Source organism: Caballeronia eucalypticola (assembly GCF_047608185.1).
Taxonomy (GTDB): domain Bacteria; phylum Pseudomonadota; class Gammaproteobacteria; order Burkholderiales; family Burkholderiaceae; genus Caballeronia.
This window is the reverse complement of the sequence record NZ_JBLKRU010000019.1, coordinates 1-57,671: the sequence shown is the minus strand read 5'-3', so window position 1 is coordinate 57,671 and position 57,671 is coordinate 1. Positions and strand designations below refer to the sequence as shown.

Annotated in this window: 53 protein-coding genes and 1 pseudogene (1 of these 54 running past the window's edge); 8 read left to right on the top strand and 46 right to left on the bottom strand. The window is 55.8% G+C overall.

Translation table 11 applies throughout. From position 1 onward, the window contains the following. The 17 genes from ACMX25_RS21780 to ACMX25_RS21700 all read right to left on the bottom strand — a co-directional run. Window positions 1-1,005: the 5' portion of a type IV secretory system conjugative DNA transfer family protein gene (locus tag ACMX25_RS21780; RefSeq protein WP_414952148.1), read on the bottom strand. Its footprint begins 732 nt before the window's first position; the window shows 1,005 of its 1,737 coding nt (coding positions 1-1,005); it begins with the start codon at window positions 1,003-1,005; the stop codon falls past the left edge of the window. Next, window positions 1,002-1,400: a hypothetical protein gene (locus tag ACMX25_RS21775; RefSeq protein WP_414952147.1), complete on the bottom strand. Its 399-nt coding sequence runs from the start codon at window positions 1,398-1,400 to the stop codon at window positions 1,002-1,004. Before ACMX25_RS21775 ends, ACMX25_RS21780 begins: the two co-directional genes overlap by 4 nt. 7 nt (window positions 1,401-1,407) lie before the next feature. Continuing rightward, window positions 1,408-2,526, bottom strand: coding sequence for a P-type DNA transfer ATPase VirB11 (gene virB11, locus ACMX25_RS21770; RefSeq protein WP_414952146.1), 1,119 nt, complete (start codon window positions 2,524-2,526; stop codon window positions 1,408-1,410). Further along, a complete protein-coding gene (virB10, locus tag ACMX25_RS21765) occupies window positions 2,523-3,788 on the bottom strand; it encodes a type IV secretion system protein VirB10 (protein WP_414952145.1) in 1,266 nt (421 codons plus the stop codon). Before virB10 ends, virB11 begins: the two co-directional genes overlap by 4 nt. Beyond that, window positions 3,781-4,611 (bottom strand): TrbG/VirB9 family P-type conjugative transfer protein, encoded by an 831-nt coding sequence (locus tag ACMX25_RS21760; RefSeq protein WP_414952144.1) that lies wholly within the window; start codon window positions 4,609-4,611, stop codon window positions 3,781-3,783. The genes virB10 and ACMX25_RS21760 overlap by 8 nt, the downstream gene beginning before the upstream one ends. Then, window positions 4,608-5,312, bottom strand: a complete 705-nt coding sequence (locus ACMX25_RS21755) for a VirB8 family type IV secretion system protein (protein WP_414952143.1) — start codon at window positions 5,310-5,312, stop codon at window positions 4,608-4,610. Before ACMX25_RS21755 ends, ACMX25_RS21760 begins: the two co-directional genes overlap by 4 nt. A gap of 198 nt (window positions 5,313-5,510) precedes the next feature. Then, on the bottom strand, window positions 5,511-6,206 hold the full coding sequence (gene virB5 / locus ACMX25_RS21750) for a P-type DNA transfer protein VirB5 (protein ID WP_414952142.1): 696 nt from the start codon (window positions 6,204-6,206) through the stop codon (window positions 5,511-5,513). Between the two features lie 16 nt (window positions 6,207-6,222). Then, window positions 6,223-7,383 (bottom strand): TrbL/VirB6 family protein, encoded by a 1,161-nt coding sequence (locus ACMX25_RS21745; protein ID WP_414952141.1) that lies wholly within the window; start codon window positions 7,381-7,383, stop codon window positions 6,223-6,225. Next, the gene (locus tag ACMX25_RS21740) at window positions 7,380-9,818 is read right to left on the bottom strand and encodes a VirB4 family type IV secretion/conjugal transfer ATPase (RefSeq protein WP_414952140.1); all 2,439 of its coding nucleotides are present in this window, start codon (window positions 9,816-9,818) and stop codon (window positions 7,380-7,382) included. Before ACMX25_RS21740 ends, ACMX25_RS21745 begins: the two co-directional genes overlap by 4 nt. A 1-nt stretch (window position 9,819) precedes the next feature. Continuing rightward, complete coding sequence (locus ACMX25_RS21735) at window positions 9,820-10,140, bottom strand: VirB3 family type IV secretion system protein (RefSeq protein ID WP_414952139.1); 321 nt, start codon at window positions 10,138-10,140, stop codon at window positions 9,820-9,822. Window positions 10,141-10,180: 40 nt separating this feature from the next. Continuing rightward, window positions 10,181-10,522 carry a TrbC/VirB2 family protein gene (locus ACMX25_RS21730; RefSeq protein ID WP_414952138.1) on the bottom strand — a complete coding sequence of 114 codons (342 nt, stop codon included), beginning with the start codon at window positions 10,520-10,522 and terminating at the stop codon, window positions 10,181-10,183. A 50-nt stretch (window positions 10,523-10,572) separates the two neighbouring features. After that, a complete protein-coding gene (locus ACMX25_RS21725; RefSeq protein ID WP_414952137.1) occupies window positions 10,573-11,226 on the bottom strand; it encodes a lytic transglycosylase domain-containing protein in 654 nt (217 codons plus the stop codon). Continuing rightward, window positions 11,226-11,801 (bottom strand): hypothetical protein, encoded by a 576-nt coding sequence (locus ACMX25_RS21720; RefSeq protein WP_414952136.1) that lies wholly within the window; start codon window positions 11,799-11,801, stop codon window positions 11,226-11,228. Before ACMX25_RS21720 ends, ACMX25_RS21725 begins: the two co-directional genes overlap by 1 nt. Before the next feature lie 333 nt (window positions 11,802-12,134). Continuing rightward, window positions 12,135-12,419: a hypothetical protein gene (locus tag ACMX25_RS21715; protein ID WP_414952135.1), complete on the bottom strand. Its 285-nt coding sequence runs from the start codon at window positions 12,417-12,419 to the stop codon at window positions 12,135-12,137. After that, window positions 12,412-12,645, bottom strand: a complete 234-nt coding sequence (locus tag ACMX25_RS21710) for a helix-turn-helix transcriptional regulator (protein ID WP_414952134.1) — start codon at window positions 12,643-12,645, stop codon at window positions 12,412-12,414. Before ACMX25_RS21710 ends, ACMX25_RS21715 begins: the two co-directional genes overlap by 8 nt. 125 nt (window positions 12,646-12,770) lie before the next feature. Continuing rightward, entirely contained in the window at window positions 12,771-13,307 is a 537-nt protein-coding gene (locus tag ACMX25_RS21705; RefSeq protein ID WP_414952133.1) for a hypothetical protein, read from the bottom strand. A gap of 254 nt (window positions 13,308-13,561) precedes the next feature. Next, a complete protein-coding gene (locus tag ACMX25_RS21700; RefSeq protein WP_414952132.1) occupies window positions 13,562-13,960 on the bottom strand; it encodes an ACT domain-containing protein in 399 nt (132 codons plus the stop codon). A gap of 199 nt (window positions 13,961-14,159) precedes the next feature. Between ACMX25_RS21700 and ACMX25_RS21695 the strand changes: the two genes are divergently transcribed. Continuing rightward, window positions 14,160-15,104 (top strand): fatty acid desaturase family protein, encoded by a 945-nt coding sequence (locus ACMX25_RS21695; protein WP_414952131.1) that lies wholly within the window; start codon window positions 14,160-14,162, stop codon window positions 15,102-15,104. Next, window positions 15,097-16,371 carry an SLC5/6 family protein gene (locus ACMX25_RS21690; protein ID WP_414952130.1) on the top strand — a complete coding sequence of 425 codons (1,275 nt, stop codon included), beginning with the start codon at window positions 15,097-15,099 and terminating at the stop codon, window positions 16,369-16,371. Before ACMX25_RS21695 ends, ACMX25_RS21690 begins: the two co-directional genes overlap by 8 nt. Before the next feature lie 410 nt (window positions 16,372-16,781). Here ACMX25_RS21690 and ACMX25_RS21685 read toward each other — a convergent pair whose 3' ends face one another. From ACMX25_RS21685 to ACMX25_RS21610, 16 genes are all read right to left on the bottom strand, one after another. Continuing rightward, entirely contained in the window at window positions 16,782-17,666 is an 885-nt protein-coding gene (locus ACMX25_RS21685; RefSeq protein WP_414952129.1) for an HTH-type transcriptional regulator ArgP, read from the bottom strand. Further along, entirely contained in the window at window positions 17,656-17,844 is a 189-nt protein-coding gene (locus ACMX25_RS21680; protein ID WP_414952128.1) for a hypothetical protein, read from the bottom strand. Before ACMX25_RS21680 ends, ACMX25_RS21685 begins: the two co-directional genes overlap by 11 nt. A gap of 311 nt (window positions 17,845-18,155) precedes the next feature. Further along, complete coding sequence (locus ACMX25_RS21675; RefSeq protein WP_414952127.1) at window positions 18,156-19,505, bottom strand: aspartate aminotransferase family protein; 1,350 nt, start codon at window positions 19,503-19,505, stop codon at window positions 18,156-18,158. Further along, on the bottom strand, window positions 19,502-20,587 hold the full coding sequence (locus ACMX25_RS21670) for a phosphotransferase (RefSeq protein WP_414952126.1): 1,086 nt from the start codon (window positions 20,585-20,587) through the stop codon (window positions 19,502-19,504). Before ACMX25_RS21670 ends, ACMX25_RS21675 begins: the two co-directional genes overlap by 4 nt. Window positions 20,588-20,600: 13 nt before the next feature. Then, on the bottom strand, window positions 20,601-22,040 hold the full coding sequence (locus tag ACMX25_RS21665; RefSeq protein WP_414952125.1) for a gamma-aminobutyraldehyde dehydrogenase: 1,440 nt from the start codon (window positions 22,038-22,040) through the stop codon (window positions 20,601-20,603). A gap of 71 nt (window positions 22,041-22,111) precedes the next feature. Next, window positions 22,112-22,921, bottom strand: a complete 810-nt coding sequence (locus ACMX25_RS21660) for an ABC transporter permease (RefSeq protein ID WP_414952124.1) — start codon at window positions 22,919-22,921, stop codon at window positions 22,112-22,114. After that, window positions 22,911-23,879 (bottom strand): ABC transporter permease, encoded by a 969-nt coding sequence (locus ACMX25_RS21655; RefSeq protein WP_414952123.1) that lies wholly within the window; start codon window positions 23,877-23,879, stop codon window positions 22,911-22,913. The genes ACMX25_RS21660 and ACMX25_RS21655 overlap by 11 nt, the downstream gene beginning before the upstream one ends. Beyond that, on the bottom strand, window positions 23,876-24,901 hold the full coding sequence (locus ACMX25_RS21650) for an ABC transporter ATP-binding protein (RefSeq protein WP_414952122.1): 1,026 nt from the start codon (window positions 24,899-24,901) through the stop codon (window positions 23,876-23,878). The genes ACMX25_RS21655 and ACMX25_RS21650 overlap by 4 nt, the downstream gene beginning before the upstream one ends. 97 nt (window positions 24,902-24,998) lie before the next feature. Next, window positions 24,999-26,162, bottom strand: coding sequence for an ABC transporter substrate-binding protein (locus ACMX25_RS21645; RefSeq protein ID WP_414952121.1), 1,164 nt, complete (start codon window positions 26,160-26,162; stop codon window positions 24,999-25,001). Between the two features lie 381 nt (window positions 26,163-26,543). After that, the gene (locus ACMX25_RS21640; protein WP_414952120.1) at window positions 26,544-27,461 is read right to left on the bottom strand and encodes a LysR family transcriptional regulator; all 918 of its coding nucleotides are present in this window, start codon (window positions 27,459-27,461) and stop codon (window positions 26,544-26,546) included. 250 nt (window positions 27,462-27,711) lie between these two features. Further along, entirely contained in the window at window positions 27,712-28,695 is a 984-nt protein-coding gene (gene lipA / locus ACMX25_RS21635; protein WP_414952119.1) for a lipoyl synthase, read from the bottom strand. 226 nt (window positions 28,696-28,921) lie between these two features. After that, window positions 28,922-30,052, bottom strand: a complete 1,131-nt coding sequence (hpnH, locus tag ACMX25_RS21630) for an adenosyl-hopene transferase HpnH (RefSeq protein ID WP_414952118.1) — start codon at window positions 30,050-30,052, stop codon at window positions 28,922-28,924. 76 nt (window positions 30,053-30,128) lie between these two features. Continuing rightward, on the bottom strand, window positions 30,129-30,935 hold the full coding sequence (locus ACMX25_RS21625; RefSeq protein ID WP_414952227.1) for an amino acid ABC transporter ATP-binding protein: 807 nt from the start codon (window positions 30,933-30,935) through the stop codon (window positions 30,129-30,131). Continuing rightward, window positions 30,935-31,753 (bottom strand): amino acid ABC transporter permease, encoded by an 819-nt coding sequence (locus tag ACMX25_RS21620; RefSeq protein WP_414952117.1) that lies wholly within the window; start codon window positions 31,751-31,753, stop codon window positions 30,935-30,937. Before ACMX25_RS21620 ends, ACMX25_RS21625 begins: the two co-directional genes overlap by 1 nt. Window positions 31,754-31,989: 236 nt before the next feature. Continuing rightward, window positions 31,990-32,847: a transporter substrate-binding domain-containing protein gene (locus ACMX25_RS21615; RefSeq protein WP_414952116.1), complete on the bottom strand. Its 858-nt coding sequence runs from the start codon at window positions 32,845-32,847 to the stop codon at window positions 31,990-31,992. 237 nt (window positions 32,848-33,084) lie between these two features. Next, a complete protein-coding gene (locus ACMX25_RS21610; RefSeq protein WP_414952115.1) occupies window positions 33,085-34,398 on the bottom strand; it encodes an aminotransferase class I/II-fold pyridoxal phosphate-dependent enzyme in 1,314 nt (437 codons plus the stop codon). A gap of 130 nt (window positions 34,399-34,528) precedes the next feature. Between ACMX25_RS21610 and ACMX25_RS21605 the strand changes: the two genes are divergently transcribed. Next, window positions 34,529-35,437, top strand: a complete 909-nt coding sequence (locus tag ACMX25_RS21605) for a LysR family transcriptional regulator (RefSeq protein WP_414952114.1) — start codon at window positions 34,529-34,531, stop codon at window positions 35,435-35,437. Window positions 35,438-35,528: 91 nt separating this feature from the next. On the opposite strand, the gene ACMX25_RS21600 is transcribed toward ACMX25_RS21605, so the two are convergent. From ACMX25_RS21600 to ACMX25_RS21560, 9 genes are all read right to left on the bottom strand, one after another. Then, window positions 35,529-37,331 carry a methyl-accepting chemotaxis protein gene (locus ACMX25_RS21600; protein WP_414952113.1) on the bottom strand — a complete coding sequence of 601 codons (1,803 nt, stop codon included), beginning with the start codon at window positions 37,329-37,331 and terminating at the stop codon, window positions 35,529-35,531. Between the two features lie 370 nt (window positions 37,332-37,701). Beyond that, a complete protein-coding gene (fumC, locus tag ACMX25_RS21595; protein ID WP_414952112.1) occupies window positions 37,702-39,108 on the bottom strand; it encodes a class II fumarate hydratase in 1,407 nt (468 codons plus the stop codon). Window positions 39,109-39,375: 267 nt separating this feature from the next. Next, window positions 39,376-40,500: an MFS transporter gene (locus ACMX25_RS21590; protein WP_414952111.1), complete on the bottom strand. Its 1,125-nt coding sequence runs from the start codon at window positions 40,498-40,500 to the stop codon at window positions 39,376-39,378. A gap of 59 nt (window positions 40,501-40,559) precedes the next feature. After that, window positions 40,560-41,081, bottom strand: a complete 522-nt coding sequence (locus tag ACMX25_RS21585) for a hypothetical protein (protein WP_414952110.1) — start codon at window positions 41,079-41,081, stop codon at window positions 40,560-40,562. Between the two features lie 170 nt (window positions 41,082-41,251). Then, window positions 41,252-42,124, bottom strand: coding sequence for a phosphonopyruvate hydrolase (locus ACMX25_RS21580; protein ID WP_414952109.1), 873 nt, complete (start codon window positions 42,122-42,124; stop codon window positions 41,252-41,254). Window positions 42,125-42,170: 46 nt separating this feature from the next. Further along, window positions 42,171-43,397 (bottom strand): pyridoxal phosphate-dependent aminotransferase, encoded by a 1,227-nt coding sequence (locus ACMX25_RS21575; protein ID WP_414952108.1) that lies wholly within the window; start codon window positions 43,395-43,397, stop codon window positions 42,171-42,173. Beyond that, a complete protein-coding gene (locus ACMX25_RS21570) occupies window positions 43,394-45,049 on the bottom strand; it encodes an ABC transporter permease (RefSeq protein ID WP_414952107.1) in 1,656 nt (551 codons plus the stop codon). The genes ACMX25_RS21575 and ACMX25_RS21570 overlap by 4 nt, the downstream gene beginning before the upstream one ends. Beyond that, entirely contained in the window at window positions 45,043-46,113 is a 1,071-nt protein-coding gene (locus ACMX25_RS21565) for an ABC transporter ATP-binding protein (RefSeq protein ID WP_414952106.1), read from the bottom strand. The genes ACMX25_RS21570 and ACMX25_RS21565 overlap by 7 nt, the downstream gene beginning before the upstream one ends. A 26-nt stretch (window positions 46,114-46,139) precedes the next feature. Then, a complete protein-coding gene (locus ACMX25_RS21560; RefSeq protein WP_414952105.1) occupies window positions 46,140-47,123 on the bottom strand; it encodes an ABC transporter substrate-binding protein in 984 nt (327 codons plus the stop codon). Window positions 47,124-47,242: 119 nt separating this feature from the next. On the opposite strand from ACMX25_RS21560, the gene ACMX25_RS21555 reads away from it, so the two are divergent. From ACMX25_RS21555 to ACMX25_RS21545, 3 genes are all read left to right on the top strand, one after another. Further along, entirely contained in the window at window positions 47,243-48,133 is an 891-nt protein-coding gene (locus ACMX25_RS21555) for a LysR family transcriptional regulator (protein ID WP_414952104.1), read from the top strand. 284 nt (window positions 48,134-48,417) lie between these two features. Continuing rightward, the gene (locus ACMX25_RS21550) at window positions 48,418-48,837 is read left to right on the top strand and encodes a helix-turn-helix domain-containing protein (RefSeq protein ID WP_414952103.1); all 420 of its coding nucleotides are present in this window, start codon (window positions 48,418-48,420) and stop codon (window positions 48,835-48,837) included. A gap of 146 nt (window positions 48,838-48,983) precedes the next feature. Next, window positions 48,984-49,382 (top strand): transposase, encoded by a 399-nt coding sequence (locus ACMX25_RS21545; RefSeq protein WP_414952102.1) that lies wholly within the window; start codon window positions 48,984-48,986, stop codon window positions 49,380-49,382. 186 nt (window positions 49,383-49,568) lie between these two features. On the opposite strand, the gene ACMX25_RS21540 is transcribed toward ACMX25_RS21545, so the two are convergent. Further along, window positions 49,569-50,873 carry an MFS transporter gene (locus ACMX25_RS21540; protein ID WP_414952101.1) on the bottom strand — a complete coding sequence of 435 codons (1,305 nt, stop codon included), beginning with the start codon at window positions 50,871-50,873 and terminating at the stop codon, window positions 49,569-49,571. Window positions 50,874-51,054: 181 nt separating this feature from the next. On the opposite strand from ACMX25_RS21540, the pseudogene ACMX25_RS21535 reads away from it, so the two are divergent. Beyond that, window positions 51,055-51,345, top strand: a pseudogene (locus ACMX25_RS21535) (glucose-6-phosphate dehydrogenase); the annotation flags it as partial. Window positions 51,346-53,064: 1,719 nt separating this feature from the next. On the opposite strand, the gene ACMX25_RS21530 reads toward ACMX25_RS21535, so the two are convergent. The 3 genes from ACMX25_RS21530 to ACMX25_RS21520 form a co-directional block, all read right to left on the bottom strand. After that, window positions 53,065-54,678: an ATP-dependent nuclease gene (locus ACMX25_RS21530; RefSeq protein WP_414952100.1), complete on the bottom strand. Its 1,614-nt coding sequence runs from the start codon at window positions 54,676-54,678 to the stop codon at window positions 53,065-53,067. Between the two features lie 820 nt (window positions 54,679-55,498). Further along, the gene (locus ACMX25_RS21525) at window positions 55,499-55,714 is read right to left on the bottom strand and encodes an Lrp/AsnC family transcriptional regulator (RefSeq protein ID WP_414952099.1); all 216 of its coding nucleotides are present in this window, start codon (window positions 55,712-55,714) and stop codon (window positions 55,499-55,501) included. 356 nt (window positions 55,715-56,070) lie between these two features. Next, window positions 56,071-56,286, bottom strand: coding sequence for a helix-turn-helix transcriptional regulator (locus tag ACMX25_RS21520; RefSeq protein WP_414952098.1), 216 nt, complete (start codon window positions 56,284-56,286; stop codon window positions 56,071-56,073). Window positions 56,287-56,687: 401 nt separating this feature from the next. Between ACMX25_RS21520 and ACMX25_RS21515 the strand changes: the two genes are divergently transcribed. After that, a partial coding sequence (locus tag ACMX25_RS21515) for an IS4 family transposase (RefSeq protein ID WP_414952097.1) occupies window positions 56,688-57,671 on the top strand: 984 nt, incomplete at its 3' end.

Below are 57,671 nucleotides of genomic sequence, written 5' to 3'. Positions count from 1 at the left end.
GAGTTGCGCCACCGACTGAACGACGGACAGCAGCCGCAGGTTATAGCCCGCCATGTAGGCCACCGAGCGCGCGATGATGTGGATCTTGCCGATCGCCGTCATCTCGTCAAGCAGCAACAGACACTGGAACCGGAGCGTCGGATCGGCCTCGGGCAATTGCTTCGTGTTGAGATTGACGAGCTGCGAGAACACGAGATTTACCAGCATCGCCGCCTCGGACAGATGGTCCGGTGTGATCCCGATGTAGACCGACATGCGGCGGCGACGCACGTCGCGCAGGTCGAAGTCGTTGGTGCTCGTTGCCGCATCGACGATCGGGTTCGCCCATATCGTGAGCGGCGCGTGGAATGTCGCGAGAATGCTCGCGAGCACCTTGTCGTCGTTTGACAGGAAGCGGTTCAGTGCGTCGACGCACTGCCCGGTCAGCAGATCCCGATGCTGGACGAGCGCACGCTGCAGGTACGCCTTGATCGGCATGCCGTTACCGGACGACTGCCGCAGCACCTCGCCCATCGTGACAGGATAGTCAGGGATGGATGCCCCTTTGCCTGCCCGTCTCGCATCTCGCCATTCGCACAACAGCAATACGATGCCGAGAAACAGATTGCGCGCCTGGTCCTTCCAGAAGTCATCGTGCCCACCCGGCGGATACAGGGCATAACCGATCGCGAGGATGTCCCCCACACGGAAGAGCCCCTCCGAGATCGCCGACAGTGGGTTGTATCGATGTGTGCGACCATCCTCGGCGAATGGATCGAACAGGTACACCTCTTGGCCATGCGCGCGCCTGAACCCTGCGGTCAACGCATAGTTTTCGCGTTTGATGTCGAGCACCACGACGGAATCGGGATAGCTCAACAGGTTCGGGATCACGATACCAACGCCCTTGCCCGAGCGCGCAGGCGCGGCGAGCAGCACGAACTGCTGCCCGGCGAAGCGCAGATAACGGCCTCGCCACACGCCTACGACGATGGCTGGGGTGTCTATGTTCATCTGCGCGTTCATAGCAACCCCGCCGCGCGGATTTCCGATTCGCAGGCAAAGCGGGCACTGCCGTAGAGGCGCCGGCGTCCGGTACTCGTCACCAGCGAATACAGCCCCATCGAAGGGCCACCCACCGCGACGAGTGTTCCCAAGAGCGCCGCACCTACCAGACGCCGGCCACCGTTCCACTGACCGTCATGCCAGGCGAGCAACGCATCGGGCCAGCCCCACAGTCCTGCGTGAAGTGGATTCACCCGTAGGCTGGCATACAGGAAGAAGGACGCGAGCCACAGCGACGCTATCAAACCTCCGATAGCGATCGCCAGTACAGCAACCGTGATTGCGGCCGTTCGCGCGTGATGCTCTGCGGCATTCGCAGCATCGGGATAAGTCGGAAATAGACGGTTCGTGTCCATACGGGCCTCACGCGAATGTCGTGCGGGCCTTGCCCACCGGATCGAACCAGACTTCCGTCATGCTCCAGCGCTTGGCGGTCTGTTCACCCTCCTCGTTGTAGAGGGCATGCGCTTCCACGTGCGCTACCACGTCAATGGTCAGAAAGAGCAGGCGTTTCAACGCCGCATCGTTATACGCCGCAGCTTCGGGGTGCTCTTTTGCCATCAACGCAAAGCGCTCGATCGCGACCGTGGCACTTGATGCGTGATAGCTCGTGATCGAGCCCGAGTGTCCCGTTGTCAGGAGTTTCAGGAAGTCGTAGGCTTCAGCCCCACGCAGTTCCGCGAGCAGCACCCGGTCGGGTCGCATACGCATCGTGCTCGCGATCAAGTCGGCCGGCGTCACACGCGCCTGACCGTGACCACCCTTGCTGTACAGAAGGTGGACGCAGTTCTCGATATGCCGGACGAACAGCTCACGCACATCCTCGATCGTCACGATTCGCTCGGTCGGCGGGATCGATCGGCAAAGGGTCTTCATGAAACTGGTCTTGCCAGAACCCGTGTTGCCGACGATCGCAATATTGAGCCGCCCGGTAACAGCCAGCTCGAAGAACGCGCCCCAATCGCGCGCTTCCAGACAGTGGACCCGCTTGCGATCAGCAGGGCGCAGCATGGGCAATGCCGCGTCGAGCCCATCCGGGCGATGCCAGACCGTATCGTCGAAGAGCCCCTCGTCCCGGTACGCGTCGAGCGTTTTCTCGCGTGCGGACGGCCGACGGATCGTGACCGATACCGTGCGCGGCGGTACGACTGGCGGCACCACGATCTGGATACGAGCATCACCCGGTAGCAATGCGGAAAGGACGGGATGTTGCGCCGAGACTTCCTGGTTCGTGAGCGTCGCGACGGCCACTGCGAACGACATCAGGCGCTCATAATCGAGATCGGTGTAGTCGTAGCCATACCAGCCGCGATGCGATTCCGTCAGCACGCGATGTGGCCGATTGATGACCAGTTCGGTCACGTCGGCGTCTTCCAGCAATCGCGCAAACGGCCGCATCAACTCCCGCACGGATGCATCGTCGGGAAGCCGAGCCATCACGGCGTCGGCGGACTGATCCCGCATGTCAGTATTGGCGATCATCGCGCACCCTCCGGCTGCAGCGCATAGACCGATCCGAAATCGAGATCCCGCGCCACAACGATCGTGAATTCGGCGCCCTGATTTTGTATCAGCGTCGGCGGGATGTTGATCGTGCTATCGAGCACCCGCGTGGCCATGTCGTTGCCCTGCCGCTGCGTGTTCTCGTAGACGACAGAGCCATTGCTGTTGGCGCCGCGCGTCGCCAGATAGCCGATGGCGTCCTGGGTCACGCCGAGCAGCATTGCAGCCCCGAAACGCGCGCCCCAGTGGTTGTCCACATAGCCGTCAATCCCCATGCGACCAAGTGCATCGGCTGCCGGCGAATCGATCTCGACGGTCACGCCATGCGGTGTCTCGATCCGTGCCGCCAGAATAAAGGTCCGTTTCTGCCCCGGCGAGAGGTTCGACCGGTACTGGCTGTTGATCTGCGAGCCCCGTTCAATCAGCACTACCCGGCCGTCGTCGGAGTAGACGTTCTTCGTCACGGTGCAGGTGGACAGTCCCGCCTCGGTTGAATCAAAAGCGGTGTCGCCTGCGCAATCAATCTTGGCTCCCTGCGCGAGGACCAAGCTGCGGTTGCCGAGCGTGCCCGCCGGGACTCGCGGCGTGGCAGTTGGCGTCAGCGCCTGGGCGAGTGTTCCCGGTCCACCCTGTCCGGCTGTGCTGATCGGGCGGCCCGAGACGATTGCCGGTACCGACGAGGCACCTCCCGTGACACCATCCGAAACACCTTCCGCCGCCAACGCGCCGGGTTCGTTCGAGACGCTCCCCGCTTGGCCGCCCGCTCCGGACGTGCTACCCGTCGCAAGCAGCGGCGCATCGTAGTAGCTGCGCGCAGACATTGGATGCGCAACCGCTGCAGGCGATCGGACCACGGCCGGCACCTGCCCAGGTTCTGACGTCGGGACAGGTGCACTCGCCGCGGGCGATGCGGATGCCGCACTCGCTGCGACCGGACCATCCCTGAACACCCGGCCCTGTGCAGGCGTCTGCGCCATCGCATCCCGACGGGCTTTGTTTTCTGCATCATGACGGGCAAGGAACGCATGGATCGTCCAGACCGCACCACCGCCCGCCAGGACGATGACGACGAGCGGTGTCAGCCACCAGGCCCGCGGGCGCGTCCTCCGGTACTGTCCGAGAGCCGGCATGCCACGATCTGTGAGCACCTCGGACGTGCCAGCGGAATCCCGGTCGTGCCCTGCCTGACTACGGTCGCTGGAATCATCCGGCTCGATTGTGTTGCGGGTATCGTCATTCATCGCCGTGACTCCGCAGGACACGCTTCACACCCATGACCGTCGTACCGTCATGGGGCGGCACGCCGTCCATGTCGTATGCGTCGTTCCAGATACCGACGACCTCGTCACCGAGACGCAGCACGAAGCACTTCGCCACCTCGTGGACCACGATCGTGTCGTCCTCCATGTGCCGGTCGACCACGCTTTCGGTGCCGTCTTCGGCCGCCCGGAAGATCGCGGGAATGCGCCGATTGTTTGGGATGCGGATATAGGTGAACCGGCCGTCGTCCCACGCCGCCGTCGGCGCGATGTCGTCGGAATGCGGCATCACCTGCATCGAATATCGGGTGTTACGCGCCACGGGCGATTGGCCCAAACGCTGCGCGACAATTTCCGTATCCGTTTCGGCGTGCGCCTGTGCTTTTACCTCGTCCGGGTACACGAACGTGACGCGATACATCTCGTCGCCGGTGCCGAACTTCGCCTTCAGGGGCAGCACCAACAGATCGAAGCTGTAGCTGCGTTTGTCGGTGCGGATCTCCAGATTCGAGTCGTGCGCGGCAAGCTGCGGCTTGAGGTACACGTCGTGGTCACCCCTGTTCGCTACCACTTGCCAGCCGTCGCGGTCGCCGGGCGCCACGACCTGGATCTGCTCATGCGGATCGAGCGCAATATGGGTGGCAAAGCCACGCTGCGCCTGGATACGCACGACAGCATCGGGTGCATACACTATCTGTCGGACGCGCGAATCATCGGACCAGCCAGGCAGGTCATAGGCGTGAACAACGGGGCTCACCATCATTAGCCCGACGAGCCAGAGCACCATCAGAGAAAGCGGTTTCATGGTGTACCTCCCACAGCCGTGGACGAGGCCGGCGGCGTGTATTCGGAATCGCGGCTATAGGCCGTTACCTTGAAGCCGAACGGGTTCGCAACCGCAACACTTTCGCGAGTAAAGACTGGCGGCCGGTAGGTGTATGCGAGCGTGATCACGAAGCGCTGCGGGGGCTCCGCATTCGCGAGGCCGTTCTTGAACGTCGTGCGCTCGATGTGCACGACTGCACGACCCGGTTCGTCGGGCGGCAGCGTGGTTGAGATAATCCGCACGCGCCGCTCAGTGTTAGGCCCGATCTGCCGGTCCAGCGCGCCCGGGCCGCTATAGACGCCACGGTAGTCGCGCGCCACCACGTCATCGCTCATGGCCAGCACGCTGTCGTAATCCATTTGCAGCAGGCCCCAGTCGTAGTGCTCGCGGGCACGCACATAGGCCTCGACCCAGTGCTTATCTTGGATCTCCTTCGTATGGACGTGACGCGCGTCGAGCACATCGATGACTTGGGATTCGCCCGTCAGCCGATCAACCTCGATCGGTAACGGCACAACCCGATAGAACGGCACCATGACGGCAAGTGCCATGACACTCAATACCGCCGCGCCGGCCGCGCCGTAAGCGACATGCCAGGCTCGGCGTTCGGAGCGCTCCTGAAGGTGCGTGAGCGACGCCTCGATGTCGAGGACGTGCCCGTAGTCGTCGGGCGCGCTCATCGTCCACCTCCGTCGGCCGGCGCGTCAGGCAATGCTGGCCAAACGAGAGACGTCGGAACCGGCGGCACGCTGTTGACGGGCACCCGATGGGATCCGTCCGGCAGGACGGGTTTCGGCGGTCCCGAAGAACATCCATCCGTAAGCATAACGAAATTTATAGCGAGAAATACAACCAGAAATTTGCACATGATCGCTCCCTCAGTTCCCGAACGAGGCCGGTACCATCTGATCCTGCAACCGAGTGGTGTTCCCCGCCCGGCTCAGCACCAGTTCGCTTTGCTGCTCGGCGACGAGCCTGTCTTCCGTCTCGGCCAGCATCCGGAAAAGCTGCAGCTTCGTCATCTCGTTACCGACCGCCGTGTTTTCGCTCTGGATGCGCGCCTGCAATTCCGCCACGCCTTTCGGATCCTGCGTGACGTCGATCTGCTGCATCAGGCTCTGGATTTGGTTCAGTTCCTGCAATTCGGTCTGGTACGCCTGCATGCCGAACGCCTTGTCCTGGAATGGCTTGTTCAGCGCGCGCTGGCACACCTGCTGGTCGATGCCAGTCTGGTCCGCGCAGTTGTAGATCTCGCTCGCCGAACGTAGCGCCTGGGCGCTGCCCGTGAGCCCGGCGTAACCTCCTTTCTGCACCGCCGTATAGACGCTCTGCCAGTTCGATGGCAGCGAGTTCGCGACCACCGGATTGTTAAGAAGCGCGCCGAAACCGCGCGTGCCGACCGTGGACTGGTAGATCTGGACCTCCTGCTGAACCTGCTGCTCAAGCTGGGCCACCGTCGCGATCGCCTGGATCACGTTCTGTGCATCGAATACCGGGATGCCCTGGGCGTGACCAACGGAGCAAAGCGTTGCCCACACGAGTGGCGCACCGGCTACCTTGAATCGTCCTGTCATGCTCGTCACCTCATACTCAACTGCCCTGTCCCAGATTGGCGCGCACGGCCCGCTGGTAGGCGGGTAACGCCCCATTCCCTGAAGCCGCTCCACCGCCCCCCGAACCGGTCTGGCCGCGAATCTTGCCACCGGAGCGCGGACCATTTCCGCCGCGGGTCATTGCCTGTCCAAGCGCTGTCGCGAGGCGGCGCGACGCAACACCCGCCACGAATGCGCCGACCCCGGACAGGGTGGCACCGCCCGACAGCCCTGACGCCACGGACGGCAATTGCCAGCCGACCATTGCCAGGAATATCGCGGTCGCAAACATGCCGAGTGCCGCGCCCCACGCTGCCGACGCTTCCAATGCCGCTTGGCCGGCCGCTACAAGTGAGGATGCGTTTGCACCGGGTGCTGACGTCGTCACCTGGAACGGTGCAAGCTCGGTGGAAAAAGCCGTTAGGGCCATGCCCAGAAACGCCGCCACTAGCACCTGCAGGAGGGCGTAGTTCGCGACCTTCGCGGTCCACGCTTCAAAGAAGCGCGCAGTGGGTGCGAACGCGGCGCAGGCAATGAAGATCGGACCGATCCCGAGCACCAGATCGAGCAGCATGCGGCCCATCACGACCTCGAACGCCAGCACGATCAGGAAAATCGAACCGCCAATCGCCGCTACGAACCCACACACGATGTCGCCAATGGCGGCGGCGATCCCGCTCGGGCTTAAGCCTTCGTGCGTGGCCTTTTCCGAATAGGCGTCCAGCACAAGATCGATCTGCTGGTCATAGCAGTCGAGCGTCTGGTAGATACTGGTGGCGTTGGTCGCCGTGACGGCGCTGCCGCTGACCGAACCGCATCCGGGATTGCCACCACCCGTCGTATTGGCCGCGTTCTGGATCGTCTGGGCGAGGCCCGACGTGGCGCCGCTCACCGCCTCCACCAGTTGCTGCTGGTAGACGCCACTTCCGAGTGCAAACGCGAGAATGGCGGCGACCTTGAGCCCACGCCACGCGAAGGCTGACACCGACTCGTGCGCCTCGCCCCGCACGATGGCCAGTCCATAGGCAATGACCCAGATCGTGACGGCCGTGGTCACAACGGGAACGAGCGCGCTGGAAAGCGCCGAAGACACGCTCGTGACGTAGGTCGACATGCCGTTCTCGAGCGTGCCGCCGATCGCGGTAAAGAGGCCGCTCATTGCATACCTCCCTTCTGCGCCGCCCGGCGCTTCGCGAGTTGGGCGTGGAAGATTGGCAGCCACACGTCGGGATCGTCCCCTACCTGCGCGCGGATCGTATCGAGCAGCTCCACGTTATCGGTCGTGCCGGACAGCACATCGAGCACATCGCCCAGCCCCGCGAGATCGAGCCGGCCGATGGCCGAGCGATGTCCCTGCTTGACGAGAAACATGCGGCTGTTCTCGCCAAGATTGCGGACGGTGTTGAACTCGGCCTCGGTGAGCTTGAACCCGTGCACATAGTCGTCGAAGTCTGCCCGCGGGTTCGGCAGGAAGAAGAACGTCGCGCTCTGCTCGATCAGTGCGCGCGCGATATCGCTGTGCAGCACGTCGGCCGGCGACTGCGTGTCGAAAATTCCCAAGCCGTTTTGCTTGCGGATCGTCTTCTGCTTGTTCTTCGCGAAATCCGTGAAAACGGGGTCGGAGAGCCGCTTCCAGAACTCCGTCATCACATAGATGAAGCGCCGACCGTCGATCAGGCTTTCCGTCAGATGCAGCAGGTACATCGTGACGGGCGTCGACACTTCTGCATCGTCGAGCAGTTCGGTATCGTCAAAACCAAAGAGGTTCGCGCGCGTGAGATCCACGCAATCGGCTGGATTGTCGAGCACCCAGCCAAGCCGTCCGCCGGCGCACCATTTCGCGAGCCGCGCGTGCAGGCTGTTTTCCCCCACATTCGGGAGCAGTTGCCGCACCATCGAGAGCCGCCGCAGCGACTTGTCCATGCGGGCGACTTCCCGTACTGCGCGCGAGATATCGAGTTCGTCTCTCGCGGACAGTGGCGCGCTCGTATCGACGAGCTTGCGCACCAGCCGCTCCCAGAAGTCGAGCACCGATGCGTCGGGCATCAATTGGAACGGATTCAGTCCGGTCGGCTCACCTCGGCGAAATACCGTATAGATACCGCCCATCGCCCGGATGGCGATCTCGGTACCCCGGTCCTTGTCATACAGCACGGCGGTCAAACCAAACTTCATCGCCATGGCGAGCAGGAACAGCTCAAGCACCGTCTTGCCGGCGCCGGCCTGGCCGATGATCTGTGTGTTGGCAAGAGCCTTCTCGTCGGCCGAGTCCTGTTTCTCCGCCGTCACGTGGAAATTGAGATACAACGGCTGGCCGCTCGGCGTCTTGACGATCGTGATCGCCTCGCCCCATGGATTGCCGTCCCGCTTACCCGTCGCGAAATTGTGCATGCTGGAGAGACCACAGAAATTGCGGGACGTGAGCTTCGCCTCCCTTGGCCGGTAGCGCCAGTTGCCCGGTAACTGCGCGAACCACGCGGCGTCGGCCACGAGGTCGATCAGTGCAGTCTGGAACCCCGCATCGGCCAATTGCGTGCGTGCCTTCGCGACATGCTTCGACACCTCCTCGGCCGTGTCCGCAAGCACCGCGAGCGAATAGTGATACTCGCCAAGCACGAAATCGCCGTTAATCAGGTCGTTGAGCGCCTGATCCATCGCCTCGACCTGGGAGATGGCCACATCCTCTCCAGCGATAAGCTGGTTGCGCTGCCGCTCAAGCGCTTCCTTCGCACTGGGCTTGTCGAGAATCGTGAAGCTTTGCGTTTCGATATATTCGAAGTCACCATACAGCAGGCCGTTGAGCATGCCGGGCTCGGTTTCCTCGGGATAATCCTTCAGATCGAGCAGTGCGGCGTGACGCGTTGCGGCCGGCATGCGGATCTCGACCTTTTCGACGCCAACAAAGAGGCGTGACGTCGGCAAAGCTTCACAGATCGGTCCGGCGGGAACAGGCTCCGACTCCCAGACGCCATTGACGAGATAACCGAGCAGTTCCAGCGCCGACGAAAACCGGCGAAGCCGCTTCGTGATCGGGCTCGACTTGCGATAGACCCCGAGCGCCACCGGATCATAGGGTTTCAGGCTTGACTCGACCTGAGCGGCGAGCTCGTCCATCACCTTGAGCGCTTCCTGCTGGTCGCGCCGGATGTCCTCGCGCGTACGGCGCGCGGCGCGGCTGAAGACACGCCCGACTTTTGTGCGGTGGGGCCGATAGACAAGCGTCAGGTAGAGCTCGTTGGCCATCATCCGGTATCCGGCGAAGCTCGCGTAATAGCGCGTGGCGAGTTCCTGGCAGAAGCGATTCCCGTACGGCGTGGCGAAGTGGTCCGAAACACGCCGGCGCAGACGATGCGACCAGAGTGCTACGTGGCCGCCAGGCAGAGCCCGAACCAGTTGATTGAACCCGTCGTGACGCACAAGGATGTCAGCCGGATCAGCGGCTTCGAACGCGATGCCCGCCAGTTTCCAAATCAGCAGATAGTCGCCTTCGCGCGTCTTGATAATGCGGTCCGTGACATGAGTCGAGTACGGGATGGTGTCGGCAAGCGCAACCTCCCGAGTCGCGACGCCGCCGTATTTCAGGTTGGCCGGCATGTCATGCCCTCCTCTTGAGCCGGACAGGCAGATAGGCGTGAGTCCCCCAGAAGCGACGGTTGCGCTGGCGGACCACCAAACGCAGGCGCAGTGCGTATTGCGCGAGGCGCTGGTCGTCGCGGCGCGTGATGAGGCGCATTGCAACGAACACCGGAATGATCAGAAACAGCAGCCCGACACCGAGTGGCGGACTCGCGAGAAGCGTCCAGATAGACGGGATCAGCATGCCACCGCCAACCATGAGGAATGGTACGAGCGGTACGCCCCAGAGCATCGCGGGTCGGGTACATCCCTTGAAGACGGGATCCTTAAGTGAGTTCATAAGCGGGTTCATGAGCGGATTCATGATTCGTTGCCCCGGATCAGGTCGTCGGAATCAACATGCCGGCGATCACCGTCGCGCACCCAACGAAGACACCACCGATAAACACGTTTGCGATGTCGCCGAACCGGGCATGCTGGAACATCATCCGAAAGCCCGCCCAGATGATCGAGATCGAGCAGATCACGCCCCCCACGCCGAGCAAGGTTGTCTGGATCGTGCTCAGGAGCGTGTTAACTTGGGACAGTTGTGCCCAGGCAGGAGAAGCGAACAGCAGTACCGCGCACGCGGCAAAGCTGCGCCGTGCCGCACGGTTGCTGCAAAAAACCGTTTTAGCAGAAGACAAATGACGCCACTTTCTGATAAGTAATCCTAATTTCATAACGAACTCCTATCCGTTTGAGATGACTCTGCTAGCGTTGGAAGGCCGAGCTAGAAGACCACGGCACTGCGGTTCAAATCACCGTCGTACCTATTGAGTAAGATCTCCGAAGGTTCCCATTCCGAATGTCTGGCCGGTTGAGATCTCGCCGGCCGGGTAGACATTCCGGAGTCGACCGGGACGACGGGAATTGGGGTAATTGGCGGCACCACGACAGCCGTCGATGATCGCGCCACCGTGCCTGCGCTATCAACCACGCGCTGCACGTAACCGGTGCGATAGCCCGTGGAGAAATTTCCACTGGCATAGCAGGACAAGCTCGCGAAGAGGACCGACTGCGAATCACTCGGCGTATCGGTTCGCGCATGCCGCGCCAGTTCGAAGCAGCCCTGCAGGATCGCAGCCCCCGCGGCCAGGTTGCGGCACGGATCGAATGCACTCCGCTCGTTCAGCCTGTATGTATGCCAGTTCCCGCGATTCACCTGGGCAAATCCCACGCTGAAATTCCAGCCACCGGCGGCGAGTGCATGCACCGTAGCCACCGCCTCGTCCAAGCTGGCTGGCTGACGCGCCAGTCGGCCGCGCACGACGCCGATCGCATACGGGTTGAAGCCGGACTCAGTCCGGACGATAGCCGCCATCGTGACCGGTGAAACTTGGCGCGCGCACTGCTGCGCGAGCGTGACGAAGTCGAACGGGAACATCACTGGCCTCCGCCGCCGACGTCGTGCTGCTGTTCGGTCTTCTGCAGCAACAGCGCAGCAGACTGCGACGGGTCATATGGCATCTGCGTGCTGCCTGCTCCGTAGAACTCGGTGGTCGTGCGGCCCTGACCGCTGACATCCCACCAGACACGGGTATAGAGCCGATCGTTGATAACGACGTTGATCGCCCCGGTAGCACGGCACAGCAGTTCGCTTTGCTCGGGACCGCCCCAATACAGGAAATCCTCCCGGCAGTAGCCGCCGCTGGCGAAGGTGTCGGTCGCTGACGTCCCATGCAAGCCACCGACACCAAAATCACAGGTCGGAAAGGGGTCACCATGGCGCAACGCGCTCCAGAGCTTCTCTATTGGTGGCACACACGCACTGTATTGTTCGGGGCCACCGGGATTTGCCAAACAGAGGAGCACCTGGCAGCCCCATTCGTCGGCATAGGCCAGGCCCGGTGCCAGAATCGACGTGCCGCCGATCAACGCCAAGGCAAGCGACCACCGGCGCAGGACGCTGCTCACCGCTTGCACCCGCCACACCGCCACTACCAACTTGAACTGTTTCATGATCGGCTTCCATCCATGCAGCACCGACGTGTGCAAACGGAAGCGAGAAAAAGGAACCCGCGGCGCCGGGAGGCTAACCGCGGGCTCAAGGGGGATCAGTCGGGAGAGAACAGGAAGCCCGTGTATGCAGGTTCCGGCGTGATACATCCTCTATGCACGCATCCGTTTTAACGTCGGGGCCGCTTGCGCGTACTCGGTTGTGCCAATCGTAGATTGGCACGTTGTCCGGAACAGATTGTCAGGTTACGAGCGAAGCGATACTGTCGACACGCGAGTGACTCCCGTGGGACATCGGCTTCCGTTTTTTCCAGCGAAGTACCAAGCCGTGCTACTTCACGATGTCCTCGCCAGCGAACTCGCTAGCGCCTGCTTGGCCGATGCCAGTTCCAACTCATATCGACACCACGGATGCCTTGGAATCTTGAGTCGGCGGCAGACCACTTCACGACCGGCACGCCACAGATACACCATGCGCAGCAGATCCCGTTCACGCGTGGCCAGTCTTTGCCACGCGCGCTCGATGCAAGCTGCATCAACCGCATCGTAGGAACCGCGACCCGCATTGGCCCAGTTATCAAGCCGGGCGTCGAGCGAAGGCCACGCACGCTGCTCAGGCATCGCGCGCCTCGTCTTCCACATAGGGAACACGATAACCAGCGGGGTCTTCGAGAAATCGCTCGATATCCGATGCCCGCCAGCCAACAGCCCGCTCACCAAGACGGATCGGACGCGGGAACGTCCCTTCCTGCATTCGCTGGTAGATGGTCGAGCGCTTCAGGCCGACTTCCTGTTCGACCTGGCCGCGTCGCAATATCGCGCCGGTCCCTCGCAATTGAACTGTCATTCCCACCTCCGCCACTGCGCTTGAATGAGTTGCTGCACAGGTCCTATTCAATCAGCAGAGGGCACTGACGGACAATTCCGTCATGTCGTCGGAATGTCCCGTCGGGAAACGAGTTCAGCATGCGTTCAGCGATGGCGACCGTCCGTCTCATTGACCGAATCCGGCCTCAGTGCGGCGGCGAAGGTCTGGGCGCTGCGCGAGGCTTCGCCGTTAGCCTGCCCTTTCAGTCCCAGCCTCTCGTCGATCGCACGGGCGACGGTGGACGATTTCGGTGGCCGCTCGGGATCCCACTCCGACCAATGCTCTCGCATCACGTCGAACAGAGCCTCAAGGGTCCGCGTCAAGTGGGGAAGATGGACGACGACACCGCTTTCATACGCGGGGCCGACGACCGGTTTTTCGGCCGAACCGTTGGTGTCGGCCACAGGCTGCCGCTCCAGCTTGCGTTCAAGGTGTGAAGACCACACATGATGCATGACTGCCGATCTGGCAATCGCGAGTTCCAGCAACTGGATACGTCGATCACGCGCTCTGAGACGAGTCGTCAGGCGGCCGATCAAAGCATGAGATTCCTCGGCTCGACGCCGCGAGTTTTCAAGCTCGTGCTGCGCATCACTCTCGTGAAATGCCGGGTCCTGATCGTTGTTAGTCGATTCGCACATAATTCCCTGCTCTTCAGTTCTGCGTGACCATTAAACACCGACACGGACACAGATCACGGCGCGGCTCTACCGGGAAGCGCCAATAGCTTTCTCCTCAAGAACCGCCCCGCCTTGGTTGCATTCTTCTAATCTATTAAATGCACCACACTGAGGCAAGATTGATTATGTAAGCGCTACAAATATTGACCGAAGTACAGAAAAAATAACCGCATCCAACGCTAAGGCGCCTGTCGCCATCCCGAAGCTGAGGGCTATCACCTCGATCCCGCTGCAATCTCATTCAGAAGGCTCATCGCTTCTTCGGCTCTGTCGACGGGGACGAAAATGTGATCATGGTAATAGCCTGAAATCGCATTGCAGGAGATACCGGCCTGAGCAAGCGTGCGACTGATCACTGCGATAAATCCAACTGCTTCAAGACTTGAATGGACCGACAACGTAATCAAACGCGACTCGAAGGTATACGGCAAGCGCAAGCGCTCTGCATCTGAACGCGCTACAACTACAGTCAGGCCTTCCTCCTCTCGAACGGTGCAGAAAGGCACCAGCCCAGCGGGCAAACTGAAGTCAATGAATGAACAGTAGACAAAGACCGGCTGCGCCATGACGGGATTCAGGCTTCCGCACAGCTTCACAAGATCTCTTTCGCTCAACGAATTCTCCTTTACAAACGCACTGACGACCGTGCGGTCGGAGTGACGCTCACCCTGCTTCGTTTAGAAAATTTACACCCCGTCTTTAAATACTAACCCACCCCTCTCTACCGCAACCGGAACCCTATTATCGAATCGTTGGTACTACAAATTCGGGCGTTAAGCCATGGGGGAACTCTGTTAATTGAGAGGACCTACCATGAGTTTTCGTTCATCGTCATCCGTTATCGCGGACCAGTCCGCCATGCATGCCGCTGTTGCGTCGACCGACACCAGCTGGCATATCAGTCCTCCTAGCGTTTTGCGAGCGCTAGCCGACATCTTCTTCGATTGGACGATCATAATTTTTGCCACATGGGCCACGTACCGGGTCGGTGCGTGCATGACCGTACTTGCGCTCTTCGCGATCGGCAACAGGCAACGCGCATTAGGCAATTTTTTGCACGAAGCCAGCCATCAGAACCTGAGCGCCCGGCGCAAAATCAATGACTATATAGGCCGTATTTTACTTGCTCCTGCACTCTTCAGCGACCTTACGCTCTATCGTCTCCAGCATGCGCGGCACCATGCCTGGCTCGGCGATCCGGTTCGCGATCCCGACTATCTGCCCCGCATCAAATATGAGCAACAGCACTGGTTCAGCACCTATGCTCGCGTGCTCTGCGATCCTACCAATTGGATCGCGTCGCTACTCGGACACCTTGTCGGCCAGCGACTCTCACTCGCACAATGGCTCGCCATTACTTTGTGGTGGGTTGCCTACGAAGCCATGCTCGACATGTTTGTCGGCATGCACTTCGCGATTTTGTTCCTCGCGTTATGGATAGCTGCGAAGGCCAGTGTTTTTCATGCCATCACGACTTTTCGGGAGATGATCGACCACTACGGACTGGAGTCTGGGGGCATTTTTCGGCATACACGTGAGACTCCATATCTCGGCCTTCTTTCGATCCTCATCCATCCGCATCACAACGGTTATCACCTTACGCATCATCTGTTTCCGCGCATTCCCTACTACCACTTGCCTCGTGCCTATGCCCACCTTCAACAGGTCACCTTTTTCAGTGAGCAATCCATTGTCTGCGAGGCATACCTGAAGGGATCACGTGCTAGCGTGAACGGCTGGGGAGCACACCATGACTGAGCGCACCCTGAACGCCGTGCAGGTTGCGAGCCTGCTTGTCTCAACCAGTTGCGGCATCGGCTTTCTTTTGGGTACCGGCGAATTGGCCGTGCGTCAAGGTATGGCGAGCTGCCTGTATGCGATAGCAACCGCAGTAGGTCTGACGGTGCTCGCATTTTGTGCGCCTTTGCTTTGGGCGGCCGGACAATCCATCTGGAATTGGTTTGCTCAGCTCTATGGTCCCTCAGTCAGCAACCACGTAGCGCTTTTATCGCTCGTCTGGATGACCGGGGTGCTCGCTGCGCAGATTCGCGGAGCGTCATCGCTACTTGCCTTGACGAGCGTACCTCCAGCATCCGCACTCCTGCTAACTGACCTGCTCCTAGTCGGCCTGTCCCTTATGCGGCTTTCATGGCTTTCCGCGGGATTTGCGTTCTGCATGCTCGCGTGCAATGTCGTGCTCGTTCACTCACTGGTCGAAACGGGTGGACTCGTCGCATGGTTACACGCCCCCGCTCGATTTATCGATGCTGTTCGGCTTCTTCCTCCTGCCCATACCGGATATGTCGTGGTGTCCGTCGTGGCGATGGTCATATGCGGCACCGACTACCAGCAATTCATAGTTACAGCCCGCACGCCGGCGACGGCTCGCACCGGCGGCCTGCTTGCGGCAATAATCCTATTTGCAGTCGGATTTCTTCCGGCTTCGGCCGTGATTGCCGCCGTCCCGATCTGGCATCTGGACGGGGTAGCCGACCCGGTGCAAACCGTTCCGATCGTCCTTATGCATAGCTTTTCGCTTTACTCAATGAGCGCGCCCCGCGATCTCGTCACCGTCATCCTGCTCACAACTGCCTTGGGTTCCGGCTGTTCAATTTTGCGGGCGATGTCTGATGCTACTGCCACTCTTGGCCCACGCATCATCACAAAACCGTTGTGGTCGCGCAGCCTGCTGATCGTCCTTGCCTCCCTCGTCTCCATTCGTGGTCAAAGTCTTGTCGATATGATGGTCGACCTCAATATGGTGTACCTCGCCGCCGTCGGCCCGCTGCTGGGACTCGGACTACTGCGCGTACGCGTGTCCGACAAGGCCGCGAATGCTTCGATCGCCACCGGATGCGGTATCGCAGTGACTTGCTACTTGATACGCTGGACGGGCGTTGTGGCGATGCCTGAAGCGACTCCGCTGTTTGTGTCGCCTCCACTCTGTCTCGCGGTTATGCTCGCGCCTCAGATGTGGGCTGCGTTTGCCTCAAGCAAGCCGAATCAGCTACCCGGTCCTCGTTGAGCCGAACCTTCCCTTGATGAACATAAGCGGGCGATCCAGGACGCCGTGCAATGCGGACAAACGCGGGTGGTATGGAAAATCCATGCCGCCTTTTTCAATATTTTTTTCGCACCGCTATGCTCCTCACTTCGACTGATTCTCTTGCCCTAAAAGATACGAAGTAGTGCATGCTCGCGGCAGGTTAAACGTCGCACACTCTATTAGCAAAGAGCGAAGGGAGGCGTACCTCAGGCCTCTCCCCATCTCGCCCAGATCTTAGATATCGCTTTACTCGCTACGGCGCCGACGCCTGTCTTGGATGTCTTCGGACACTACTCTAGCGGTGTACCAGGCAACGCTTGTGAAGGATTCAAAAAGGGTCAAGCCGACCGCTTAGCGCTTGGGCGTTCGTCGCCAAGTCCGACAGACGATTACTGAGTCAAAGCCTCACGCGCATGACGCATTACCAGTTCGCTGATAGCTTGTGCATTTGTCGGCGCCTTCTCCCAGTGATGCCAGTAGAGGCTCACCGAAATTCTTTGATCGGGTGCCAAGGAGATCAGGTCGCCGGCATTGATCAGTGGGCCAGCCTGTATGGACGGTACCAGACCGTATCCGACCCCGGCCCGAATTGCCATCAGCAACGCGACTGGCGATGGAAAAAAGTGGGTCGCATAGCCGCGTACGGGAAAGCCGAGCAAGCGTTCGAGAAACACTGCATGCAAGCGGTCCTTCCGATTGAAAAGCACAGCGGGCGCGGCCAAGATATTGTGAAGAGTAAGCCCGTTGGCAAAGTACGCATCAGCGAATGCAGGAACCGTAACACATTCATACTCCATGGCACCGATGGGGTTTGCTACGAAACCTGTTGGTGCATTGTTCTCCGTCGAAACGCACCCCATCGCTTCACCGCGCGTCAATACCGAAAGAGTGTAGTCTTGGTCATCCACGAGTAATTCGAGCGCGAAATCCTCCTTCGCGATAGCACACGCCACAGGCTCGAACCAGGACGCCAACGAATCCGCATTGACAGCGATCGCAATCTTCGCCCTACCTTTCCTGTCTGGCTTGATTCGCTGGAGAGTGTCTGCCTCAAGAAGCTTAAGAGCCTGAATATGCTGGAGTAAAGTTTCCCCGGCCGGCGTAGGCGTAATGCCATCACGAACAAGTAACGGCGTGCCAAACGCTCCTTCCAGTGCGATGATTCGCTGCGACACCGCACCTCGAGTGACGTTCAAAATGTCGGCCGCTCGACCGAAATGTCGAGTCTCGATGACCACGGCAAATGTTTCGAGTTGGTACCTATCAAAAATCATATAGTGCTTTCATTGAAAAGACACCCTCGTCCTCGATCTCGACCTCGACCGCGCCATAACGCAGAATCTCTAGAACTTGTTCTTCGAGCTTAAGAGGTATTGAGCCTGCCCTCGCAAGGGAAAAATTAAAGTCAGCCTCGTCGGTCTCAACGAACACGACATATGCTAAAACTCCCATGACGTCTGCGCATACTCGGGATTGGCGCTCCACTCGGACAAAATTAAAAGCATTAAGGAGAAGCGAAAATCACGTAACGTCTCCGCATCGAGTTCTATGATCAACCGAACCTTCGCAACGGTATGGTTAGCGTCGGGGGGCTGTGCTGCACCCACCGCATTTTTAGCCATTCAGGATCGCTCATGCCGGAAGTCTCAAGCAGGGTCGAGAGGACAAAATCGGCGTGCGTGAGCTGTACTTCTGTACCTTTGCCGTGATAAGGGTGACAGACCACGTTCAGGGTCCGAATAGACTGAACGGCCGACATGCCCTTACACGCTGTTTTGAGTCGCCGATACAACGCCCAGAGCTTCATCAAGTGTATCGACAAGTTGATCCGCATTCGAACGATTGAACGGTAGGAGCGGCCGAATCTTGAGAACATTACCCCGCGTTCCAGTTGCACCGATGAGCACTCGCCGACGTCGCAACTCGTTCACGACAGCTATCGTCTCCGTCTTGGCGGGTGCTCCAGACTCACGGTTCGTTACGAGCTCGACGCCGACAAAGAGGCCATCTCCCCGGACGTCGCCAACCAGTTCGTGCCGGGCAGCTAACGATTTAATACGTTCGCGGATATAAGAGCCGATTGCCGCGGCGTTTTCCTGTAACCCTTCCTCCTGAATCACTTCTAGCGTTGCCAAGGCGGCAGCGCACGATACTGGGTTCCCGCCGAATGTATTAAAGTATCGACCGGCCACTCCGAAGTCGCGTACGACGTCTGGCTTGACCACTACCCCCGCAATTGGGTGACCGTTGCCCATCGGCTTGCCCATAGTGACAATATCCGGTACAAGCCCGTGCCGCTGAAATCCCCAAAATTTCGATCCCGTACGTCCAAAGCCAGCCTGAACTTCATCAGCGATAAACAACCCGCCTTCGGCGCGGATAGCGTCAACAGCTGCACGTAGAAATCCAGGAGGATCCGAAAAGACGCCGTCACTGCTAAAGAGCGTATCTACAAGCAGCGCAGCCGGCTTTATACCGTGCCTTTTCAGATCGGCTATTGCGGCCTTGACATCATCGGCAAATTTCCCGCTAACGGATTCGGGATCGCAACGATAGGTGTCAGGTGCGGGCACCGTACGGATATCCTTACCGAGCGGTATAGACTCGCCCAAAGACGAAGACACCGCCGCAACTGCCGATGTAACTCCATGATAGGCTAATTGCGTTACTATCACGCCTGATCCTTCTGCGTGATATCGCGCTATCCGAAGCGCCAAGTCGTTTGCTTCGCTGCCAGTACATGTGAACATGACATTCGATAGCGCGCTAGGAAACGTCGCCAGCAACTGCTCCGCATATCTGAGAATGGCATCATGAAGGTAGCGCGTATGCGTATTTAGCGTTGCAGCCTGCCGGGCAATAGCTTCCACAACCTTGGGATGACAGTGTCCAACCGACGCGACGTTGTTATAGGCGTCAAGATACGCATTGTCTTGAGCGTCGAACAGCCAAACACCCTGACCGCGAACGATATGGAGTGGCTCTTCATAGAACAAGCGGTATGCCGGCCCGAGAACGGCCGCGCGCCGACTTAAAAGGGCTTTATCGGCCAAACCCAATCCGATCGTTGAAGCTGGGTCGAACGCGTTTAGCATTGCTTTGTCTGGCTTCATGTGACTTCCTTTCTAGCACTGTCGCACGCCTTGAGAAAAAATTCCGTCATGGCTTCGTCGTTGGCCGAGGCGAGATTTCGAAGCCCATTCCATGCCGAGGAGTTATTCCGCAAAATATAACCTCGATTTTCCGGATAACGATTCGCTCGCCAGCCCGTAATCGCCACCGTAACAAGCAGGCGGGCGGCAATTAATTCAGGTAACAAAGCTATTTCCTCGGGCAGTAATGGATTGACCTTGTGATAGCCAACGACGCAATCGATCGCTGTAGAAATCGGGACCTTGCTGTCGTCGAGCTGATACGAACACGCGACAGCAAGGTCGTTCACAAGTGGCGCCTTTACCATATCACCCAAATCCAGCACGGCAGTTATCGCGTCGTGCTGCGTCTCATCAACCAGGATGTTGTAGGGATTCATGTCGTTGTGAATAACCTGGCTGCGCAGCGTATGTAGTGCAGGTTCAGTATTTTCAATAAAACGTTGCATGAAATGTTCGGCAAGCCTCCGGTCTTCGACCGATTCAATCATTGGAAGCAGCGAGCACAGCCGGTCGGCATGTCGGGAATCCCATAACAAGTTATGCTCTGACGCCCGGTGATCAAATCCCAACATCGCGACGTCGAAACGTGCGAGAACTGCGCCTAACGACGCGCGGAGGACCGATGAATGAGCGACTCGGTGCATCGGCACACCTTCCAAGAACGAAATCAAGCGCACAGCACGACGACAACCTTTCGCATCCTCGTGCCAGTGAACCGGCGCCCCATTTGCAGTGGGTAGAAGATGCGGTATCGGCAACTCTGGATTGCGCTCCATCAAGTGCATCTGTGCCTTGGTATGGAACTCGGTCACCTGTGGATCCTCGGATGGATGGGTGACCTTCAACACATACGCACGACCAAAACCGTCCTCAATTCGAAAGTTCTGGTCGCGTTCACTCGTCAGCGCACTTGCTGTTCCCTCGATTCCATACGCCTCGCTCACGAGCCTGGACGCATCTCCATCTGATAGTCGCTTAAATCGTGTTCCGAACAGTTCGTCGTCGTTTGGATGACGATGCTCAATTAGAGCCGCGCTCATGATGTTTATCTCTTTAGGAGAACTTCGCCATAATGTGCCGCACGCACGTGTATTCTTCGAGCGCAAACGCGGACAAATCCTTACCATAGCCCGAACGCTTCATGCCGCCGTGCGGCATCTCGCTCACAAGCGTGAAGTGCGTATTTATCCAAGTCGAACCGTACTGGAGCTGAGCTGCGACTTTGAATGCCTTGTTCACGTCGCGTGTCCAGACAGAACTTGCTAGCGCGAAGTCTGAATCGTTCGCCCATTCGATTGCCTGATCGACCCCTTTGAAACGTGTTACAGAGACAACCGGGCCAAACACTTCACGACGTACGATCTCGTCGTCCTGACGTGCGCCCGCAACGACAGTAGGTTGATAGAAGAAGCCGCGTCCATCTGCGACCGCTCCGCCAGCTGTAATCTCGATGTGCGTCTGGCTTGCTGCGCGCTCGACGAAGCTAGCCACACGTGCGCGCTGGCGCTCGGAAATCAACGGTCCCATCTCGACACCGTCGAGGTGCTGCTCGCCATAGCGGATCGAGCCTACTGCCTGCGATAGATCGGCCACAAGCCTCTCGTAGACCTTATCTTCCGCGTAGATGCGGCAAGCCGCCGTGCAATCCTGCCCCGCGTTGTAGAACCCGTAATTGCGCACACCGGCGACGACTTCGTTGATATCTGCGTCGTCGAAGACTATTACCGGCGCCTTGCCACCCAGTTCGAGATGGGTGCGCTTTACCGCTCGCGACGCCGCTTCCACGATACGTTGGCCGGTCGAGACATCACCTGTTAATGAAATCATACACACCTCCGGCTGCGCCACGAGCGTCGCACCGACCGTATCCCCTCGACCCGTTACTATGTTGACGACGCCCGCTGGGAAGATCGCTGCGAACAGCTCCGCTAGCTTAAGAGTCGTGAGTGGCGTTTGCTCAGACGGCTTAAGCACAACCGTGTTGCCCGCAGCCAATGCTGGTGCAAGCTTCCACGCGGCCATCATCAGGGGATAGTTCCACGGCGCAATAGAAGCGATGACTCCCAGTGGATCGCGACGGATCATGCTGGTGTGCCCTGCAACGTATTCGCCGGCTGTCGGACCATGCTGCGTTCGACAAGCTCCTGCGAAAAAACGGAACACATCGGCAACGGCGGGAATTTCGTCGTTGAGTGCACTAATGTACGGTTTTCCGCAATTTAGCGATTCTAAACGCGCAAATTCCGTCGCACGCACCTCAACCGCGTCAGCAAGTTTGAGCAGGAGTGTAGAGCGGTCCTTAGGTGTAGTGCGTGCCCAAGCTGGCCACGCGCGGCTAGCGGCGTTCGTGGCGGCCTGGACTTGGTCAACCGAAGCCTCGGGCACGAGTGCAATCACTTCACCCGTGGATGGATTAAAAATATTTTCTGCGCTGCCGTGGCCTGGTTGAAATTGACCACCAATCAACAATTGGGTTTGGAACGTTTTTTCCATTTTAACTCTTTACGTTAGTTATCCTACATTTATCTAAATCGCGTATCATCTGTTGGCCACAAGAGCCCCGTTCAGCGACTGCTTCCCGCTGTCTGCTCCGTATCACGGGTCAAATACCAAGCGCCCAGAATCGGGATCAAGGTAATCACCATGACCATGAGAGCAACGACATTGGTAATAGGCACGTCGCGCGGCCGAGAAAGCTGGTTGAGCAGCCAGATTGGCAATGTGCGGTCTTGGCCCGCAGTGAAGGTCGTCACAATTATTTCGTCAAAACTCAACGCAAACGCAAGGATTCCGCCTGCAAGCAGGGAAGTAGCGAGCTGCGGCAACACTATATAGCGTAGCGTCTGAAACCCATCTGCGCCGAGATCCATCGACGCCTCGACAAGGCTTGCAGGCATGCGTCGGAGTCGTGCGACAACGTTGTTGTACACCATGATTACGCAGAAGGTTGCATGCCCGACCGCGATAGTGTAAAAGCCAAGATCAAGGTTGGCGGTCTTGAACGCAGAAAGCAACGCTATCCCGGTAACAATGCCAGGAAGCGCAATGGGCAGGATCATTATGAAGGTTATTGCCTCCTTACCAAAAAACTTACGCCGATAGAGCGCACCGGCCGCCGATGTCCCCAGGACCAGTGCAAGAAGGGTCGCGAGCGCGGCCACCTTGATTGATAACCATGCGGCAGAAAGCATGTCGTCGCGTGCGAAGGCAACAGCGAACCAGTGCAGCGTAAACCCCTTAAGAGGAAAACTAAACGCACTAGTCTCTGTGTTGAACGCATATAGAGCGACTACAACGATAGGCAAGTGTAGAAAAATGACGCCGCCCCAGGCAGCAAAGCGCAAAACGCGCGAGGGTTGAGCGTCAGAGTGCATCGAACGCTCCTAGCTTCTTGGCGATGACAAGATAGGTCCCAATGAGTAGCATCGGCACGAGCGTAAACGCAGCAGCCATTGGTATGTTTCCAATTGATCCTTGCATCGTATAAACCATGGTTCCTATGTACAAACCACTCGGCCCAATAAGCTGAGGAATGATGTAGTCACCAAGCGTAAGCGAAAACGTAAAGATCGAACCTGCTGCGATGCCTGGAAATGCGAGCGGCAAGATAATGGTTCGGAACGTCTGGCGCGGATGTGCGCCAAGGTCCGCTGAAGCGTTCAACAGATTTACAGGGATGCGCTCGATAGCAGCCTGAATAGGCAAAATCATGAAAGGAAGCCAAATATAGGTAAATACAATGAACCTACCGACATTAGATGTCGACAAGGAATCACCGCCGATTAGCGAGAGATGCAGTAGTGCATCGAGCACGAAACGAAGACGGAGCCTGTCCACGAACCAGTAAAGGATGCCGCCTTGCGCAAGGATCACGGTCCATGCGTAAACCTTGACAATGTAACTTGCCCACATCGGAAGCATTACCGCTACGTAGAACGCCCCTTTTTTCCATCCTTTGGTATAGCGTGCCATGTAGTACGCGACCGGGAACGCGAGAAGCACGCTCATGATGGTCACGCAGCATGCCATTCCTGTCGTGCGCGATACGACATCGAGATTGCCGGCACCTTCAACAAGCGCGAGATAATTTGCGAAGGTTAGGTCCTGCGTGACGCCCATCGTAAAATCGTCAAAGCGGTAGATACTTTGCAACAGCAGCGAGAAAAGGGATCCAAGGTAGACAACACCGAACCATAACAGCGGCGGCAACAACAGCAACAATAGGTAGAAATTCGTGTGCCGATAAAGTAAGTCACTTCCGCGGCGCAGAAGTCTGTCGCGGGCGCGAAGCGTAACCGGTGCACTCGCATAGGATGCCGTGTCCAGGTTCATAGTCTTCTTTCCAGCATCACCATTGCGCGACGTGGCCAAGCCAACGTAACGACATCACCTACGATGAGCAAGCTTTCCGGCGAGTCCTCTTGGTTTGATGCGGTGACTGAAAGCATGTGCCCCGAACTCGAACGTACCTCGAATCTACTCGTTGCGCCGTGGTACTGGATGTCCGTGAGGATTCCCGGAAGGAACACGTCTGAGTTGTTATCCGACTTTGTCCTCACAAATCGAATGTGCTCGGGCCGGATCGAGAACGGCGCACCGACGCCGGCGAGCTGTAGCGAGCCGGGATTGGCAATCACGTTCGAAGTACCCACGAAATCTGCGACGAACTGCGTATCTGGCTGTGTGTACAGACCACGCGGCGTCGAAACCTGCTCGATGCGGCCAGCATTGAAGACGGCGACGCGATCAGACATCGAAAGCGCTTCGCCTTGGTCGTGAGTTACGTACACAAAGGTGATGCCGAGCTTGCGCTGTAGTGACTTGAGCTCAGTCTGCATCTGCTCACGCAGCTTGAGGTCCAGTGCGCCGAGCGGTTCGTCGAGCAACAGGATGCGCGGTCGCAGCACCAGCGCGCGCGCCAGTGCCACGCGTTGCCGCTGGCCACCTGAGAGTTGCGCGGGCCTACGCTCACCGAAACCGCCAAGCGCGACAAGTCCGAGCGTCTCCTCAGCCTGTCTCCGACTGGCGCGCTTGTTGACCCCGCTGACCCGCAGCCCGTACGCGACATTATCGCGGATGTTCATATGAGGGAACAGCGCGTAGTCTTGAAACACAGTGTTCACTTCTCGTCGATATGGAGGCAACCCCGTGGCGTCATGCCCGTGTAGCAAGACACGACCGGCGCTGGGCTGCTCGAATCCAGCGATCAAGCGCAGGCAGGTTGTCTTTCCTGAACCGGACGGGCCCAGCATAGAAAAGAATTCGCCATCCTCCACACTGAATGAGACGTTATCCACCGCTCGCACGCCACCATAATGACGCGATACGTTTAAAATCGTGACTGCGCTGTTCATTTGCTTTCCTGAGTGTTATTCAGTGTGTCGTGGCGTCTTGTGGGTCGTGGACGCATGCTGCCCAGGCAAAGTGCCCGCCCCGGTTCGAGCCGCTTTTTCAGCCGCCCATTATCGAAATGAAATCCTGGGTCCAACGGCTATATGGCACACACTTGCTTTTCAACCCGCAGTTTGCAACTGGCGTCTTCCAAAAGTGGATCTGATCGAAACGGTTGTAGCCATTGGCGGCGCAGAAGTTGCTGCCACCGACTGCCTTCTGGTCGCAACCGCCTGCGACGACGGGATTCGAACCAAACCACTCGGCAAGATCGGCCTGCAGCTTGCGGTTAAGTGACCAGTTCATCCATTTGTAGGCGCAAACAGGATGAGGCGCATCCGCATGCATCATTGTTGTATCGGCCCACCCTGTTGCGCCCTCCTGCGGAATTGTTTCAGCGATTGGGAATTTCTCTGCTTGGAGGGAGTTGACCGTGTAGCCCCATGCGCTCGACACGGCGATGCCTTCGTTCTTGAAATCATTCATCTGTACAGTGACGTCATGCCAATAGCGGTGGACGAGCGGCTTTTGTGCGCGAAGTACCTTGAGTACTTCTGCATATTGGATTTCATTCAGTTCGTATGGGTCTTTGATGCCAAGGCCGGGTTTCGTACGCATAAGATAGACGGCAGCATCAGCTACGTAGATTGCTCCGCTATAAGCTTGGACACGTCCCTTGTTACTTTTTCCATCGGGTAACGTCTGCTGCTCAAACACAACGGACCATGACGCAGGCGCTTTGGGGAAGATCTTCGTGTTGTATGCAAGAAAGTTTGCACCCCACTGGTAAGGGACGCCGTAGTGAACTCCATTCACCGTGTGCCAGGGAGCATTTTGAAGCCGCGGTTCGATTGTGTTCCAAGCTGGAATCAGCGCTGTATTCACAGGCTGCACTTTCTTCCCGTAGATCAATCGCAAGCTTGCGTCGCCAGAAGCGGTCACGAGATCGTATCCGCCCTGGTTCATGAGCGACACCATTTCATCCGAAGTCGCTGCTGTCTTTACGTTGACTTTACAGCCCGTTTCATTTTCAAAGCCACTGACCCAATCGTATTTCTTGTCGGTGTCTCCACGCTCGACGTACCCGGGCCACGCGATGATGTTGACTTGTCCTTCGGGCTTCCCTAGTTGTGTCACCGGAGCGACGGGCTCGGAGGCGGCGAAGTTAGCACCTGCAAGTGTTGTAACAGCGACAAATGCGGTGATCCATAGGTTTTGCGACATGCTCTGCTTCCTATTGTGGTTGCGTCGGAGAAGCCCGGCGGTAAGGGTCGATGCGACTTCAGTAACTGTTGCGCAATTGTGGTAGCTGCAATTTTGGACAGGTAGCTCAAAACACAGATACGATCCATCGGCAGTTCCGATCGACGGTCGGAGGTCTATCACCAGCGCGGGACACACAGGATGCGTTGCAGAAGGACGAAATCGCCGCTCTACTTGCCCCGTGAGCTACCGCGGACACCGTTAGGCGCATAGCGCGAAGGCATCGCCGTCGCCACTTTTCGATGCGGGCGCGGATGCTGCCTCGTAAAAACCCTGACCTCAAGTCTCAAAGAACGGCGATAATTCGTGTTAACCAATTTCTGACCACTTCCTATCGGTAAACTAGATTGGAGACCTGCTCTGCGTACGTGAAAATTCACGCGCCATTGCACGAAATTGCTGAACCATCTCGCTCAAGTTCAAACTACGTCTCCACGCGACTCCAATGTCGATCGTTGGCGTGTCCCCAAGGATCTTGCGTGCTTCTAGCCGATCGCCGTCGAGCGACCACGGGCGATAAAGCACATCAGGCAGGATTGAGAGGCCAACACCTTTAGCTACTAGGCTACGTACTGCCTCCACGGAGCCCGTCCGCATTACGGTCTTTGGCTGTAGGCCCGCCGCTCGCCAAAACGCTGTCGTGTTGTCGTCTAGCTCATCCACTTTTAACAGGATCATCTGTTCCTCTGCGATTTCAAGCAGCGAAATACTCCCTAGCCCTCGAAGCGAATGATTGGCGGGTAGCCATAGACGCCACGCGGTCTTCTGTAGTAACTCCGTTTCGATGGCCTGCTTATTTTCGACATTCGAAATGATTACCACCGCTACATCGAGTTCCCCGTTGACAAGCAAATGTTCAATGTAGTCGCGCTGATCCTCGATTACCTGCACTTCTATCTTTGGAAACACCCGCTTGTAGTGATCTATCAAATACGGAAGAACGTAGCCTGTCATGAGGCTCGTCACGCCGACATTAAGTCGTCCACTCTTGCTATCCGCTCGAGCTGAAAGCGCTTGATGCGCGTTGCGAATCGCCGCCAAAATTTGATGTGCATGAAGCAAAAATTGGTGGCCCGCGTCCGTAAGCACCATCCCACGGGCGTGCCGCAAGAAGAGTTGCGCATTTAGTTCGGTTTCAAGCCCCCTAATGGCTTCGGTAACGGCCGACTGCGAAATATTGAGGGTCTGCGCTGCGCCGGTAACAGATTGCGTCTCGGCCACCGCGATGAAGTAACTAACACTTTTTACGGAGAGGCTCACCTAGGATTCCTAAATACGTGACTTAGGGGAAAAAAGTTTTGGATCATTGCGCTACCGATCAACTCGACAAGGTAAGGCTCCCACATTCGGAGCCCCTGGACTAGTCTAACGAGCACTGCGCAAAAGTCCTCAAAGATGCGTATATTGCCCAGCATGTCTTTGAAAATTCTTTATGCAATCAACGATGCAATGAATGAAATAAGACCCTTCTTTACCTCCAGTTTCCGTGCGACTATTAGAGTCGGGCCGCCTACAATGCGTCGACTATCCCCGAATTGTAAGCCTGCTGGTCAGCGTGGTAGCTAGAACGCACCATCGGACCGACCGCAGCGTGCGTGAAGCCCATTTTGTAAGCTTCTATCTCGAACATCTTGAATGTTTCCGGATGGACATAGGACCGAACTGGAAGATGATGGTCGGACGGCTGAAGATACTGACCGATCGTAAGCATGTCGACGTCGTGTGCGCGGAGGTCGCTCATGACCTGGAGGATCTCCTGTTCGGTTTCCCCAAGCCCAACCATCAATCCGGACTTTGTCGCTACTTCGGGACGTAGCGCTTTAAAGTCCTTCAGCAATTTAAGTGAGTGGGCGTAGTTTGCCCCCGGCCGCGCCTCTTTGTAGAGCCGCGGCAAAGTTTCGAGATTGTGATTCATCACGTCAGGTGGCGCGGCGCTCAGAATGGCGAGTGCCCGATCGAGACGTCCGCGAAAGTCTGGCGTCAGAATTTCGATCCGCGTAGTCGGCGAATGCTCACGAATTTGGGCAATGCATTTGACAAAATGCCCCGCTCCCCCGTCGCGTAGATCGTCGCGATCGACGCTAGTAACCACAACGTACTTAAGCTTCAGCGCGCCTACCGTTCGAGCGAGGTTGAGCGGCTCTTCCGCATCGAGCGGGTCAGGACGTCCGTGACCAACATCGCAGAACGGACATCGGCGCGTGCACTTATCACCCATAATTATGAAGGTGGCGGCGCCCTTACCAAAACATTCGCCTATATTGGGGCAGCTCGCTTCCTCGCATACCGTATGCAGGTTGTGCTCGCGCAATATCTGCTTTATCTCAGTGAAGCGTGAGTTGCCGGTGGCCGCTGTCACGCGGATCCAATGCGGCTTCTTCAGCTTCTCGATCGGGACAATCTTGATCGGAATTCGGGCGGTTTTCGCCTGCGCCTTTTGCTTAAGGGTGGCGTCATAAAGTGCATCAGGCACATTTGCGGTTGCAATGGTCATTCGTTGTTCCATCTATGGTTGGACGATGGCTCGGCGCGCAATCATATTTTTGAGGAGGCCGGAAGGTCGCCGTTGCATTTCGGTCCAATCCCCCCCAGCTTAAGCTGCAATGCCGATTGTTTCGAACCCTTTTCGGTCGTACGGAGCGCGGGTCGGAATTCGCTGCAGTCCCTAAATGCGCGGCCTATCATCTGCTAACGGCTAAGCCCAAATCTGGATTCGATTATTACGAAACTCGCTTACTTGCACGCCCAATCTCGTCTAGTTTGATCTCCACATGACGCGAAAAAACATACTCGGCCGGACGTTGCATATCCAAAGGAATGTTCTCGGCAAAAACACCGGCCGTTTTAGGTCCGCGAATTGCAATTTTCAAAGCTTTCAACGGATGCGAGATCGTATCCTTCACTGCGGTCGCCTCGAAACCACAGTGCACCATGCAGTCCGCGCACTTTTCATAGTTGCCAGTGCCGTAGTTGTCCCACTCTGTTGTTTCCATAAGTTCTTTGAAAGTCTTTACGTACCCTTCGCCGACCAAATAACACGGCTTCTGCCAACCAAACACCGTACGTGCCGGATTACCCCAAGGCGTGCATTTATACGTTTGGTTACCGGCGAGGAAGTCTAAGAACATCGCCGACTGGCTAAATGACCATCTCTTGCCGCTGTTGCCGCGCTTGAAAATTTCACGGAAAAGTTGCTTCGTCTTGTCCCGATTAAGGAAATGTTGTTGATTCGGAGCACGCTCGTACGCATATCCCGGCGACACAGTGATGCCGTCCACACCCATCGGACCCAGCGTATCTAAAAAATCCGCGACGCTTCCCGGATCGGCATCGTTAAACAATGTACAGTTAACATTTACGCGGAAACCACGACGCTTTGCTTCTTTGATCGCAGCGACTGCCTTGACGTAAACACCTTTTTGCGAAACCGAGTTATCGTGGGTCTGCTCGTCACCGTCCAAATGAACTGACCAGACGAAATACGGACTCGGCTCATAATCGTTCATCTTTTTTTCCATCAGTAGTGCATTCGTGCACATATATACAAACTTTTTACGCGCGACGATTCCCTTGACGATTTGCGGCATTTCTTTGTGCAGCAGTGGTTCACCGCCTGCGATAGAAACGACGGGCGCACCACATTCATCAACTGCACCCAAGCAATCATCGATCGATAGACGTTGATTGAGAATCGGGGCTGGATAATCAATCTTGCCACAGCCGTTGCAAGCAAGGTTGCAACGGAACAGCGGCTCGAGCATTAGCGCGAGCGGGTAGCGCTCATTTCGCCCAAAGTGCTGTCGCATGATGTAAGCGCCAACTCGGACTTTTTGAAGCAATGGAATCGACAAAACGTTACTCCTTAAACACGGGGTTAAACGGACCGAATAGTACACAGCGTATCGGGCACGTTCTTAACTTCTTTAATCATGCTGCTCGCATCTTTGATAAAAACATTTTGGTTCGTTCGTGCTGCGGGCGTTTAAAAAAATCTTCAGGCGCTGAGCTCTCAAGAATACAACCTTGATCCATAAAGACGATGCGGTCGGCGACCTCTCGAGCAAATGCGAGTTCGTGCGTTACAACAGCCATTGTCATTCCGTCAGTGGCTAACTCCTTCATAACATCAAGGACCTCCCCAACCATCTCGGGATCTAGAGCGCTAGTAGGTTCATCGAATAGCATTACCTTTGGCTTCATGGCCAAAGATCTCGCTATAGCAACTCGCTGTTGCTGCCCTCCGGAAAGTTTGCTCGGGTAGACGTTGGCCTTACTTGCCAAGTCGACCCGCGCCAGTAGTTCTAGCGCTCGAGCACGCGCCTCAATCTTCGAAACTTTTCGAACACGGATCGGCGCTTCCATGATGTTTTCAAGAGCCGTCATGTGCGGAAAAAGATTAAACCGTTGGAAGACCATTCCAATTTCACGCCTTTGACGCGCGATATTTCGCTCAGTATCAGGCACAAGACGGGTGCCTCTTCGCCTGAAGCCTATTTGGCTTCCGTCAACAAAAATATTGCCAGAACTGATAGTCTCAAGCTGGTTGATGCAACGAATAAATGTCGTTTTGCCACTTCCGGAGGGCCCGACAATTACGACGACTTCACCGCGTTTAATGTCTAACGATACGTTTTTGAGAACTTGGAGGGTTCCAAAGCTTTTGTTGACACCCTCAGCGCGCACGATCAAATTATCATTGACATTGGCTGATGTAGGGAATTGAGCAATAGAGATCACTTGACATCTCCTTCTGCAAGAAAAGCTGCCCTGGATGGTTTTCGTCCAAAGCTGAATACGCGACGAAACAGACTCACGCGCTGCTCGCCGACGTGGCCTTTACCATAACGAGCTTCAAGTCGCGATTGGACTATCCCCCAAATAGTCGTCAGCAAGAGATACCAAACCGCAGCCGCTAAGAACAATTCAAACGGCCTGAACACCCACGGTCCGCTACCATTCTTATAAGTAAATGCCACATATAGCTCAGGTACGCTGATCGTGACAAGCAGCGACGTAGTTTTCAACATGCTGTTGAAGTTGTTACCAGCCACTGGAATAATCACGCGAGCGGCCTGCGGGAGGATAATGCGCCGCACCGTAAGGCCATGTGTCATGCCGAGCGACTTTGCTGCTTCCCCCTGCCCTTTCTCGAGCGACAATATGCCAGCCCTGATCACTTCCGCCATGTAGGCGGCTTCATTCAAGCCGAGCGCTGTAACGCCCGCTTGGATATTGCCGGCGATGGTCAAACCAAAAATGTGGATGTCTGGCCAAGTATAGAAGTTGATTACGCCCAAGCCGAAGAAAATGATCATCAGCTGAACAAGCAAAGGCGTTCCACGAAACACATAGATGTAAGCGTAGGACGCGGCGTTTAGCAAGGAATTGGTCGAGAGGCGACCGAAGGCCAAAAACGTGCCGAGTACTAGGCCAATTATGGTGGCCGCGATCGAAATGCTGACAGTCAGAAAAAGGCCGGTAAGTATCTGTCGATCCGGATGAAAGATTGCTGCGAAAAATATATCCCACCGAAAATCTATGGCGCCCGTCATTTTCATACTCCGATCGAAGTGTAATTGACGCTTGATCGAACTGAACGCTCCAGTTGTCCCTGCTTCACCATACTGATTATTGTCGGCTTGGTTGAAACAGTCTGACAAAGTGCAAGCATCTGTCCGGTACGGTCCATATCACTCGGGTTTTCTAAGTTGCTTAACATTATTGATTCCTCCGACTAAGAAGGTGCGCCTAGCGTCCCCAACCTGCGCACTGGCATCATGCCAGCGGGTTATTTTTTAGTAAGTAGGGACCCTTCAACATAGTTGTACTTTTTGAAGATCCTGTCGTAGGTTCCATCCTCGACAATATCGGCGAGTACCTTACGTACGGCGTTAGCAAGCCCCGGGTGGTCGAATGTAACTCCTAGACCTTGAGGGCTGGGTTCCAAGCCGCCGATTGCTGAGGATTCCAACATTGTTGGGTGTTCGTGAACAAAAACTGACGTGATGCTTGTGTCGATCAGCGATGCGTCGGACTGCCCTGAAGCAACTGACATGAGTACGTCAGGCGCCTTGTTATACTGCTGCATCACAGGATCAGGCTTGCCCGCTGCTTTGCAGAGTTGGTAGAGACCTTTGCCCTGGAAGTCACCACTACCCTCGATGATATTAGTTCCCGTGGTGCTAGTCTGCGTTGCAAGTCGCGCACCACACAAGTCAGTCTTAGTCTTGATACTTTTAGGATTGCCTTTTCTTACGGCGTAGCTTAACCCGTCTTGGGCGTAGGGAATCTGAGTGATTACCTTTTCTCGTTCGCTAGTGATGTTCATCGCCCCGGCGATGATGTCGCATTTTCCGCCCTTTGCCGACGCGATAATCGTGTCAAAAACCGTGTTGACGATCTGGGACTTAAGTCCCAAACGTCTGGCAATCTCGCTCGTGAGTGCTACGTCAATTCCATCATAATCGCCAGAATCGGTAAATAAAATATACGGCGGCACAGGTACATCAGCGCAGACAAAAAGTTTTCCTGGAACGATCAGCTCGTTTGCCGGAACGGTATCCTTACCTGCGGCATAGCTTGGAGATATCGACACTAAGGTCAATGCGACCGCCAACGCCGCCGCCTTCACTCGCATATTCATCATTTTGGTAACCTTAAAAGTTAGAAAGACGCTGCTGCACAAGAATCTGAAAGGACCGGCCGTCTCTTATGAAGATCGATCTCGTTGGTGAGCTAAGGGCTGCTAGATCGGGATCTTTCTTTGCGGGTGCTCACCTAAGGCACCTCTCGGACTGCGGTGGCCACCGTCGATGAACTCATGCGCGAAAATTGTCGACGTACCCTGGCTGGCTTGGTGCGCCGAGATACCGTCATTGCCCTGCTAACGCACGTAATGCAACTCCTGAAATTCCCGACGGAACGCGGCTGTTCGCAGCGCTACCGTTTCGGGATCGTCGGTCCGCAAGCCTTCCGTTATAAGAGCCGCAAGCCTAGGCATGTCCTCAACGCGCATGCCCCAACGAACAAGTTCCGACGTACCCATGCGCAGTCCATTTAAGTCGCCATCAATTTGCTGGCCGGGCATGCCGATGCCGGTTGTAAGAAAGCCAGCGTTTCGCAGCCTTTTGCTGGCGGCTTGGCCGCCACCAAGGGGTATAGCGTTAAGCGCGAATTGGTGCGACCGTGTGAAGCCATGATCGGCCCCGTACACCGACAGGCCCTCATTGGCGAGCGCAGATGCAAGCGCCTGCGCGGTCGCGACCATCTCTCGTGCATAGGACTGGCCATACTCGCGCCAATCCAGAAGCGTGATGGCGAGAGCGGCGACCTTGGCGGCGTCGAAATTGGCGGTGAGTCCTGGATAGGCGATGCCCTCCAGACGCTGAGCTATCGGCGCGTCGTTTGTTAAAATCAAGCCGCCAGCGGGACCACCCAAACTCTTGTAGGTGCTCATCGTCATCATGTGGGCGCCTTCGTTGAGCGGATTTGCCCAGACCTTTCCTGCGATCATCCCGGACTGGTGAGCGGCGTCAAACAAAACTTTCGCTCCGATTTCATCGGCGACAGCGCGAATCTCACGCACTGGGTGTGGGTTGAGGTTAAGCGAGCCGCCTATGGTGATGAGGGTCGGCCGATACTCCAACGCCATTGCACGTAGCGCCGGAACGTCGAAGGTGTAATTCGCGGGATCGATCGGTGCGCTGAGCGTGTTGAGACCATAGAGACCCGCACAGCCCTCTGCGTGGTGGGAAGTGTCGCCTCCGATATTCGACCCTGGCACAATGACGTTGTCCCCTGGCTTCGTCAGCGCCATGAAGCCATAGAGGTTGGCGAGGGTGCAAGAGGTCACACGGATCTCAGCGTACTTCGACTCGAAAATTTCGGCAGCAAGCTCCGCTGCAATGACCTCGATCTCCTCAATCGCTTCGAGACCTGTCTGATATTTGTCTCCTGGATAGCCGAGAGAAGGACGCGAGCCTAGCTTGCTGCTCAGCACCGCTTCAGCACGCGGGTTCAGAACGTTTGTTGCGGGATTGAGGTTGAAACAGTCGCGCTCATGGATCTCTGAATTACGCTCTATGAGCGCCTCCAGTCGGTCCGAGATCTCTCCGGTTGATTGTTGCGCAGTAAGGTCAGCTATTGCTTGAATGAAGCTGCTAGTTGGCACCCACGGACGGGGGGCTAGGTACGTCATTTCTCTATCTCCTGTTGTTCAGAGTCAAACTTAACAGACCCTAAAGCGCTGGACACACGAGTATTATTTTGATTTAGCCCTAGAAAACCTAGGTCATACTGAGTTCTTCAGAACCGTAGGAACTCTATTTATGCTGAAGCCGAAATACACGCTGACCACTACCGTAGTCACACCGCCCAGGCCCAAGAACTTGCCACTGAATGCCATACGAGCCTTCGAGGCTTCAGCACGCCTCGGAAGTTTCGTCGCAGCGGCGCATGAACTTGGAGTGACGCAAGGCGCGGTAGCTGCTCACATTAAGACGCTCGAAGCGCAAATCGGCGTCAGGCTTTTCGAACGCCAGCCTCGCGGCATCGAAATGACTGCACTGGCGCGACGGGTGCTACCCGGCTTCATCGGCGCCTTCGACGCGATGGGAGCAGCCACACAGGCGCTGCTACAAGAGGCAGCTCCACAACAGGTGCATGTCGCTACGTTGCCGGCGATTGCACAACTTTGGCTGTCACCGCGGTTGCCTGAATTGCGTAAGATAGCTCCCGACATATCTGTGTCGATTTCGGCTCTGGGCGAGCCGCCCAACCTCAAGCGCGTGCCGTTCGACCTATCGATCTTCTATCGGCCACACGGCGAAGGAGTCACAGTGGAGCGAGAAATGATTTTCCCGGTGTGTACCCCGGCAATAGCGAAATCCCTGACTCATCCGGCGGACCTAGTAAATGCGACCTGCCTTATCGATCCGGCGTGGGCCGATGACTGGGCAATCTGGGCAAAAGCGGCGGCGCCGGGGGTTGATTTCGTGCCAGAGGGGCCAATGTTTTCGCTATATGCGCTAGCAGTTGCTGAAGCCGTAAACGGTGGGGGCGTGCTCATGGGCCATCGGGCGCTGGTTCGTTCTGAACTCGAATCCGGACGGCTGGTTGCGCCATTTCAGACGGAGGCAGAGTTGCCGACGTCCCTGTCGATCGCCTGGGCTAGGAAGCCAAGGCGGCACAGCGCAGCAGAGCTGGTCGTTGAATTGCTCACCGCGCCGGCCAGATAAGCAGAAGATTCATGCGAGGAAGCTATTGATAAAAGTCCATAGCATGAATCTTTGAACAATTCGACGGATGCTAAGTTCAGCATTCGTCTAATCAGGTATTCCCTACTCCGAACGTGCTAATGGCATCGTTCAAGCTACGAGCCTGATCGCCAAGTGATGCCGCCGAGGCTGCCGCCTGTTCGACCAGTGCTGCGTTTTGTTGAGTCACTTGGTCCATCTGATTCACTGCCTCACATACGTGCCCGATGCCGTGACTTTGTTGCTCCGACGCAGCCGAAATCTCGCCCACAATCGCGGCAACATTGCTTACCGCGCCAATTATTTCGGTCATCGTCCGGCCAGCCTGTGAAACAAGTTGGGAGCCGGTCGTTACGCGCGTCAACGAGTCATCGATTAGCCCCTTGATTTCGCTTGCTGCCGACGCCGAGCGCTTTGCAAGAACCCTAACTTCTGCGGCGACGACCGCAAATCCCCTGCCCTGTTCACCCGCTCGAGCGGCCTCAACGGCAGCGTTAAGTGCAAGGATATTAGTCTGGAAAGCGATACTGTCAATGACCTCGACGATCGAGACGACCTTCCCCGAACTTTCATTGATATCGCCCATTGTCTCAACGACTTCGTTTATAACCCGACCGCCTTGGACAGCAATGTCGGAAGCACTTACAGCAAGACGCCTAGCCGTGTGAGCACTCTCGGAGTTTGATCTGACCATTCGTTTCAGTTGTTCCATACTTGCCGCCGTTTCCTGCAGGGAAGCGGCTTGCTCTTCCGTGCGCTGCGACAGGTCGGTGTTGCCCGCAGCTATCTCCTGTGCCGCCGAACGAACGGAATCACTTCCCGACTGAATGCTCCTAAGCACGTGCGTTAGTTTATCCACGAAAGTGTTGAATGACCGTGCAATTTGTGCAACCTCGTCGCGCCCAGCCGTCGGCAAACGCTTCGTCAGATCGCCTTCACCTGATCCTATGGAGTACATCGCGTCGCGAATGATCGAAAGCCGCCGGAAGATACGCGATGTCAGTGCACTCGCAATGAGTGCTGCAACCGCGGCGATACCAATAAGCATATATATCGATGTAGCGACGAGCGAACGTATCCCTTGCGTCGCATCAGCCTTGTCAAGGGCGACGATCAAGGACCAATCAGTCCCTTTTATAATTCGCCGATAAAGCAGCTTCGGTTCGCCGCTAACTTCGGCAACCGTGTGCTTACCGCCGTCGATCGCTTCGATCGCCTCAGGAGTTAACGTTGGAGCGACCTCGGTTATCGATTTCATCGTCAACTTGGTGTCAGGATACGCAATAATTTTACCGGCCGGGTTGATAAGGAACCCGAAACTTTCGGCGGACGGATGAATCGTCCTCACATTAGCGATCACCGCATCCATCGAGATGTCACCGGCAACGACTGCGGCAAGCTTGCCGTTCCTGAACACCGGGGCTGCAAACGTTACGACCAGCTTGCCCGAGCTCGCAGCGATGTATGGAGACGTTACCGTCGGCTTGCCTTCCTGTACTGCTTTTATAAACCACGGCCGAGCCGTGGGATCGTAACCAGGCGGTTCAATGGATGAGTCTGATAGCTTTATAGCCTTGTCCGGATACCCCGCATAGATTTTTATGAATCCACCCGCCTCTGCCACTGCTTTGAAGATTGGGATCGGATCTGCTTCCAGCGCCGATTGCTGTACAGCGACAATCGAAAGGGTTTTAGCCGAGACCCAGTCGTCAATGGCGCCTGTATGTCCTTCTGACACAGCCTCTAGCGTCTCTTGTATTGAACGGTCGTCGTAAGAGCGCGTAACAAGATAGTTCGCGCAACCAGAAATCGTAAGGGCACCGATCACGATAGAGACGCATGTGACGGAAATTAGGGTTCGCAGTGAAGTGATCATCTAAGCCTTTTCTTCTCTAAGGGGGCATATGCCGGAGACGGATCGAGGTTACCAATGCCTTGAATAACGGCAACACACGCATTCACCTTCAGCAGCGGACGGCTTTTGATCTAGGTAACATGATTAATAGTCATCCTTGTCCCACAAAATTTGAATGATGATGCAGTAATTCAAACTAGGAGCACCTCTTCGAAGCCGACTTAGGACGTCATGCACAGACAGCTTGACCCATCAATCTCAACGACACACGGGCCGATATGCTCTCAACACTACCCGCCCGATGCGGCGAATAGCGGGCACATCTTTGGGTGCTTATGGAGGATTCGGACAGCTGTCGCTGCAGATTCAAGCTCCCCGGGCGCGCCTCCCCTCACTTGTTTCCCACCATCTCTTCCGGCTTAACCCATTCAGCGAATTCAGCTTCGGTCACGTAACCGAGCGCTAGCGCGGAAGCCTTCAGCGTCGTGCCTTCCCTATGCGCCTTCTTCGCAATCTTCGCGGCGTTGTCGTAGCCGATATGCGGATTCAGCGCTGTCACGAGCATCAGCGACTCGTTCAGCAAGGTCTCGATCCGCGACACGTTCGGCTCAATTCCGACCGCGCAATTGTCATTAAAACTGTGCGCACCATCAGCGAGCAGACGAATCGATTGCAACACGTTGTGCGCGATCATCGGGCGGAAGACGTTAAGTTCGAAATTGCCGCTCGCCCCGCCGATATTCACCGCCACATCATTCCCGAACACCTGGCAGCACAACATCGTGACGGCCTCGGACTGGGTCGGGTTGACCTTGCCCGGCATGATCGAACTGCCCGGCTCGTTCTCGGGAATCGACAGCTCTCCGAGCCCGCAACGCGGTCCGCTCGAGAGCCAACGGATGTCGTTGGCGATCTTCATCAAGCCGGCCGCTATGGTTTTCAGCGCACCGTGCGTGAACACGAGCGCGTCGGCGGCGGCCATCACTTCGAACTTGTTCGGCGCGGTTACAAAAGGCAAACCGGTTAGCTTGCCGATCACGTCGGCGACCTTCACGGCAAACTCTGGATGCGCGTTCAAACCGGTGCCAACCGCCGTGCCGCCCAGCGCCAATTGATACAGATGGGGCAAAGTCGATTCAACGTGCCGGATGCCGTGGTCCAGTTGAGCGACGTAGCCAGAAAATTCCTGTCCCAGCGTGAGCGGCGTTGCGTCCTGTAAGTGCGTGCGGCCGATTTTCACAATTGAATCGAACGCCTTCGACTTTTTATCGAGCGTCTCACGCAAGGTTGTGAGAGACGGCACTAGGTGCTTGACGATCGCGACTGCCGCGGCAATATGCATTGCGGTGGGGAACACGTCGTTCGACGATTGCCCACAATTGACGTCGTCGTTCGGATGCACCTTGCGCTCTTGGCCGCGCTCGCCGCCCATTAGCTCGCTCGCTCGGTTCGCAATCACCTCGTTGAGATTCATGTTGGTCTGAGTGCCGGAACCCGTCTGCCAAACCGCGAGTGGGAATTCATCGGGATGCCTGCCGGCGAGGATTTCATCGGCGGCGGCGATGATGGCCTTGGCTTTCTCGTCGGCGAGCACCTTCAGTTCTGCGTTCACTTCCGCCGATGCCCGCTTCGCGATCGCGAGCGCGTCAATGATTTCGGGCGGCTGTTTCTCGCTCGAAATCTTAAAGTTTTGCAATGAACGCTGTGTTTGTGCACCCCAGAATCTTGCGCGCGGTACGGCGATCTCGCCAAATGTATCCTTCTCAAGTCTGATTTCTATCATTGCGTGGTCTGACATGGCGACGTGCTCCTTCAGGTGGCGACCGCTTTGGCCGGTGGCAGTAAAATGGGAAAGAGCGCTGGATAGCAGCGCGAAGTGCGTTAAAAAGCGGTTTTTAAGAAACGATGTCTCCACTCGTTCGTGGAAAGCTCGGCTGGCTTATCCGACCGTCAACGTTCGTTTCTTTCGTGTATCTGGAAGACAGTCGATCACGGCGATACTGGGCTGCCCTTCCAATAAGCAACCCCTGTGGGACTGCGGGACTTAGGGGGCTTGGCATTAAGGTCACATCCGGCACCGCCGTCTCGTGGCTAGCGCACTTCCGGCCAATGTGAGGCCCGCGGTCATATAGACCACTTTCGCGGATGCAATCGGCAGCAGCATCCCCGCCAGAAGCGGCCCCAGTCCTGCTCCGAGATCGCGCCAGACTGCATTCGCGGCCAGGGCGGGAAGTCGATCAAGTCCAGGATTACGCAAAGCAACGACAGGAGCCACGAGCGGTAGTTGCAAAGCCCGTAACAGCATGACGCAGGCTCCGCCAATCACGAGCCAGTCGAAGCCGAAGCCGATTAGAGAAGCTGACGTTAGCAAGGAGAAAATGACCAGCATGCGCAAGGCGCCACATTGATGGGCCGCAAAGCCCCCGAGCGGGCTCAACGTCAGTTCGGAAACGTAACGCAGGGCGAGAATGAATCCAGCCACCAGCACGGCTGAGTGAGGACGGAGCGCCTGTGCATGCAAAGACAAACCAAAGATAAATAGCCCATCGAGAACGAAGCCCTCAATGAACGACCACATGCTCACACTGTCCGGCCACCGGATGCGGCGAATACCTATCGTTGTGGCGTGGCCAACCGCTGGTAGCGATCTTGACGTTTGTAAGCCGCCAAGTGCTGCTAGAAAAAGTATAAAGAAGATTATACGGGGCCCTGCCCAGTGACTTAGCACGGCGCCCAGCGTCAGCCCAACCGCAGGGCCTATAGCGATCACCGCGCGCGAACGACCGGCACGACGTGCTGCCCCATTTGGGTCTGCAGTGGAAAGCACTTGCGTCGATAAATTCAGCGCCGCAAAGGACAAGCCCCAACCAAGTCGAAGTAGCAAAAGAGGCCAGAAGCCCGTCAGCGTCGCGTATCCCAACGCACATAGAGAGGCCATGCCAGCCGCGAGCATACAGATCGGCCGATCGCCCCTGCGCGCGTAGAAACGAACCACATAACCATAGCCGAGGATGCGCACCAGGCGGTTTGCCGCGAGAAGCATTCCGGCTTGCTCGATAGTAATACCGAAGGCATCGGGATACAGTGGCAGGATCAGGTAAAGCACCGTATCCGCAGGCAAGCACAAGGCCAGCGTCAATGCCGCCTGACGGGATTCTCTATCAGCGAGAGAAGAAGGTGGAGTCGACATCCAGACGTGCTCATGAGCGTTGATCGTAACAGAGCCTGCACCCACTACCCGCTGAACAGTCACGGTGAGCCGGGCGCAAATATTTCAGGCAGATCATAGTAATCTTCGAGTAGTTCGTAGATGCGCGCCGACACTGCATCCCGCTCCTGAGTATCAAGCGGTGAAAAACGCAGCGCCCAACTCTTCTTGTCAGCATATTCAGGAAACCTTGGTGCCTCGCCCCAGCGCCAGTCCGGATCCCTCGCATCACGACTTCTGCCGAAAATATGGTGATGTACCCGTCGGTGATCTTCGACCACTTTTGGGCCTGAAGGTGTCGCGGCGTCATTGAGCGACCAGTTCCCCGCCTCCCAATAGTTCACGCATCCACCGCGTAGTTGAGGCAGTACCTCAATCATTGCTCGACCGGTTGCGGCCACTAGATAGGACCATTGAGAAAGTTCCAACGGTGTCAGTTGGCTACGCTCCCAAACAGTGCGGGAGGGATAAACAATTAGGTGACCTCCGTCTGAACGGTCGCAAAGCGTTGTCGTAGGGCTGGTGACACTGCCACCATAGAAAGAGAAAACATCAATTGCCATAGTTAGCCTGACTTCAATTATCTTCGGTTGCAGATGCAATGATGCTGGAAAATCCGTGATACAACCGGCATGAATTATGGAGAAGTCCCGGACTGAGTTAAGCCTTTAGTCGCGCGGCCGTTTGCCGTTTCCAGTTTTCTGTCTTCAGTAATGAACCAGAGCAATGAGTATTAACGGAGAAACTTTGCTTCGAGCCCGCGCATATGTTCATCGCCCTGCAAGCCTATAATTTCTTTTACCGAGGGCAGTGCTTTATCAACATGGCGGATGCCGCCCTCTCGGCGAATCTGAGCGAAGACACTTCGCATCGCCCCTACCGCCGCCCTGATTGCATGGTTACCGTAGATGACGATGCCAACTTTTCCGAGAGCAGAAATGTCGGCTTCAGTTAGTTCTGGATATGCAGTAGGAACAAGTACCAACGGTACCTTGCCTCGCCATGCGTTAATAAATGCGAGAACTTCGTCGGGCGTCTTTTGTTTGGAGTGGATCAAGATGGCGTCAGCGCCCGCCTCTTCATATGCCAGTGCACGCTTGATTGCCTCGGACTGACCCAACCCCGCAATGAGAGCTTCGGTACGGGCAATCACCACGAAATCGTCATCTTCGCGAGCGTCGACTGCAGCAGCAAGTTTCCCCTGGAATTCCTCAAGACGTACCAACTCCTGACGCCCGTCAGTTCGCAAGCTGGTGTCTTTCGGAAACGTTTTGTCCTCCATCACAATAGCCGAGGCACCTGCGGCTTCATACTGAGGTACGACGTAACCAACGTTGACCGCGTTGCCAAAGCCCGTATCAATATCGGCAATCAGCGGAATGGTCACAACTGACGCAATTGCGCGCATCATTTCAAGATGCGTGCCGGATGATAGGATGTTGGCGTCCGGCACCGCGTAGCTAGCCGAGAGTTCAAAACCACTGCCCCAGATACCGCCGAAGCCAGCTTCCTCAGCTAGCTTTGCTGCCAGCGGATTATGTGCCGCCATCGCCGTGAAAAGCGTGCCGTCATTCAGCGCGTTGCGCAGAGTCTGATTTTTAGTCATAACATTTCCTAATATTAAGCTATCTGTGTGGTATGAACCGGCGTTCTTATCGCAGCTGTGAACACGCGCTTGCAATGCGATTCATCGCTTCTTTCAGTTCCGCGTCGGAGGCTGCGTACGACACGCGGAAGTGGCCGGGGAGCTCGAACGCAGTGCCCGGCACAACAGCGACGCCAGCGCTACGCAGGATGTACATCGCTAGGTCAGTGTCCGTTGAAATCAAATTTCCTGACGGATCCCTACTGCCGAGCAGGCCTTGGCAGCCGGGGAAGGCGTAGAAGGCGCCCGGTGGTAAGTCGCAAGTCAACCCTCTGACTGCACGCAGTGCCGTAACAACGTTATCGCGCCTCTGGCGGAAGTTTTCTACAAAGCCGTGCAGGAAATCCATAGGACCATCAAGTGCCACGATAGAAGCCGCTTGGCTAATCGAACTGGTATGCGATGTCGATTGCGATTGCACTAGGTTCATCGCTTTGATCAGCTCTAGCGGCCCCGCACCAAATCCCACCCGCCAACCCGTCATCGCATAAGCTTTCGAAACACCGTTGATCGTAAGCGTACGGGCGAAAAGCTCGGGGGTTACTGCGGCAGGCGTTGCAAACGGCGAATCGTCGTATCGAATTTTTTCGTAGATGTCGTCCGCCATGATCCACACGTGCGGATGACGTAGTAACACTTCACCCAGTTCACTCAGTTCCGTATGGCTATACACCGCCCCACTTGGGTTAGAAGGAGAGTTAAGCATCAACCATTTTGTTCTTGGAGTAATGGCCTGTTCCAGTTGTGCCGGCGTAATCTTGAAGCCGGTCGACGCCCCGCAGCGCACGATAACGGGTTGACCACCGGCGAGCAGTACCATCTCGGGGTAGGACACCCACGCAGGCGTGGGAATGACGACCTCGTCGCCAGGGTTGATTGTCGCCTGCAAGGCGTTATAGAGAAGTTGTTTTGCTCCACAGCCAACTTGAATCTGGTCGGGGTCGTACTCCAACCCATTGTCGCGCTGAAACTTGCGCACTACTGCCTCGCGTAACGCTAGCGTACCCGCGACCTCTGTGTAGCGCGATTCATTGCGATCAATGGCTGCTTTGCCAGCTTCTCGTATATGCTCCGGAGTCGGAAAATCGGGTTCGCCCTGACTGAGAGCGATCACATCTCGACCTTCGCGTTTCAATTGGTTGGCGAGACGGGTCATCTCCTTTGTGGCAGACGGTTTGGCCCCTAACACTCGCTGTGCCAAATAGGTCGGTTCGGTAGTCGTGGTTTTAGTCATTCAATGTTTCCTATTCTGAGACGAAGTTTCCATTTGGCGAAGGCAAGTGGGATAAAGATGGTTAACAGCAAAACAAGGCTGTACGCGCACGCGAGCGCTAAGCGATCGCTATCTACCTGCTGAAAAATCTCGATTGGCATCGTGCTCATGCCACCGAAATACAAGACTATCGTGGCTGACAACTCTGATAGAGTAGTCACCCACATCAATACTGCGGCTGCAACAACAGAGGGGCCAATCACAGGCAGTACGACTTTAAAAAAGCTTTTTATGGGATTTACACCAAGACTCATCGATGCTTCCTCAATCGAGTCTTTAAGATTGTGAAGTGGTCCGATTGCCGCACGTACGCTGGTAGGTACCCGACGCAGAAAGTACGCGAGCGCCATGATGAGCCAACTTCCTGTCAGTACGATCCATCCACTTCCAAACGTGTTAGTCATCGCAATGCCTAGCACCGTACCTGCGATCGTGAGCGGCAAAGTGACCAGGACGTCCAAGGTGTGAGTCAATGGTGAGCGCCTCTTAACGATCAGGTAGGCTGCGGCTATCGCGAATAGGGTACCGAAGATCGTCGCAACGGTAGCTAGGAGTAACGAGTGATACAGCGGTTCCGGTGCTCGGAAAATCACTTGCCTTATATTGTCAAGCGTAAAGCTCCCATATCGCAGCACAGGCCCAAATGATGGCGTAAAGGCGGTCACAATCACGACAATGGCGGGAAGCATTGAAAGCGCCACCACTACGAACACGCTAAGAGTCGCTGCAAATGCGCGCCAACCCGAAATTGCCGAAGCAGCGGGTGCACGGCCCGACTCCATCTGGAATTGACGCCGTTCTATAAAGAATTTTTGGAATAGCAATACACCTGCGCCCAGAAACACTAATAGCGACGCCATTGTCGTTTGCATCTGCGCGTTGCCACCCATCTCGCTGACAAACTCGTTGTACGCTTTGACTGCTAGTACAGGTGTTCGCGCCCCAATGATTGCCGGCACTCCAAAACTACCAATTACGTGAGTGAAAACGATCATGGCGCCGGCGAAAATCGACGGCAACAGCATAGGCAGCGTTACGCCGAGAACCACCCGTCCCATGGGACGCCCTAAACTGAGGGCGGCCTCTTCGAGATTCCGATCCATCGATTTGAGCCCAACGTAAACGGCAACGAACGCGTACACGTAATTGTTAAGCGTCATCACAAATACGAGCCCCCACCACGAGTAGAGCGATGGCAGTTCAACTCCAAGCGGAGTAAGTAATGCGTTGACGAATCCCTGCTTACCCAGGACCAGCACCCAAGCAGCGGCGACGACAACGTCTGGAATAACCAGCGTAATAAGGGGAAGCGCGGAGACAAGGCCTACGAATGGAAACTTGCACCTTGCTACAATCACGGCGAGTCCGCCGCCCACTAGCATCGAAGTGAACGTCACGCTCACACCGAGGATTAGCGTGTTAGTGAAAGCTTCCCGATAGGCACGTTCAGAAAAAAATCGAATATAGCCGCTGAAGTTAGCTGAACCGTTTGGATCAATCAGCGATTTTCCCAGCATCGTGCCCAGCGGCCAGAGTAGAAAAATTCCAAGCATACCGATGGATAGAACAGCGATCGTTAGCCAGACGGGATCGCGTCGTAACGTGCCTAACATTTTCGACCCTCCACGATGTGGGCCGTGCGCGGAATCTGGAGAACGACAGGATCGCCGCGGCCACGCGTAGACGCATCTTTAGGCGTCCATGCATCTACGTGGATCGAACCGATGGCAGTTTTTATCTTGTACCCAACCGTACTTCCTCGATATTCAACGTGTTCAATTACACCAGCCAATTCACCTTCCTGCGAAGGGGCGTGATTCGCCACCAAAATCTCCGCTCCACGTACAGCCAGTAACGACCCGGGCGTCCACGCAGTGTCACTATTTGTAAAGAGGATTCCAGCAGGCGTTTCGAGGCGGCGTACGCCGTCTCCGTTGCGCTTAAGCTCTTGCGAAATGGGAATTAGATTTGCACTTCCCACAAAGTCGGCGGCAAAAGCCGTTCGGGGCTTTGTATAGATTTCTTGCGGCGTGCCGATCTGCACAACCTGTCCTCTATCCAACACCGCAATCTGATCCGACATCGCCAACGCTTCCTCCTGATCGTGGGTCACGAAGACAGTGGTGATTCCAGCCTCAATCTGAAGTTCACGGATCATGCTACGCAACTCGAGTCGAAGCTTGACATCTAGGGCTGAGAGAGGCTCGTCAAGCAGCAACAATTTGGGTTCGATGACCAATGCACGAGCCATGGCAACACGCTGACGTTGGCCGCCGGAGAGAGCGGCGGGTGCACGGTCAACGAATGCCTCGAGTCCGACTCGCTTTAGCATGGCAAGCGCGCGATCCGAAGCCTTAGCTTTCGAAACGTTACGCGCCAGAAGGCCATAGGCGACGTTCGCCATAACCGATCGATCGGGGAACAGGGCGTAGTCCTGAAACACGATACCTACGCCCCGACGGTGCACCGGTACGCTAGTGACATCGTCCTTACCAAACAGTACGCGTCCATGATCGGGCCGTACAAAGCCTGCGAGCATGCGTAAGAGCGTGGTCTTGCCGCAGCCAGATGGCCCGAGCAGAGTAAAGAACTGGCCACTCGGAATAACAAGATCAAGATGACGAAATAATGACTGGCCGCCGTAGCTTTGATCGATCTTTTCGAAAGAAACCTGCATGTTTAATATCCCTGGCGCGTTGCTTCTTAGTTTGAGGAGACAAGCTGGCGCCACTGCGTCAGGAACGCCGCACGGTCTGCTTCCATTCTGGCGTCGTCCAACGGGATAACTTTGATACTCTTGAGCGCCGGCAAGCTGGACAATGTGCTGACGTCAATATCGGAGCGTATGGGGCGGCGGAAAGCGCTTTTGAAGATGTCTATTTGTACTGGCTTCGACGCCAGAAAATCGTAAAGCTTGCGCGCTTCAACGGGGTGCTTAGCTCCCTTGATTAGTGCCATTCCTTCGGGTGATAAAAATGTCCCTTCGACCGGGTAGACAAGTTTCACGTCTTTCTGACCACCAGCCACGTATTGGTAGGCGGCATATTCCATCGTCACAGCCACGGCGTATTCGCCATTGGCGACGCCTTGATACGCCGCGGAAGTCGTACCCACGATAATGGAGTTGTGGACAATTTGTGCGTAGACAGTGTCACCAAGGAGCTTTCTTAGCCCATAGAGCGCGACATAAGAAGCACTACTAAATTGAGGATCTGGGATGACTATCTTACCTTTCCACTTCGCGTTTGCCAGGTCCATCCATCCCTTCGGCGGTTGCCCATCCGGAGCTTGGCGCAAGTTCACCATTAACACACTCACGTGCGTGTTAGTACCCAGCCACAGACCGTTTGAAGCACGATATTGCACTGGGATCGCATTTGCCTCTGGCGACGAATATGGCTGCAATTGGTCCTGAAATGCACCAATGGTGGATAGACCTCCCGACCAGAAAATATCGCCTAACGGATTAGCCGACTCCGCTTTGATGCGCTGCATGAGCGCACCCGTTCCTGCACGAACCACTGAGACCTTGATGTCCGGGTTCTGCTTCTCGAACTGGTCCACCACACCACTTACTGTCTGAACATCGTTGGAGGAATAAAGCACGACATCTGCGGCCATTGATTCGCTGTTAGCCAAAAAAATTTGCATGAGTACAACGCATACTGAAAAAAACCGTTTAAGCATTGAAAGTCTCCGTCCATTAGGGGATAACCGCCTGGCTATAGTATGTTTTCAATAATGACGATAGCATGACCTACTGCTGGTACTATCCCAATTCATGCTGCCTATAATGAGTTTTACTCATGTCAAAGAAAAACAGTATTCCAATAGTTGCCATTCGAGTTTTCGCGACCGTCGGTAGACACGGAAATTTCACGCGTGCTGCGGCCGCGTTAGGAATCACGCAAAGCGCTGTGAGTAGGCATGTCTCGACGCTCGAGGCGGTGGCTGCTCGAGCATTATTTGAGCGTAAAGGGCCGACGGTCACGCTTACTCCGGCAGGGTCGCAGTTCTACGACGCTGTGCGTGACGCTGTTGCCACAATCGAACTTGCGACCCAGCAACTGGTGCAGGGGCAGCACGTGCATGATCGGCTGATGGTGAGAACATCGATGCCTAGTTTTGCGATGACGGTCGTTGTGCCTGCCTTAGGAGCGTTCACGGCAAGCCATCCCTTGCAGGTCGACCTGATCACATCTTTATCTCCCCCTCAGCCACAAGAGGAGTTTGATGTTCTGATCACTCGGGATTTGACGTTGCCCGGCACTGAAAGCTGGGAGCTTATTCAGGAGGAGTTAGTTTGCGTGGGCTCTCCCGCAATGGTTGCCACCCATCGTGCACAGGCCCTGCACAATTGGCCTTTGATTGCCTCAAGATCCAGGCCGGACGCGATTCCTGTGTGGGCCGTTGCTAAAGACATCTCAGTGGATCACCTTCATGTGGGCGCCGTTTATGATCATCTATTTCTGGCAGTAGCTGCTGCAATCGGTAGCGCCGGCTTACTAATCGTGCCACGCATCGTTGTGGAGGACCAACTTCGAAATGGCACCCTAGCTCTCGCCGACGACGAAACGGTGGCCTCCGGAGCCACGTACGTGGCATATGTAAATGCGCAAAGCAGACACGTGCAGGCAGCACGCGAGTTTTGTCGTTGGCTCAAGGGCATGTTACGTGACCGAGCGAATAGTTCTTAAACGTTTATCTTGTTTTCGCGCGCAGTTCAACATCTAGCGCGCAGCAAAGTCGTCTTGAACAGCAGAAGTCGTTTTTAGGAGGGCGGCCTCAAAAGTGAAGTGCAACACCTTTCTCGGATCGTGTCCAATAGACTTAAGCAGCCCAAGCCATTCTACTGATTGACTTAAGTTTACTAAGTGTTGCTGGTAAACGCGTTTGAATTTTGTTAACTTTCGGCGTCGCCATTACGCCGGGTTATCGATGAAGTGTGTCGTAGACACTGACCGAAGTCGAGGATCAGACGTTGCAACAGTTGTCCGTGAACCACAACCATCGCGACGCGCGGACCCGGGCCGCAGGTGTGCTGTTGCTTGGACGCGGGGTCAAGCTGACCGAGATCGCCTCGAAACTTGGCGTCAGCGGTCAATCGCTCTACAACTGGGCGCACGCGTGGCGAGAGCAAGGGGTTTGCGGCTTGCTCACGGGGCATAAAGGCGGTCGTCCCCGCGCGCTATCCGAAGGCATGCTGGCCACTGCGACGGAAGTCGCACGCACGGAGTCCATGACGCTGGGGCAAATCGCAAGACACATTGAAGTCGTGCATGGCGAGCCAATGCCGTGCGCGCTGGAAACCTTGTTGGTCGCCCTTCGGCGAGAAGGCTTTTCCTTCAAGCGCAACCGTTTCTCGCTCAAAAAAAGCGCAACCAGGAAGACTTCGAAATGAAATCAGCCACCCTGGGAAAACTGCAATGCGCCGCTCGCGCCAACGCAGTGCGCCTGGTCTATTTCGATGAAGCGGGCTTTGCCGCCTCGCCTCCGGTGCAAAGAGCGTGGTGACCGCGCGGCCTGCCTCATCGTGTCGAACCACGCTTGCATTGCCGGCGCTCAGTGCTCGGCGCCCTTGACTTCGGATTCAACGCGTTGACTCACCATGTCACGAGTTCGTCGATCAAAGGCGGCGCTGTCATCGAGTTCCTCGAGCAGATCGCCCTGCAGGGCGATGAGCGTCCGACTGTGGTGGTACTGGACAACGCTTCGATCCATCATGCAATTGATCCTGAAGTGCATGAACGCTGGCTACGCGAGCATCGCATGCAACTGTTCTATCTGCCGCCATACAGTCCCGAACTCAATCTCATCGAGATCGTCTGGAAGCAGGCCAAATACCATTGGCGTAACTTCGTCACCTGGACGAAGGAAACTATCGACGACGAAGTCCGCAGCCTGCTCGGTGCATACGGCATCAAATTTCAAATCAATTTCGCCTGAACACTTATCTTCTACCTATACTCGACTGGGTGCAGATCGCATGCTCAAAATTTGGCAACGGATGCGGGTGACGAGGACGGCGTGCATTCCATCCCCGCGACGATGCTAGAGTAATTGATGAAGTCGCAAGAAGGGTAAGCGTCTGACACAGGAATTTTTGCCGTAGCGCGTTTTCTTGCGCGGTTGCTATTTCACCGTGCCGACTATCTCAGGTCTCGACTTCGTTTTGTCGCCCGATTTTCTACCAGACCCGATTGCCATCAAGCATCCGACAAACAGTAGTCCGCCAATAATAAGAAATACCATCATCCAATTGTTGTTGGTGTAGTCCAAGATGGCACCTATCGCAATGCCTTGGCCTCCCGCACCCATATAATTTGCCGCATCCAGAACGCCGTGTGCCGTCCCTTGCATCTTTCTACCGCCAAGGTCGCCAGCCAGTGCGTGTGCGCTGCCGCCACCACCGTGGATAAAGAATCCAGCAAGGATCAGCACGGCAAATGTGAGCGGTATTCCGAGCGTACGAATCGGGACAAGGGCAAGTACAACAAGGCCAATCGCAGCACCAGCGAACGAGAGTGCAAGTGTTTGCCAGCGACTCGACCCAAAGAGGCGATCCGATATCAATCCAGCGAAGAGCGGTCCAAGAGCGGTCCCGATTGGAAGGCCAATTTGAGCCCATATCGCCGATTGCACCGATATACCCGAAGTCTGAAAGTAGTACAACGGAATCCAGGTTAGGAGTCCGTAACGCCCTATGTTGCTGATGAATCCCATAACGCACGCGGCCAAAAACAATTTCTGCGTCAACAGGTAGCGATAATTTCCCAGACCGTGGAGTTCGGCGTCGTTAACTGCCTCATGCGCTGCGACGTCTTTTCGTGTTTCAATATAAGGCGATAGCCCTACATCCTCCGGGCTCTCTCTAACGAGGAAAAAATAGGCCAGCGCAGAAAATAGGATTAGAAGCGGCGGATAACGAAAGGCAGATACCCAACCAAAGTGGGCGATGAACCATCCGCTGACTACGAATGCCAAAACCGCAGACGCTCCGGCGGCCGCTAGTAAAAAACCGGTCTGGAAGCCCCGCCAACGACTTGGCCACCATTGCGCGGTCAGCCGCAATAGCGATGGAAAAATCATCGCCTGAAAAAATCCATTTACCGCGAGAAGTCCGAACAGCATCGGCGCGGAGGTGTTCGCGGAAATCGCCCAATTCACCGCAACGGTCCCCACCGCCCCCAATGTCGCCCAGCATCGACCCCCGAAGTGATCGCTCAGTCGGCCATTCACGGCCTGCCCGATGGCATAGCCCCACAACAACGCCGCGACGCCAGTGCCCACATCAGCCTTCGTGATGTGAAGGGTACGAATCAAATCCGATGCGGCTAGTCCCCAATTTAAACGGCCTAGATAGACGAAGCAATAGAACAACGCGGAGACGAGAAGAACTCGCCATTGCCAATACTTGAAGCGTTTATCCACGTCCACGAACATCTCCGTTTTTCGTATTTATGTGATTCCACTTCCCGTTTTCTGGGTCGTACCGATCGAAACGATGCTATGCGATTTATTTTTATGGCACCACGCCTGTTGGGTTTGATGATCAGGAAATCTGATGATACGTTGAGTTTTACTCATAAAAGTTATAAGCGGCGTAGTGTTGGACGCTCACGCGGCGCTCGGATCTTCGGTCGCGCTAGGGGGTGCGAACGGTCTGGTAATCCGCCTGCAGTTGAGTGAGACGATTTGCCTGCACTACATTGCCAAGGAGCCGAGTGAAGGCACGAACCTTATTCGTTTTCACCTAGACCTCGCGTTTGATAATTGTCTCAGTCAAACGAGAATGGACGCGTATCAGCGCTTCTTGCTGGACGTAATAAATAGTCGGCTCGCACTCTTTATTCGACGCGATGAACAGGCGGCGGTCTGGGGGTGGACTGAACCAATCCTGGAAGAATGGCGAGCTCGAGAGCGGAACCAAGGCCCCACTTTAGGGCTTCGCTCGAGCTTCGCCGGATGACGAATTGAAAACTATAGAGCGCCTCCATCAGGCGCTCTAAGTTGTTGGCGAATTCCGCACTGGCCAAGTCAAAGCCGAGCGTTTGAAGCAGAACTGTGCGCTCTTCCTCGCTGGGACGCTCAAAATCGCCTTTGGGCGGGTAGAAGTAGACAGAGGCGGGATCATATCGGCGGCGGTAACCGCGTTCGCCACCGCCGCATCGCCGGACCTTGGAGACACATTTAAGAATTCAGCAGCGAGTGGCCCCATAGTCGGAATCCCCTTCTGCGTACCTCCGTGAACAACCGAGGAGCAGCCAGATCCGAAAAGAAAGGCTAGATTTTTTGCATTCAAGGCATCGGAAGATTCTCTCGCACCCTCGTAGCTGCCGCGCTCCAGTGGAATGCACTCCCGTCTTTGGACGCAACGATATTCTCCGCCCCTTTAAGGAACGAGAATTCTCGAACGGATCCCTCCTCGCCTGCCATATTGCCCCTTTGCCTTATGCCTTAAGATGACGCATGGCCGGCGTGACCTCGTCGTGTGAGCCCAATGCCGTCCTTAGAATACTTGTTGTTGGACTGTGTCGAGTACGCACCTTAGGGCACGCGCCATGTAGCTTCTGAATCAGAGCTCACTGGACCCGTAGCCTTTCGCCTGCGCATCGTCACACAAAAGTCATAGCTCACGCGACTTCGAATTCGCAGCCGGTGAAAAATATCCTGGGCCGATTGTCGACACCAAGCAGTGACAGAAGACCGCCGAAAAGATTGACGTGCGTATGGCATGGCCCTCCGGCTGCTTTTGTGGTGCGATGATCGAACTCTTTCGCGCTTCAAACGCAGACAACTAACATCGCTCTTGGCCGCCCCTGTCTATCGCTAATTGGCCCTGCTCGGTCCGCAGCAGACGCTCGGCTCAGCATATCGCGTTCATCGGAAGCCGAGCGATCGAGCGGCATTGCCCTTAGCCAGCCATCTGTCGCGCTAGACCGTCGGTTGCGTGCCGTCTGCCTGGCAAGCCAGAGCAGTTCCAAGTGGTGAACGATATGCAACCAGATAGTGGTCGAGATCTCACCGCTATTGTCAAGTTTGTGTGCGGTGGCAATCGTCTTGTCCGGTCGGTGTGTAGCGACAAACGTATTTAGCGCATGGCAACACAAAGGTGAGGTAGCACCGCGAATCGCAGACCGTCAGCAGAAACTTCTGCTAGCGTACGAAGGGCTCAAAAAAGACCCCCTTCGACTGGTCCGGTGACCCGCATCACTCGGTACGTATTCCGGAAGGTACCGCTAACGGCTTGTAAAATCCGACACAATTTTGATGGTTGATTTGTAGGTCGCAAAAAACAAAAACCCCGTAGAACGTTGATTCTACGGGGTTTTTAACCATCGACTGGCGGAGACGGAGGAATTCGAAGGTGCCGCACTCCGCCGCGCAAACGCGTGGTGCAATTAAATTCTCGCGAGCCAGACGCTTTTGGCTATCTGGACAAGCAAACCGGACGGCGTCACGGGTTCCAACCCACGCGGCGCTCAGCCACCGGCGTTGTGAGCTTATGCCCCACCACGCCGCTGGTCCGCGCCGGCCAACAGCGAAAGGATCTCGATCAGTGGTCATTCGGATCGAAGAATCCTTGCTGACGCATTCAACGGCTCGTCCTTTTCCCAGTCGCGTGCTCTCAGAGACACGCTCCCCAAGTCTTCTCCAACGCCCCGAAGAGCACCGCCATATCGGTCTCGAACTGTGCCTTTGTGATCGCCCCACCCACGGTTTTGGCGAGATTTTTCTTCTTATCTCCACTCATTGCCTTTACATCACCTTCCAACCTTTTCCAACCATCGTGCTCGGGATAACACTCCTCCAAGCTCCCGGCTGGCAGCACGATTATCTGACCACCAGCATGGAGGGCTTTATGGGCTTTTATAAATTCATCGAATCCTGGCTTCGCCTTTTCGGTCGGCTTATCGCATACCACGACTAGCCTATCACTGTACATGGTACTGCCCATTGGCGAGTACGCTTTACCAATCGCGTTGATCGATCGTTTCGCCTGGTGCGTATCGCCTTCGGCCGATATGATTTGGATCATCGGTTTATCCGGATAATGCCTTTTTATGATTCTTGTCAGCAACTCAAATTCACTAGGACCCTCGACGATTAGGAAGTTTCTAGGTAAAAGTAGGTCCGCCGGACTACCACCAAGAAGTTCGTAGACTATATAGGGTTTGTCTTTCTCGTCCGTTTTAAAAATCTCTGTCTTACAATCATTTTTCTCTGCTTTGAAAACCGTTTCCTGTTCGCCCGAGTCTGCTACAAAGACGGAAGAGTGAGTGCTTATGAACACTTGATCCAAGTCACGACTTAGCTCAATCAACACATTTTTCAGTTTTCTCTGGGCGGTCGGATGAAGGTGTAATTCGGCCTCGTCGATGAAAAACAGAAATGATTTGCCCGCGTCATCCCGTTCTTTGCGATATTCCGCGTACGCTTGGATAATTGCGAGCATCAACGCTCGCTGCATGCCGTCCCCCTTCTCGCTCGCATATGTTTCAATCCCATCGTCAACAACGGTTTCGAATTTTTTAAGGAGGTCGTTGAACTCGGGAGAGAGGACTTCAAAAAACACCTTTGAGCATTCAGAAAACTGTTTTTCCAGATGCTTTTTTACTGAACTTCCTAGAGCATTGAAATGACCACTAATTGCCGAGTCTTCGGCATTGAATAAATCATCAAACGTGCTTCTGAATGCGCGATACTTCGGATCGTCTATTAGTATTTGTTCGATCACGGACGACAACATAATTCCCACTGCGCTTTTTTGATTGTATTTCGTAAATTCATCGAAATACTGTCGAGTATGTATGTACTCGAACTTGGGGAGAAAATCGTTGAGAGCTGCATCAAATCCCGTGGGATTTTTCACCGCCACTCCATTAACCTCCACGATCCGCTTTTTTGGATCAGTGCTTTTTCTAAATATCTTAATGGCGTCTGCGCCAGAAAGCACGTCCAATATTTTTGTGCGATTTCCCTCGTTTATCATATTGGCCGCACCATGTTGTGCTCCAGAAAACTCAAGTCCCACCTTGATATCGCGCGTACTGTCTCTTTGGAATTTCAGGTCATCCAATGCACCATTCTTGGCCGCGCCGGTGTAAAACCAATTTACCGCTTCGAAAAAATTCGTCTTCCCGGTATTATTTTGACCGATAAGGATGTTGAACGTTGAAAAACTCAGATCCAGTCTTTCAATCGATCTGAAATTCTCGATGGTAATGTTTGATATCTTCATTGTTGTCCCCGGATATTTTCTGTTGGACTTCGGACGGCAGTTGCAGACTGCTTTCTTGTTTAGGTTTTGTCAAGATTGCCGCGCTCACGTGGTTGGTACAAGTCCTCCCCCTATGACGTGTGGCCGTCGAAAGCCGCTCACCGGCGTGTTGAGGCCGACCCATGACTAGAGCCCCAGCGTGACCAGTAATCCCGATGAAGTGATCCGCAGGCGATGGATACCGCTAAACTCAGCGTCTCGCGGCCAAAAGCATCGTTTCTACCGCACCCGAACATGGTAGCCAGACCCAAAATTACGGGGCAAATGGCCCGCAAAGCCTTACCCAGTATGGACGAGTCAAATTCATGAAGATTGCCACCTGGAACGTCAATACAGGGGTTTTTACGTTTCGAGACGTTTCACGATAATCCCCGAAACCCTTATCCAGCAATGATCTGGGGTTCGTAGTGTTTCACAAAGTTTCGCCATACCACGGGTACATGCGGCATGCGCTTCAAATTTTCTCTGAAGCCATCTGGCTTAACAGCGTTATCTCCGGCGTAGATGTGGTGACTGCGCCTGGAACCTCAGACCCGCTGGGCACAACGTGTTGTATTCTGATAGGGAAAGATTGAAACAGCTTCCTCCCCGTCTCGGTGATCGTCAACGATGAGCAACCGCAGGCGAAACTACTCCCAACAGCGTCATCGAAAAAAGCCGGCTGGAAGCAATATGACAGACAGCGAGATCGAAACTCTCGCGAAAGCTCTCCAAGCACCTTTTCCGGTGGTTTATATAAATTTCCGATCGGTTGATCGCTTCCTTTACCGGATCAGCGATCTTAGCCATCTACGCGATCATATTCCCGAAGCCTTAAGCCCAATGCAGCCGGATCGATGTGGGTGTGGTAGCCAGTTATGATTTCCTGTTTTTCCAACTGCCTCACTCGATCAATGCACGGCGCAGAGGTCAGCCCTACCTCCTCCGCAATGTCTGTCATTTGCGCTCGTGCATTCTCTTGAAGCAACCGTAATATCTTGGCGTCAATCCTGTCCAAAGACCCGCCTCGTCTTCCTCTCGCTTCTCATATAAATCCCTAGCTACCGACATCAGGACATCACGTCCCTGGCCAAATTACGCGCCAACGCTCGGTTCGAATATTCCCCTCGAACAGGAGCACCGCACTCGGCGCCCTCTTCAAGCCGTTGATTGAACGAAATGCAGGGCGACTACGACGCTAAGTCCCCCGCAGCCTTGGCCCGAAGCAACATCGAAGCACTGACCATTCGTCTCCTGCTCACAAGCCGGTATTAAGCATAGCCAATTAAGCCAATATGTTGATCTTTTGCGGCGTTGAGACTCTCGTCACCGAATCTAAATCGTCTTTGTTCGGTCGATCAAGTCTCTAGAAATTTACCCCTTCTTAGCGCCCGAATTCTCCGGCGGCAGTAGCTTGGCGACCGGGCGTGCGTCAGCCCATTTCTGAACCTCATGTGCGAGCCATCCCACCCTCCGGCCGGATAGCAATCGTGGCTCGGGGAACGTTTTTTGACGGACCAGTTGCTGTACGGTCGTCGGTGACAGAGAAAGTGCGTGTGCCACTTCTTTCAAGGAGAGACAGATCTTCATCACGTTTTCGCCTTCGTCTGTTTCCGTTGATTCCTGACTGCATTGAGGTACCGTCAACATGAACGAACGGAGGATTGATACGCAAGTGCTTTATCTTTACTGTTAATCATGTACATCGTAATTTAATTGGCGGAGCCAATTGCGGCAAACGCGCGTAGAGAAACAAAATTCCGTTTGCCAGCGCAACCGCTGAAGGATCCGCTTCCCGAAATTTCCATAGAAAGCCGTGCGCTGGATGACGCCGAGCCGAAAACTCCTTAGCGCGAATGGCACTTACTTAAGCCAGCATGGAGGAGAAGACGCGGGTAAGTACTTGAAGAGAAACGGAGGAGGCTGATCCAGGGATTGATAGGATGGTTGTTACCAAGCAAACACCCGTCTCATTCCAAGGACCAGCCCCCATGGATCGTAATGCACGAAGTCATCACAGGCAAACACTAGGCGGCGTTCAAAGCCGCGCACGCAGGGCCCAGGCGGTTGACTACTTCAACATACTGACGAGCCCGGAGCTGTTGGAGATAACGGAAGCGCATTTGCCAGAACATCGGGAACGGCTGTATCCGCCGACGGTGACACTGTCGATGTTCATGCGCCAGGCACTGGAAGAGGACGCCTCCTGTCAGAAGGCGGTCAACGGGTGGGCTGCGCAGCGAGCTGCCGACGGGCTGCGACCCATGAGTGTGCGTACGGGAGGCTACTGCCGCGCTCGCCAGAGACTGCCTCTGACGATGGTGCGGGAGTTGACGCGCGAGACAGGACGTCAACTGCACGAGCAGGCCAGAGCGGCCTGGACGTGGCGCGGGCGCCCGGTCAAGCTGGTTGACGGGACAGGGATCTCGATGCCCGATACACCGTCGAACCAGGCCCGCTTCCCGCAGTCCAGTTCTCAGGCTGAAGGAGTGGGATTTCCGTTAGCCTATCTGGTTGCGGTGATCTGTCTGGCAAGCGGCGCAGTGCTGGAGGCGAGTGTCGGAACGTACGCGGGCAAAGGCAGCGGGGAGCTGACGGCATTTCGCATGCTGCAAGATACGTTTCGCAAAGGTGATGTGATCGTCGCCGATGCCTTGTATTGCCACTACTTTCTGATGGCCTCAATGATCGCCGCCGGAGTGGATGTCGTGATGGAGCAGCATGGGGCGCGCCGCACCGACTTTCGGCGAGGCAAGTCGCTGGGCATGCGCGATCACATTGTGACGTGGCCCAAACCCCGGCAGCGGCCCGACTGGATGACGCGTGAGCAGTACCAGGCCTTCCCCGATGAACTGGTGGTGCGCGAGTCCAGGCTGCATCACCGGGTGCTGGTCACCACGATGCTTGATGCACGCAAGACCAGCAAACAGGAGCTCTCGCAGTTGTACGCCAGGCGTTGGAACGTGGAACTGGAT

Coding starts and splice junctions, on each gene's coding strand:
- ACMX25_RS21775 (WP_414952147.1), bottom strand. CDS start 1,400: ATGGACACGAACCGTCTATTTCCGACTTATCCCGATGCTGCGAATGCC.
- ACMX25_RS21605 (WP_414952114.1), top strand. CDS start 34,529: ATGCTGAAGCCGAAATACACGCTGACCACTACCGTAGTCACACCGCCC.
- ACMX25_RS21660 (WP_414952124.1), bottom strand. CDS start 22,921: ATGCACTCTGACGCTCAACCCTCGCGCGTTTTGCGCTTTGCTGCCTGG.
- lipA (WP_414952119.1), bottom strand. CDS start 28,695: ATGACCATTGCAACCGCAAATGTGCCTGATGCACTTTATGACGCCACC.
- ACMX25_RS21705 (WP_414952133.1), bottom strand. CDS start 13,307: ATGTGCGAATCGACTAACAACGATCAGGACCCGGCATTTCACGAGAGT.
- ACMX25_RS21615 (WP_414952116.1), bottom strand. CDS start 32,847: ATGATGAATATGCGAGTGAAGGCGGCGGCGTTGGCGGTCGCATTGACC.
- ACMX25_RS21760 (WP_414952144.1), bottom strand. CDS start 4,611: ATGAAACCGCTTTCTCTGATGGTGCTCTGGCTCGTCGGGCTAATGATG.
- ACMX25_RS21690 (WP_414952130.1), top strand. CDS start 15,097: ATGACTGAGCGCACCCTGAACGCCGTGCAGGTTGCGAGCCTGCTTGTC.
- ACMX25_RS21710 (WP_414952134.1), bottom strand. CDS start 12,645: ATGACAGTTCAATTGCGAGGGACCGGCGCGATATTGCGACGCGGCCAG.
- ACMX25_RS21520 (WP_414952098.1), bottom strand. CDS start 56,286: ATGAAGATCTGTCTCTCCTTGAAAGAAGTGGCACACGCACTTTCTCTG.
- ACMX25_RS21610 (WP_414952115.1), bottom strand. CDS start 34,398: ATGACGTACCTAGCCCCCCGTCCGTGGGTGCCAACTAGCAGCTTCATT.
- ACMX25_RS21720 (WP_414952136.1), bottom strand. CDS start 11,801: ATGAAACAGTTCAAGTTGGTAGTGGCGGTGTGGCGGGTGCAAGCGGTG.
- ACMX25_RS21695 (WP_414952131.1), top strand. CDS start 14,160: ATGAGTTTTCGTTCATCGTCATCCGTTATCGCGGACCAGTCCGCCATG.
- ACMX25_RS21725 (WP_414952137.1), bottom strand. CDS start 11,226: ATGTTCCCGTTCGACTTCGTCACGCTCGCGCAGCAGTGCGCGCGCCAA.
- ACMX25_RS21670 (WP_414952126.1), bottom strand. CDS start 20,587: ATGAGCGCGGCTCTAATTGAGCATCGTCATCCAAACGACGACGAACTG.
- ACMX25_RS21755 (WP_414952143.1), bottom strand. CDS start 5,312: ATGAGCGCGCCCGACGACTACGGGCACGTCCTCGACATCGAGGCGTCG.
- ACMX25_RS21745 (WP_414952141.1), bottom strand. CDS start 7,383: ATGAGCGGCCTCTTTACCGCGATCGGCGGCACGCTCGAGAACGGCATG.
- ACMX25_RS21530 (WP_414952100.1), bottom strand. CDS start 54,678: ATGAAGATATCAAACATTACCATCGAGAATTTCAGATCGATTGAAAGA.
- ACMX25_RS21570 (WP_414952107.1), bottom strand. CDS start 45,049: ATGTTAGGCACGTTACGACGCGATCCCGTCTGGCTAACGATCGCTGTT.
- ACMX25_RS21555 (WP_414952104.1), top strand. CDS start 47,243: ATGTCAAAGAAAAACAGTATTCCAATAGTTGCCATTCGAGTTTTCGCG.
- ACMX25_RS21665 (WP_414952125.1), bottom strand. CDS start 22,040: ATGGAAAAAACGTTCCAAACCCAATTGTTGATTGGTGGTCAATTTCAA.
- ACMX25_RS21680 (WP_414952128.1), bottom strand. CDS start 17,844: ATGGGAGTTTTAGCATATGTCGTGTTCGTTGAGACCGACGAGGCTGAC.
- ACMX25_RS21645 (WP_414952121.1), bottom strand. CDS start 26,162: ATGTCGCAAAACCTATGGATCACCGCATTTGTCGCTGTTACAACACTT.
- ACMX25_RS21715 (WP_414952135.1), bottom strand. CDS start 12,419: ATGCCTGAGCAGCGTGCGTGGCCTTCGCTCGACGCCCGGCTTGATAAC.
- virB10 (WP_414952145.1), bottom strand. CDS start 3,788: ATGAATGACGATACCCGCAACACAATCGAGCCGGATGATTCCAGCGAC.
- ACMX25_RS21675 (WP_414952127.1), bottom strand. CDS start 19,505: ATGAAGCCAGACAAAGCAATGCTAAACGCGTTCGACCCAGCTTCAACG.
- ACMX25_RS21650 (WP_414952122.1), bottom strand. CDS start 24,901: ATGAACAGCGCAGTCACGATTTTAAACGTATCGCGTCATTATGGTGGC.
- ACMX25_RS21740 (WP_414952140.1), bottom strand. CDS start 9,818: ATGCCGGCCAACCTGAAATACGGCGGCGTCGCGACTCGGGAGGTTGCG.
- ACMX25_RS21730 (WP_414952138.1), bottom strand. CDS start 10,522: ATGAAATTAGGATTACTTATCAGAAAGTGGCGTCATTTGTCTTCTGCT.
- ACMX25_RS21575 (WP_414952108.1), bottom strand. CDS start 43,397: ATGACTAAAACCACGACTACCGAACCGACCTATTTGGCACAGCGAGTG.
- virB5 (WP_414952142.1), bottom strand. CDS start 6,206: ATGACAGGACGATTCAAGGTAGCCGGTGCGCCACTCGTGTGGGCAACG.
- ACMX25_RS21685 (WP_414952129.1), bottom strand. CDS start 17,666: ATGATTTTTGATAGGTACCAACTCGAAACATTTGCCGTGGTCATCGAG.
- ACMX25_RS21600 (WP_414952113.1), bottom strand. CDS start 37,331: ATGATCACTTCACTGCGAACCCTAATTTCCGTCACATGCGTCTCTATC.
- fumC (WP_414952112.1), bottom strand. CDS start 39,108: ATGTCAGACCACGCAATGATAGAAATCAGACTTGAGAAGGATACATTT.
- ACMX25_RS21560 (WP_414952105.1), bottom strand. CDS start 47,123: ATGCTTAAACGGTTTTTTTCAGTATGCGTTGTACTCATGCAAATTTTT.
- ACMX25_RS21620 (WP_414952117.1), bottom strand. CDS start 31,753: ATGACGGGCGCCATAGATTTTCGGTGGGATATATTTTTCGCAGCAATC.
- ACMX25_RS21565 (WP_414952106.1), bottom strand. CDS start 46,113: ATGCAGGTTTCTTTCGAAAAGATCGATCAAAGCTACGGCGGCCAGTCA.
- ACMX25_RS21585 (WP_414952110.1), bottom strand. CDS start 41,081: ATGGCAATTGATGTTTTCTCTTTCTATGGTGGCAGTGTCACCAGCCCT.
- ACMX25_RS21735 (WP_414952139.1), bottom strand. CDS start 10,140: ATGAACTCACTTAAGGATCCCGTCTTCAAGGGATGTACCCGACCCGCG.
- ACMX25_RS21655 (WP_414952123.1), bottom strand. CDS start 23,879: ATGAACCTGGACACGGCATCCTATGCGAGTGCACCGGTTACGCTTCGC.
- ACMX25_RS21580 (WP_414952109.1), bottom strand. CDS start 42,124: ATGACTAAAAATCAGACTCTGCGCAACGCGCTGAATGACGGCACGCTT.
- virB11 (WP_414952146.1), bottom strand. CDS start 2,526: ATGATCGCCAATACTGACATGCGGGATCAGTCCGCCGACGCCGTGATG.
- ACMX25_RS21590 (WP_414952111.1), bottom strand. CDS start 40,500: ATGTCGACTCCACCTTCTTCTCTCGCTGATAGAGAATCCCGTCAGGCG.